Source organism: Coleofasciculaceae cyanobacterium, from assembly GCA_036703275.1.
Taxonomy (GTDB): domain Bacteria; phylum Cyanobacteriota; class Cyanobacteriia; order Cyanobacteriales; family Xenococcaceae; genus Waterburya.
The window spans coordinates 57672-115342 of sequence record DATNPK010000092.1 but is presented as its reverse complement, the minus strand read 5'-3'; the positions used below and the strand labels follow the sequence as shown (position 1 = coordinate 115342).

Here is a 57671-nt window from a genome sequence, read left to right as displayed (position 1 = left end):
CTCTACCAAGTCCATATGCCTTTTAGCTTTTTTATGGGTCAACAGACTTTAATGAAGGCTTTGGCATCAGAGGTTAAGCGAGGTCGTATCCTAAGCGTCGGAGTCAGTAACTATTCTGCAACCCAGATGCAGCAGGCACACGATTTATTAGCACAATATGATGTCCCTTTGGCTGTAAATCAGGTTCATTATTCTTTGCTAAGCAGAAAAATTGAGCAAAACGGTATTTTAGAGCTTGCTCGTGAATTGGGAATTACGATTTTGGCATATAGTCCTTTAGATCAAGGGCTATTGACAGGAAAATACACTCCAGAGAATACGGAAATAGTCAAAGGAGCAAGAAAGCTCAACCCCAAATTTTCGGCTTCTGGTTTGAGCAAGATTGAACCAATAATTAGCCAATTAAAACAGCTTGCTGAAAAATATCAAAAAACTCCCGTTCAGGTAGCTCTCAACTGGCTCATAGTTCAAGAAAACGTAATTCCAATTCCTGGGGCTAAAAACGCTCGACAGGCAGCGGAAAATGCAGGAGCAATGGGCTGGAAACTTAGTACAAAAGATGCTGAACAACTTAGTTTATTAAGCTTGAATTACTAAAGATGCAAAGGTAAAAAAAGCTATTTGCTATTTCTTATTTCTAAAAGCTAATAGCGCAGGGCGCTACAAACCAATTGACAAATAACACACAGCTTTAACTTGTCACCAATGGCTAATAACTAAAAACTAGTTAATCAACAGCGTAGTCTATCAAGCATGAAAACTGCTGTAAGCATAGACTTTTAGCGCGAATTCATTTCCTTCCTCCATGAGCTTTGGGAAAACTTTAACGTATTGCTATATATAATCAGAATTGTTCTTTTAAAGCTATTACGCTTTTGGCGTAGTTTCGAGATTTTCTATGACTGACATTCGGCAACTGATTACTCAAGAGTTTTCCTTGTCCCCAGGCAACGTCAACAATGCACTGGATCTGTGGCTAGAAGGTGGAACAGTTCCTTTTATTGCCCGCTATCGTAAGGAGCAAACAGGCTCATTGGATGAAGTACAGCTAAGAGATATTTTTGAACGCTACTCCTATTTGGATGAACTGGCAAAGCGCAAAGCCAAAATCGTCGAAGAAATTGATTCTCAAGGAAAATTAACTGCCGAACTTGAGGCGAAGATTACAGCCTGTTTCAATAAAACTGAACTAGAAGATTTATATTTACCTTACAAACCAAAGCGACGCACTAGGGCTACTATTGCTAGAGACAAAGGATTAACGCCGTTGGCAGAGTGGATTGAATCGAATAACAAACCACAAGTAGCTAATTTATCTTTGAACTCAGAAGCTAATAAATATATCAATGCAGCCAAAGGAGTTGATTCTTTAGAACAAGCGTTAATAGGTGCAGCAGATATCCTAGCAGAGCAAATAGCAGATAATGCTGAAATTAGGGCTTATTTACGGGAATACCTTTTTAAACAAGGAGTATTTGTCTCGCAAATCAAAAGCGAGCATCCTGAAGGCAGTACCAAGTATGAAATGTATCGTCAATATAGCTATGGGGTAAGTAAAATTCCACCACATAACGTTTTGGCTTTATATCGTGGTGAAGCCGAAGGGATATTGAGTGTAGAGATTGCTTATGAAGAGTCAGAAGTGATGACTTATCTAGAGAAGCGGAAAATTAGCACTAAATGTCCAAGCTTAAAGCTATTTTATCAAACAATGCTCCAAGATGCATTTAATCGTCTACTAAAGCCTTCTTTAATTCGGGAAGTGAGGAGCGATCGCCAAGAATATGCAGATATAGAGTCTATTCAAGCTTTTGAAGCTAACTTACGCAACCTTTTGCTGGCTTCTCCTGCGGGGAGAAAACCGACTCTGGCAATTGACCCTGGCTTTCGGACGGGATGTAAGACGGTGGTGCTTTCAGATACTGGTAAGTATTTAAAATATCAGGCAATCTTTCCTCATTCGGGGGAAAATAAAAGAAAGCAAGCAGCCCAAAGCGTCAAAGATCTCATTAGCAAATATCAAATTGAATTGATTGCTATTGGTAATGGTACAGCCTCTAGGGAAACGGATCGCTTTATTGGCGAAGTTTTAACCGAAATTAAGCAACAACCAATTAAGGTAATTGTTAACGAGTCGGGGGCATCGATCTATTCGGCAAGTGATGTAGCGCGAGAAGAATTTCCCGATCTAGATATTACTATACGTGGTGCAATTAGCATCGGGAGAAGATTACAAGATCCCTTAGCTGAGTTAGTCAAAATAGATCCGAAATCTATTGGGGTAGGGCAATATCAGCATGATGTAAATCAAAAGCTACTTAAACAAAAGCTTGAGGAAACTGTAGAAAGCTGCGTCAATTATGTAGGTGTAGATCTAAATACTGCTTCTAAAGAATTGTTAACCTTTGTATCAGGAATTTCTGGGTCAATTGCCAATAATATAGTGACTTATCGTAATGATCGCGGAGCATTTAATAATCGTCAAGAACTTTTAAAAGTGGCAAAATTAGGCAAGAAAACTTACGAACAAGCAGCGGGATTTCTGCGCATTCGCGATGGAGAAAATCCTTTAGATAATACGGCGGTGCATCCAGAAAGCTACGGGGTAATTAAACAAATTGTTAAAAGCTTGAATGTACCTCTAAATCAAATTACTCAAGTGAGCGATCGCCTTAAAAGTCTCGATCTACAACAGTTTGTTACTGAAGATATTGGTTTGCCAACTCTACAAGATGCGATCGCCGAATTAGAAAAACCAGGAAGAGATCCTAGAGAGCAATTTCAATATGCTACTTTTCAAGAAGGTGTTGCTGAGATCGGGGATTTGACTGAAGGGATGGTTTTGGAAGGAGTAGTAACTAACGTGGTTAACTTTGGTGCATTTGTTGATGTTGGCGTACATCAAGATGGCTTGGTGCATATTTCTCAGCTATGCGATCGCTTTATATCAGATCCTAATGAAATAGTAAAAGTCGGACAGATAGTTAAAGTTAGAGTATTGGAAGTAAATGAAAAACTTAAACGCGTTGGCTTATCAATTAAACAAGCTTAAAATCTTTGGACTTAAAAAATAAACAACTTTTAACAGATGCCAAATTATTAATAATAGTTAATCGGTATATTTACTGAAAACAGATTAAAATAACCAAAATGAATTATACAAATCAATTGCCAGCCCGATGGATAATCAATTACTATGGCATAACTTTTATCAAGAAGTTAATCAACCAGATAATCACATAGATTTAGCTAAAGCCTCTCTTTATTTTGCTCAAGCAGAATATCCCAATTTAAATGTTCAGAAATATTTAGATATTTTAACAGCGATCGCTTTGGAAATTGAATCTCAATTAACCGCCGAACGCTATCCTTTAAAAGTAATTAAATTAATTAACAATCATTTATTTGAGCGCTTGCAATTTCGCGGTAATCAACATAATTATTACGATCCTGACAATAGCTTTTTAAATCAAGTAATTGAAAGAAAGGTAGGAATTCCCATAACCCTGGCAGTAATTTATTTAGCGATCGCTCAACGTCTTAATTTTCCGATGGTAGGAATTGGCATGCCTGGACATTTCTTAATTCGCCCTGAATTTGAAGATTCGGAAATTTTTGTCGATGCTTTTAACCAAGGAGAAATCTTATTTGAACACGACTGTCAAATAAGACTAGATAAGATTTATCAACAACAGGTAAAGCTCGATCCTAGCTGGCTTGCGCCTGTAACCAATAAGCAAATATTAGTTAGAATGCTGAACAACCTTAAGTTTATCTATCTACACCGCCGAGAAATAGATAAAGCTTTATTAATTATGAGTGGCATCCTTAAGATATTTCCTCAAAACGTGGCAGAAATACGCGATCGCGGTTTACTCTATTACCAAGTAAATCGTTGGGAGGAGGCGATCGTCGATCTCCAATACTTTCTCAAAGTTGCGCCTGATAGCGATGATGCAGCCATGATCGAAATCTTATTAAAGAAAATGAATCGAGTATTTTAAGAAAGGGCAAGGCACTGTACTCAGAAGGTTAATAAGTTAATATTCGAGCAAAAGTTCGGATGTTATACTTGGTTTTTTTAAAACAAGAGCTTTTATAGATGTATATTAGTGTGGTAATTCCTACTTATAATCGCTTGCCGATACTTCAAAAATGTCTTGTTGCTTTAGAAAAACAGGAATTAATTAACGATCGAGTTAGCAATTATGAAATAGTAATAGTTGACGATGGATCGAGCGATCGAACATTAGCTTGGCTGAGAGAAAATCGAGCTAATTTACCTCATGTAAAAGTATTCGAGCAAGATCATCAAGGTGCTGCTGCTGCTAGAAATTTGGGCGTAAAAAATTCTACAGGCGACAGCATAATTTTCATTGATAGCGATTTAGTTGTTACCTCAAGTTTTTTACAATCTCACGCCGATGCTTTAATCAAAGGTGAGCAAGATCTAGGAAGCGATCGCCTGTTTACTTATGGTGCAGTAATTAATACTAATAACTTTGATAATCCCACTTCTGAACCTTACAAAATAATTGACTTTTCCGCTGCTTATTTTGCGACTGGCAATGTAGCAATCTCCCGTAAGTGGTTAGAAGAGGCGGGTTTATTTGACACGGGTTTTCAACTCTATGGCTGGGAAGATTTAGAATTAGGAGTACGCCTTAAAAAGCTAAATTTAAAACTCATAAAATGTCCTCAAGCTGTCGGTTATCATTGGCATCCTGCTTTTAATTTAGAGCAGATTCCTAAGATGATTGACCAAGAAATTGAACGAGGAAAAATGGGGGTGGTTTTTTATCAAAAACATCCTACCTTCGATGTCAAAATGATGATTCAAATGACAGCTTTACATCGTCTGCTTTGGGGCATATTATCATTAAGAGGAACATTAAACGAACGCACTCTTGAACCTGTTTTGCAGTGGTTAATCGAGCATCAAAAACCACAGCTAGCCGAACAGGTAGCACGTATCTTCCTTAACTGGTATAACGTTCAGGGAGTTTATGCTGCCTATAATGAACAAAATCAATAGCGTAATCAGTTAGCGATATACTTAGATTAAAGATATAAATAACACTACATTTAATGAATATTATTACTAATCTTTTTTTTCCCAAATCAAAACCAACTTCAAATTCCGACACATCCACATCTAATGAATTACCCGCACTAAATCGTAATCCGCGCGGTATCTTAATTAAGTCTGCGCCAGAAATTGAGAAAATGCGTCGTTCAGCGAAAATTGTAGCAACAGTGCTGAAAGAAATTCAAGAGATAGCTAAACCAGGAATGACAACCGCAGATTTAGATGAATATGCCGAACAGCGTATTCGTGAAATGGCTGCAACTCCTAGCTTTAAAGGTTATTATGGGTTTCCTGCCTCAATCTGCGCCAGCGTTAATAACGAGGTAGTACACGGCATTCCTAATGCCAAAAAAGTGCTTCATCGCGGAGATGTTTTAAAAGTAGATACGGGTGCTTATTGTGAGGGGTTTCATGGTGACTCCTGTATCACCATTGCCGTAGGTAACAAGGTAACTAAAGACGCTGCTAAATTAATTAAGGTTGCCGAAGAAGCTTTATACAAAGGCATAGAACAAGTAAAGGCGGGTAATCATCTATTAGATATTGCTGGGGCAGTAGAAGACCATGTAAAGGCAAATGGCTATAGCATAGTAGAACAATATACTGGACATGGTGTTGGTAAAAATCTGCACGAAGCACCATCAGTATTTAATCATCGTAATAAATGGATGCCTAACGTCAAATTGAAAGCAGGAATGACTTTGGCGATTGAACCGATACTTAATGCAGGTTCTAAGCATACTAGAGTATTGCGCGATCGCTGGACAGTAGTTACCGTAGATAATAATCTATCTGCCCAATTTGAGCATACCGTATTAGTCACCCAAGATGGCTATGAAATTTTGAGCGATCGCAATTTAGTTTAATTAATTTAATAAAAATTATTTGCCCAGCAAATAATTTTAAAATATAAATTTAGAATGGCTTCTAATAGCTAACTAACAATCTGTATGTCTGTCTCTCAAGCAGTTATCGATTGCGCGACACCTAAAATAGATTCCGTAATTGCCGAACATTTCTATCAACTTTGGTTGGACAACAATATTTCTTCAACTTTGATTCGTAATGATTGGTTGGATGTTACGCTCAAGTTTATTCAACAAGCCCGAGAGTTAAAATTTCAGACTTTTGTAGCTCAAGTAGAAGACAAAATAGTCGGATCGGTTAGCTGTCAGCTATTTGCAGGTTTATATCCTTCCTCTTTTAAAATAGAATATCGCAACTATGGCTATATCTGGAATGTATATGTTCTGCCAGATTATCGCCGTCAGGGTATTGCTAGCCAGTTAACTAAAACAGCTATTGATTATTTAAAAACTTTAAACTGCACCAAGGCTGTGCTTCATGCTTCACTTTCAGGAAAGCCTGTCTACGAAAATATTGGTTTTACTCCTAGTAATGAAATGATGTTGAATTTAATTTGAACAAATGACTTTTTGAGTTACTCAGTGTTTGACTGCTCACCGACTTAAAATATTGGTGATTCTAGGCTAATAGCTAAGAGCTAATAGCTAATAGGTATATCGCCATAAAGTGCGAAGCTTTAAACCCAAAATTATCGGTAATGATTGATGCTTTAGCTAAGAATAAAGTTTTTTTTTGTATTAATTACGGATGTTAATGTTTATAGGCGATCTCTATTTAGATTAGCTCGTACTATTTAACAACGGTAATAAACCATGAATTTTGCTATAAGTCCGATTTATCTGCACTAATAGGTCTTATTTTTCGTTACTCTTTTTAAGAGAGTAAAAAATTTTTATTTCTATATCCTTTAAACCATCATCCTTTCAAATTATGGCTTTTGCATCAGTAGTACGGACGATCGAGAAATCGCCTTTGACTAAAGAACTAATAACTAAACTAGACAAAGGACAATCTTTACTACTCAACGGTATACCCCGCTTACCCAAGGGTATTGTTAGTTCTAGTTTGGCAAAAGCCGAAGCAAAGAATTTATTAGTGATATGTCCTACCCTAGAAGAAGGCGGGCGTTGGGCTGCCCAATTAGAGGCGATGGGGTGGCAGACGGTAAATTTTTATCCTACCTCCGAAGCGAGTCCCTATGACCCTTTTGACCCCGAATCAGAGATTACTTGGGGACAGATGCAGGTACTATCAGTCATCAGTCAAGAGGGTAGGGAAAAGGGAAAAGTACATAATAATCAGCCTATAGCTATTGTAGCTACAGAGCGATCGCTCCAGCCTCATTTACCACCCCCAGAAGTATTTCAGTCTTATTGTCTGACGCTTTACCCTAAAATGGAATTGACCTCAAAACAGTTGGATGAATCTCTAGCTAGATTGGGTTATGAACGGGTATCTTTAGTAGAAACCGAAGGACAATGGAGTAGACGAGGGGATATTGTCGATATTTTCCCCGTTTCGGCTGAACTACCCGTCAGACTGGATTGGTTTGGGGATGAATTAGAACAAATAAAAGAGTTCGATCCTGCTAGTCAAAGATCTTTAGATAAGCTGCCGCGGTTATTATTAACGCCAACTTCTTTTAGTAACATTATTGCTAACAGTATTTTAGAAAGCGGTAAGAGTATTGAAAGCTATTTAGATGATGCAGAATTAGAAGCTTTACTAGAAGGTAATCCTCCTGAAGGAATGAAGCGGTTTTTAGGTATTGCTTTTCAACAAACTGCTTCACTTCTAGATTATTTACCTGATAATACTTTAATTGCCATTGATGAATTAGAACAGTGTCAGGCCCATAGCGATCGCTGGATCGAATTGGCTCAATTTCAATGGGAAAGTTTAGCATTAAGTCTGCCCAAAATACACGCTGAGTTTCAAACTTGTATAGCTAAAAGTAATAACTTTAACTGCATTTATTTATCAGAAATTGCGGAAGCAAAACCCCGTTTAGACATAGCTAATCCTGACGCGGTGTCGGTACACAATTTACAGGCACGTCCGATTCCTACCACGCCGCATCAATTTGCTAAACTAGCTGCAATTCTTAGAGGTAAGCGAGAAATATACAGCGGGATGACGCTAGAAAAGTATCAGGCATGGTTAGTTTCAGCCCAACCCAGTCGTTCTGCTTCGCTATTAGAAGAACATGATTGTCCAGTGCAGTTTGTACCAAATCCACAAGACTTTCGGGCAATTGAAAAAGCTCAAATTCAGAGTACCGCAGTAGCAGTAAAATATTCGGGTTTAGCGGAGTTAGAAGGGTTTATTTTACCTACCTATCGCATTGTAGTTGTTACTGATAAAGAATTTTTTGGACAACAAACTTTAGCTACTGCTGGTTACATTCGTAAACGCCGTCGCGCTACTTCTAAAAAAGTCGATCTTAATAAATTACGCCCAGGTGATTATGTAGTTCATAAACATCACGGCTTGGGTAAATTTATAGAGTTAGAAACATTAGTTCACCGCGAATATTTAGTAGTTCAATATGCCGACGGTACGTTAAGAGTTCCTGCCGATTCTTTAGATATGCTGTCTCGATTTCGGCAAACTGAAAAACGTCCGCCAGAATTAAATAAAATGGCAACTCAGTCTTGGTCAAAAACTAAGTCAAGAGTTAAAAAAAATATTAAAAAGTTAGCGGTAGATTTATTAAAACTCTATGCCAAACGCTCCAAACTAGAAGGTTATGCCTATCCTCCAGATAATCCCTGGCAACAAGAATTAGAAGATTCTTTTCCTTATCAACCTACCCCAGATCAACTCAAAGCTACCCAAGATATTAAAATAGATTTAGAAAGTGATCGCCCGATGGATCGATTAGTTTGTGGTGATGTTGGTTTTGGTAAAACGGAAGTAGCTATCAGGGCAATTTTTAAAGTAATTACCAGTGGTAATAAACAGGTAGCCGTACTTGCGCCAACAACTATTTTGACGCAACAGCATTATCACACTTTCAAAGAAAGATTTGCCCCCTATCCCATCAACGTCGGTTTATTAAATCGTTTCCGCACTCCCTCGGAGAAAAAAGAAATTTTACAGCGGCTAGCAACAGGGGAATTAGATGTGGTGGTGGGTACACAACAGCTATTAGGGAAGGATGTAAAGTTCAAAGATCTAGGTATGTTGGTAGTTGATGAAGAACAACGCTTCGGAGTAAACCAAAAAGAAAAAATCAAAGCCTTCAAAACACAGGTAGATGTCTTAACTCTCTCGGCTACTCCTATTCCCCGCACCCTATATATGTCTCTGTCGGGAATTCGGGAAATGAGTTTAATTACTACTCCTCCGCCGTCTCGTCGTCCGATTAAAACCCATCTTTCTCCTTATAATCCTGAAGTGATCCGCAATGCGATTCGTAATGAATTAGATCGGGGTGGACAGATATTTTATGTTGTTCCCAGAGTAGAAGGAATTGAAGAAGTTAGCGCGCAGCTACGGGAAATGATTCCGGGCATGAAAATTGCGATCGCTCACGGGCAAATGCCAGAGTCAGAATTAGAGTCAACCATGCTTACCTTTAGCAACGGCGAATCAGATTTGCTTGTCTGCACCACCATCATCGAGTCAGGTTTAGATATCCCCCGCGTCAATACCATTATCGTCGAAGATTCCCAGAAATTCGGCTTATCCCAACTGTATCAGTTAAGAGGCAGAGTTGGGCGCTCTGGGACTCAAGCACACGCCTGGTTACTATACCCCAGTAAACAGACTTTATCAGATCTTGCCCGTAAAAGACTCCGCGCTTTACAAGAATTTAGCCAACTCGGTTCGGGTTATCAACTAGCAACTAGGGATATGGAAATACGCGGGGTAGGTAGTCTTCTGGGTGCAGAACAGTCGGGACAAATGACGCAAATCGGCTTCGATCTCTATATGGAGATGCTGCAAGAGTCGATTCAAGAAATCCAAGGGCAAGAAATACCCAAGGTAGAAGATACCCAAATAGATTTAAAACTCACTGCTTTTATTCCTGCCAACTATATTGCCGATCCCGAACAAAAAATGGATGCTTACCGCGCTGTTGCTACCGCTACCTCGAAAAAAGAACTAGTCCAAATTGCAGCCGAATGGGAAGATCGCTATGGTGCAATTCCTTCAGCAACCCAGCAGCTAATCCAGGTAATGGAACTAAAACAGATTGCTAAGGCGATTGGCTTCTCTCGTATCAAACCCGAAGGACAAACCAACATTGTCTTAGAAACTCCGATGGCTGAACCTGCTTGGAATTTGATGGCGGAGAATTTACCTAAGCATTTGCGATCGCGTTTTGTTTATGCGCCGAAGAAGGTTATTGTGCGGGGTTTGGGTATTGTTAAGCCTCAAAAGCAGTTGAATGATTTAATTGAATGGTTGGGTACAATTCACAAGGCTTTACCCGAATTAGAATTAGTGTAGACTATGCCAGCAAAAGATATTTTTCACAACAATGTTAAAAATGCTCTAATTAAAGACGGGTAGAGCATTACCAACGATCCGCTGAAATTAACAATGGGGCAATAAAGATTTATATGTCGATCTTGGCGCAGAAAAATTAATTGCAGCACACAAAGGTAGTGAAAAAATAGCTGTAGAAATAAAAAGCTTTGTTGGTAACTCGCAAGTAGCCGATCTACAACAAGCGTTGGGTCAATATACTTTGTATTTGGATATCATAGGAGAAACAAAGCCAGAGCGTATATTATATCTAGCTATCAGAGAAACTACTCTTGAAGATATATTTATAGAACCTGTTGGTCAAATTCTTTTAAATAAAAAACTTTTAAATTAATTGTTTTCGATGCCGCTCGCGAGGAAATAATTTAATGGATACCATAGAAGAATATCGAGAAAAAATTAAAAATATCTTAACTGATTATGTATCTATTCCCTACTCGCGAGGAAATATAGAGTCAAAGTTAATTATTAGCAATGACCAAAATAATTACTTGGTTATGACTTCGGGATGGCAAAAAAAAAAGAGTACATGGCTGCGTTATTCACTTAGAAATTATTGATAACAAAATCTGGATTCATCGCGATGGTACAGAATATGGTATTGCAAATGAATTAGTAAACGCAGGAATTTCTAAAGATAAAATAGTGTTGGGTTTTCATCCTGCCGATATTAGACAATATACTGATTTTGCAGTCAGTTAAACTTTTATCTCGTTTTGTCTATGCACCAAAAAAAGTCATCGTGCGGGGTTTAGGTATAGTTAAGCCTCAAAAGCAATTATATAATTTGATTGAGTGGTTGGGTACAATTGACAAGGCTTTATCTGAGTTGGAGTTGGTTTAAGTTTCACCCACAGACACAAAGGATTATCTTGTCTGCCTCGAATTATTATCAGAAACAAAATACGATTTGTAACTTTTATTAATTTAAGCCTTTTACAAGGGAACTATTTAGATAGCTGCTTCAAAAGTAGTTTTGTTTTATTTCAATCTAGTTTAGTTATGGAAGTTATATTTGGGCTAATTGTGGGATTAATTCTCGGTGGAGGAAGTGTTTGGTTGATAACGCGATCGCAAATACAAACTATCAAATTTCAAAAACAGGCAAGTGACGAAAAAGCTAATCTTTTTAACTCACAGAGAGAAAAACTATTAGAAGAAAACGAGCAGAAACAAACTATAATTCAACAACTAGAAAAAACCATAAAAGAAAATGAACAGGAAATTCGCAACACAATCAAAAAATCTAGTGATGCAGATGCAAAGCTAGAGAAAACATCAAATTTGGAAGCAAGATTGTTAGTTGAAACTGAGAATAATCAACGCCTTAGAAATGAAAATACTGCTCATAAAGAAAATATATCTAGACTAGCAGCAGATTTAGAAAGTCAAAAACAACATCATAATCAAATAATTATTAAATTAGAAAACGATCTAAATCAGATAAATTTAGAAATCACGGATTATAAACGAGAAATTGAACAGGCTCATAAAATGAGTGCTGAAGCTAATGCTCAAAGAGAATACATAGAAGAACTGAAACAAGAAAATACTGATTTTAAACAACAAAACGAACAACTAAAGTTAGAAAAAGCTAGATTTAAAGAAGAATTATCTAGTTTAAAAACTAAGTTAGAAGAAGAACGAAAATCAACACAAGAAAAAATAGAGCTACTTCAAAATGCAGAACAAAAATTGACTAACGCTTTTGAATCTCTATCTTCGAGAGCTTTGCAAAATAATAATCAACAATTTTTACAAGCTGCCAAAGCTACGTTTGAAAATATATATCAAACATCTCAACATAAAATTGATGCCAAACATCAAGCAATTAGCGACTTAATTTCACCATTAAACAGATCTTTAGAAGCATTTGACAAAAAATTAAATAATACAGATAATGCTTGGTCAAGAGATAAAGGACAAATTTCAGAACAGCTTCAATCTCAAGCAGCACTCATGTACAGGCTTCAATCTGAAACTGCTAATTTAACTCAAGCATTACGACAGCCTATAGTTCGTGGGAGATGGGGAGAAGTCCAGCTAAGGCGCGTAGTAGAAATTTCAGGAATGCAAGAACATTGTGACTTTACCATACAAGAAACTGTAGTTACAGAAGAGGGTCGCAATCAAAGACCAGATTTAATTGTGACGCTTCCTAGCCAAAAAAAGGTAATTGTAGACTCTAAAGCTCCTTTAAAAGCATATTTAGAAGCATTAGAGATGGAAGAAGAATCGGAGAAAATTAACTGTTTAAAAAATCATGCCAAACATATTCGCAGTCATATCAATCAACTTAGTTCCAAAAACTATTGGATACAATTTGATAACACGCCTGAATTTGTAGTTATGTTTTTGCCAGGTGAAGTTTTCTTTAGTGCAGCCTTACAGCAAGATCCTAGTTTAATAGAATATGGAATAGAAAGAAAGGTAATTCTTGCTACTCCAACTACATTAATTACGTTACTAAGAACTATAGAATACGGGTGGAGACAAGAACAAATTGCTAGAAATACTCAAGAAATAGGTAATTTAGGTCGAGAACTATATGACAGGTTTACCGTATTTGCTAACCATTTGGATACTCTTCGCAAAAAACTCGACGAAACAGTTAAAACATACAACAAAGCAGTAGGTTCGTATAATTCTAGACTACTAGTAACTGCCAAAAAGTTTGAAGAGATAGGTGGCTATGGAAACGAGCAAATAGACTCTATAGATACTGTCGATCAATCTTTAAGAATTATCGCCCAAGATGATGATTGATTTTATCAACAAAAAATTAGAGCGATCGCATGTAGGTGGAAAAAAATAACACCAGCAAATTATCATTACAGAATAACTTTTGCCCACCAAATAAACTAATTATCAAGCTTTTGCCGATTTCAATCCAATCAAAGCGATCGAATTATTTGGCAATCAAGGCGATCTCTATTTAGAGTGTAAAACTTATTTAGCAAAAAACTTATTCAAAATAGCGTAAATATCTTTTTTAATCCTTGCTTTTCCCTTTTATCCTTAATCTTGCTTAACAATTCTATTGCTAGAGGAATAATTTCTAGATTGCGAAGCCTCAAAAGCAATTGGATAATTTGATTGACTGGTTAGGGACAATTCACAAGGCTTTACCTGAATTAGAATTGGTTTAAATACAAGAGAGATAAGCGATGAGTAATCAACTGGAACAGCTTTATCATCAAGATTTAAATCTTTGGCGACAAAAGATTATCAATGCGATTCAAAACAGAAAACTAGAAGACATGGATTAGGATAATCTAATTGAAGAAATTAACGATTTTAAACCTATCAATTACAACCTGACAGACTACAGCTAAACATTTCCGAAACGATAACCTTTGCCATAAACCGTATGAATTAAAGTGCTTTCTCCCTTAATTTCAATTTTACGTCGCAATAGGCGTACCAACGCAGCTAATACATTACTGCTAGGTTGTTCTTCCGCTTGCCACAGATAGCGATATATTTCTTCGTGGGTTAATAGTCTGTCTGGGTGGTGCATAAAGTAAGTTAATAGCTTGATTTCTTTTTCCGATAGGTCGATCGCCCTGTCGCTACGATATGCTATCTGATTTTCTAGATCTAGCTCTAAGTCTGCTACTTTTAAGCGCTCGCTATTGGGCATTTCTAAACTAGAGCGACGCAACAAAGCCCGCACTCTGGCTAATAATTCCCGCAGTTCAAACGGCTTGACTAAATAGTCATCTGCCCCTGCATCCAACCCATCGACGCGATCGTCTATTGTATCCTTAGCGGTTAAAAATAATACAGGGGTACTTAAAAATTGCGATCGCATGGACCGACAGATTTCTAATCCTGACTTATGAGGCAACATCCAATCCAAGATCAGTAAATCGTACTGATTTTGCAGGGCTAATTCCATTCCTGTTGCACCATCATCAGCTATATCTACCTGATAGCCTTCTTGCAACAAAATTCGACTCAAAGGATCGCTTAGTTCAGTTTCGTCATCTACCAATAAAATTTTCATCTAATTTCCCTGTTGCTCCTGCCCTGCTCAAATAATATCTAAAATGATATTGATAAGAGATAAAAATAAATATAAAAAATAGTAGTTTAATTATGCAATATCGCCGATTTGGTCGTACAGAGTTACAGATGCCCGTTTTTTCCTGTGGGGGGATGAGATATCAATATAAATGGCAAGATTTGCCCCAATCTAAAATACCCGAAGCCAATCAGCGTAATTTAGAAGCCACTATTTACCGTTCGTTTGAATTGGGGATTAATCATATCGAAACAGCTAGGGGTTACGGTAGCTCTGAGATGCAGCTAGGAAAAATTTTACCTAAACTACCGAGAGAAAAGCTAATCTTTCAAACTAAAGTCTCTCCTCAGCCCAAAGCTTTGGATTTTCGTCGTCAATTTATGCAGTCTCTCAACTTTTGTCAACTAGAATATGTCGACCTGCTGGGACTCCACGGCATTAATAACGAAGAGACTTTCCATCATAGTATACGCCCTGGAGGGTGTTTAGACGAAGCCAAGAAACTAAAGGCCGAAGGTAAAGTCAGACATATTGGCTTTTCTACCCACGGCTCAACGGAAATTATTACCAAAGCAATTGAAACAGGCGAGTTTGACTATGTAAATCTTCATTGGTATTACATCAATCAATGGAATTGGTCAGCCATAGAAGCAGCCCAACGACAGGATATGGGAGTATTTATCATTTCTCCTACTGATAAAGGCGGACATCTTTATAATCCACCAGCAAAGTTAAGAGAATTATGCCAGCCTCTAAGTCCAATGGTATTTAACGATCTGTTTTGTTTATCTCATCCTGAAGTGCATACCCTTAGTTTGGGTGCAGCGAAACCTTCAGATTTTAATGAACATTTAAAAGTTTTACCTTTATTAGATCGAGCAGACGAAATATTACCGCCAATCTTAGAACGTTTAGAACAAGAAGCGATCGCCGTATTAGGGAAAGATTGGCTCGATAATTGGCAAGTTGGCTTACCTAGCCACGACAATACTCCTGGTAACGTTAATATGCCCGTTATTCTGTGGCTGCGTAATTTAGCATTAGCATACGACATGATTGAATATGGACAAGCACGTTATAACCTTTTAACTAATGCTGGTCATTGGTTTCCTGGGGCGAAAGCAGATCGAGTCGAGCGATTAGATCTCGAATCTTGCTTAACAGCTAATCCCTATGCTCAGAAAATTCCTAGTTTACTAGCAGAAACCGACCGACTTTTAGGAGGTAAGCCCGTTAAACGTCTTTCTCAAAGCTAATCTATTTTGAAGTAACTTAGTTCTATGTGCTGATTGTTCCAAAGTTTTAACTTTTATTTCTTTACTCGGGAATAAAAAATAAACTTAAAATGCTTCAATAGCAAGAGCTATAGCTAGATAATTTAGGATAACTAGCGATCGCCTATCTCTGACTGCGAATGACAATACCGCAATTTAATAAAATTTTTAGTCAAATAAGCCAAAAAACAGGAACTTATCTCATCAAAATCAATTCCCAATAAATAGTAATCTTACTAATACTAGTTATTGTTATTAATGATGTTCAAAGTTAATTTAACTTTATTTAAATTAAATAAACTATATGTTCGGATCTTGAGTAGTAGTGCGTTGGCATTAATTAGCTTGATGGTCGGGTTAATTCCTGAAATATCAAGTTCGTCTGGTGCTAATAAAACTTTCTTACCAACAGTTTCTTTATCTAGTAATGCTTATGGACAACAATTTACCCCAGAAGAAACTGAAAATTATGCCAGAGCGGGTTATCAGGTAGAGCTACTGAGAAGGAAAGTCTATCAAGAAATTAAAAACCTGATTAATGAACCACCACCAAACATAGTTTGCGATCGACAAGAAACTCTAAATAACCTCAAGCCACAAGTTCGTGAAATTGCTAATCGCTATTGCAATCAATCTCAGCAAATTGTGCAACAAAACAACCTTACTATCAATCGTTTTAATGAATTAAAAGCTGATTACGATCGCCAGGCTAGTTTTTATCAGCAGGTACAAAATATTTTGCTCAAGTTACAAAACTAAAAAGCAGGCCTTGCTCAATTGAAACATAAAAGATAAAAAAATGACCTGAGCTTTTACGATCAAAATATCACAAGCTTAGGTCATTTGATTGAGGTCTAGAAATATATGACCATCTTAAATCGTTAAGGTACATCTAAGCATTACTTTTTATCATTTATTATCTTTAATGATCGTTAATCAACAGCAAGATAAAAGTAGCAGAAGACTAACAATTAATACTTTAGTGGAGCCGAGCAGAGTCGAACTGCTGTCCAGATCAGCTATTCACTTGCCCATTCGTTCACAGGTTTAGCTCCTCTAACCCTTGGAGCGGGGATCATCAATTATCCCTGATGGTAGGATTCTTTGATAAAGTCTTTTCCTAACTAGTCTACCAAAGAAAACCAGTAGGAGCATCCGTTGGGGTTTTGTCTCTAATTTTTAACGGAGTCCAGCTAGAGACGAGCAAATCTGAAAAGTGTTTTTTCTAGATTTAGGCAGCTACTGCCTGACGCTCAAATTTTACGATGTTGTTTGCATCTATATTTAGTTTGAGTCTGTATTTACGAGAGGATACTCACTCTCGACCTGAATCACGGATTAATTTTTACTAACCTGTCGAAACCTTTACGGCCCCATGATTTTTTTAGCTTCTTGGCGCATTCGGTCTTGGAAATCATTTGTACTGTACAAAAGACCTTGTGACTAATGGCTAAAGCTTCATTTGTATTATAGCTAACTTTTTAGGCGATGGAGCGCAAAATAATCTTCTCAACGTTACAAAACATTGATTTGTACAGTAGCTAATACTTTGAGGGCAATATTCGTCTTACACTAGATATTTGAACTAACTATTAGTACTAGTACGGAATAAATCGTGACCGATAAAACTATAAGTTAGTACTTCTGTGTTTTAGATCGTCAATTTAGTATAAAAAATCTTATGTTTCCCATCAATCGTCCTCGTCGGCTGCGCCAACATCCCCAATTACGCCGTATGGTGCAAGAAACAGTAGTTACTGCTAGTGACTTAATTTACCCTTTATTTGCTGTACCAGGAACATCTGTTGCCACCGAAGTTAGATCGATGCCTGGTGTCTATCAACTTTCGGTAGATAAGATTGTTGAGGAAGCTAAGCAAGTATATGACTTGGGCATTCCTGCGGTAATCTTATTTGGTATTCCTGAAGATAAAGACGTTGATGCTACTGGTGCCTGGCACGATTGCGGTATTGTCCAAAAAGCCGCCACGGCAATTAAGGAATCTGTTCCTGAACTATTAGTAATTGCCGATACTTGTCTATGTGAATATACCAGTCATGGACACTGTGGATATTTAGAAACAGGAGATTTGTCTGGCAGAGTACTCAACGATCCTACTTTAGAACTACTCAAAAAAACGGCGGTTTCTCAGGCAAATGCAGGTGCAGATATTATTGCGCCTTCAGGGATGATGGATGGCTTTGTCAGAGCTATTAGAGAAGGCTTAGATGATGCTGGCTTCCAAGATACGCCCATACTTTCCTATGCTGCCAAGTATGCTTCTGCCTATTATGGGCCATTTAGAGATGCAGCCGAATCTGCTCCCAGCTTTGGCGATCGCCGTACCTATCAAATGGATCCTGCCAACGGTACAGAAGCCCTTAAAGAAATTGAATTAGACATCGCTGAAGGTGCAGATATGTTGATGGTTAAACCTGCACTGTCCTATATGGATATTATCTGGCGAGTCAAGCAAGCAACCAACCTTCCTGTAGCTGCCTATAATGTCTCTGGAGAATATTCAATGGTTAAAGCTGCTGCCCTCAACGGCTGGATCGATGAGAAGAAGGTGACTTTAGAAACCTTAACTAGCTTTAAACGTGCTGGTGCAGATTTGATTCTGACTTATCATGCTAAAGACGCGGTACGTTGGTTAAGTGAATAAATCTGGAAACTTAAATTAATTCAATTCCCCTAATCTATTGGTAGTGTTGGCGAAAGTTTTGGCAACACTACCGTTGCTACTTAAACCTCTAATTTAAGAATTTAAGATCTATTATGATATTTTAATTAAATGAACGCGCAAAACTACCAGAAAACTTTCTAAAGTATTGATTTTATCTTATCTTCCCATCGTTTCTAACTCATCACAAATTGCGAGCGCTGCTTGAATATCTCCTTGATATAGCTTTTCTTTTAGTTCTAAAATCTCTTCCATGACCCTTGGTAATCAAAGTCCAACCTACATGTAATTATACTTTTACTAACAAAAATCCCGTTTAGTAATTAATACCAAACGGGACTTAAATTATGATTGTCGCTTAATCTAAGTATGAACAGCAGATTAAAAGTTTAGAGCATAAAGCTAAAACATTACTGCTACCAACTCCCAACTCCCAAACGGCGACTACTTATGACTTAGCTTCTTGACGCGCTTTTGCTTCAGCAATCACTTCTTCGGCAACATTCTTAGGACAAGGCGAGTAGTGATTAAACTCCATTGAGAACTGACCACGACCAGAAGTCATAGTACGTAAGTCACCAATATAACCAAACATTTCACTCAAAGGTACATCAGCTTTGATGCGAACACCCATTGGAGTAGAGTTTTGAGATTTGATCATGCCACGACGACGGTTGAGGTCGCCAATAACATCTCCCATATGATCGTCAGGAGTAAATACGTCTACGTTCATAATCGGCTCAAGTATTTGAGGCCCAGCTTTGGGTAAAGTTTGGCGATAACCAGACTTAGCTGCAATTTCAAATGCGATCGCACTAGAGTCTACAGGGTGGAAAGAACCATCAGTTAAAGTAACCTTCAAATCCACACAGGGGAAACCTGCTAAGACACCTTTTTCAATGCTATTGGCAAAACCTTTTTCAACTGCGGGCCAGAATTCTCTAGGGACGTTACCACCAGTAACTTTAGACTCAAACTCAAAGCCAGAGCCAGCTTCACCAGGCTCGATAGTATAGTCAATTTTACCAAACTGACCTGAACCACCAGACTGTTTTTTGTGAGTGTAGCTATCTTGAATAACTTTAGTAATAGACTCGCGATAGGCTACTTGAGGCTTACCAACTTCTACTTCTACGCCGTGAGTACGTTTAAGAATGTCTACCTTGATGTCTAAGTGAAGTTCACCCATTCCTTTGATAATCACCTCACCGCTTTCCTGGTCAGTTTCGACATAAAAAGACGGATCTTCTTGAACCATTTTACCCAATGCCATTCCCAACTTTTCAGAAGCACCCTTATTTTTGGGAGTTACGGAGATCGAAATTACGGGGTCAGGGAAAACCATCGGCTCTAAAGTTGCAGGATCTTTAGGGTCGCAAAGAGTATGTCCAGTCTGGATGCTTTTCAAACCAACAATTGCAATAATATCCCCTGCTTGAGCAGAATCAATTTCTTCACGGGAGTTGGCGTGCATTTCTACCATCCGACCAACGCGCTCAGTTTTGCCTGTAGCGGTATTTAAGACAGATTCACCTTTATTTAGAGTACCAGAATAAATTCGCGTAAAGGTCAATGCACCATAGCGATCGTCCATGATTTTGAATGCTAAAGCACGCAAAGGTCTTTCGGCATCAACAATGGCATATTTGCCTGTTTCGGTGCCCTCTAGGTCGATCTCTGGCTGAGGCTTAACTTCGGTGGGGTTAGGTAGATAGTCAACTACGGCATCTAGCACTAACTGTACCCCTTTGTTTTTAAAGGAAGAACCGCAGTAAGTAGGGAAGAAAGCTAAATCGCGAGTTCCTTTACGGATACAGGCTTTGATTTCGTCGACGGAAAGCTCTTCACCTTCTAGATATTTTTCCATCAATTCGTCGTCTTGCTCGATCGCAGTTTCAATTAGCTGTTCGCGGTAAGTTTCTACATCATCTACCATATCCGCGGGAACATCTTTAATTTCGTAGTTCTCTGGCTTGCCAGAATTATCCCATACCCAAGCTTTACGAGTTAAGAGGTCAACTACCCCAATAAAATCATTTTCAACTCCAATGGGCAATACCATTACCAAAGGAGTAGCAACCAGGATTTCATCTATTTGCTTAACTACGCTAAAGTAATCAGCACCAGTTCGGTCTAACTTGTTAATGTATATAACTCGAGCTACCTTGGAATCATTAGCATAACGCCAGTTAGTCTCAGACTGAGGCTCTACCCCACCAGAACCGCAGAACACACCAATACCGCCATCAAGAACTTTGAGAGAACGGTAAACCTCGATCGTAAAATCAACGTGACCAGGTGTATCAATAATATTTAGCTGATGTTCTTTCCAGAAGCAGCTTGTCGCAGCAGACTGAATTGTAATACCACGTTCTTTTTCCTGTTCCATGAAGTCGGTTGTTGCTTCTCCTTCATGTACCTCACCGATTTTATGGGTTTTACCAGTTAGGTTCAGGATTCTTTCAGTGGTGGTGGTTTTACCCGCATCTACGTGCGCGAAGATGCCAATATTTCGATATCGAGTAAGGTCTTTCATATTTGTCTATTTACTTAATTTTGACGTATTAATACTGCTTTTTGCTGCTGATGAGGTGTTAGGGATCGCTTCTGTAACTCTCTTTGGTCTTGATTTTAACCATCTCGAACATCAAGAAGCTATATTTTAGATAAATGGCAACAGTGCCAATTATAATGCTAATTGTTAATTAATGATAAGAGATATTGATGTCGCGGTACAGTCAGAAATCACCCTAATAAATTGATGATTGCCGAACCTTTTGATAAAGCTTTTAGCTCTTAGCTTTTTTAATTTGATGCGCCCAAATGCTTGGAAAACGCGAGCTTATTCCATGCGCATGTTAATTAAGGCAGGAAAAGATTAAAAATTATATCTTGATTCATCAACTCCTAAACAAGAGACAGAATTACCAGTTTTTGCTAAGTCTCAGTTTTCACTAATTAAGTCTTGACTAATACTGCGATCCAGCCTTGCGTTATTTCACCGCGCTGTAGTGCTTTTCTCTAGCTCATGTCATACGCTGTAACCTTCAAATTATCATCGCTGCGTATCGATCGAGTGCTATGTCTAGATATTCATCGTTTTTTACTTCTGTGAAGAGAGGCGGTCGTATAATTACTCAAATTATTATAGCGATAAATTAAGTCAATTCAACTGAGCGATCGGGGTATTTTTAACCTTTTGTGAGTGAGAATTCTCCTTCAAAACGACGACAGGAGTTCAGTGGGAGATGATAACGCGACGCGAAGCTAGTCCTTTAGGGAACTTTACATTTTAGATACAAAAAGTTTATGAAACCTTTGTCAAATAAGCAGTTTAGCTGTTGTCTATCACGGATACACTTCGCTATACAATACTTTTGGTACGTGAAATCTAGCTTTTATTGCTCTCCAGTTCGTACAAATTAGCACCTTGACAATTCAAGATAAGAAGTTCTACAGAAGAGTTCTGTAGGTAAAATCTTGAGCGTAATTAGATGTAAATCGTAAATTCATTTTTGCGTTAGTCCTAAAGGATACCGCTTCGCATATACCGTGGGACTCACGGGGAACAAATTGACTGTCAAGTCGGGCTGTCGGGGTTTGTTGAGCTAATCAACAAACTAGACAAGTGGCGTTGGGCAGTAAAGCCTAATCGTGAGGTTAGGAAGCTCGTATCTTTATCTTTGATTTAGGATGAGAGGATGTCACCCAGACCAAGCGAGCGATCGCATTTACAGCAAATGAAAGCCCACGCGCTTCAGCCGTGGGATGAAAAACCCGAAGTTTAACTATACTATATTATGCTTTCGTGCTAGCGTAATAATATGTTAGTTTTAGAAGCCAAGATATACGCAAAACAAGTTCAATATCAAGCGATGGATGAAGCCATTTTAACGGCTCAATTCATACGCAACAAAGCACTCCGCTATTGGATGGATAACAAAGGAGTAGGAAAATACGATTTAAGCGCATACTGCAAAGTATTAGCTGCGGAGTTTCCTTTTGCTCACAAGTTAAATTCAATGGCAAGACAATCAAGTGCAGATCGAGCTTGGGCAGCGATATCTCGTTTCTACGCTAACTGTAAAAACAAAGTAACTAAAAAGAAAGGTTTTCCTAAGTTTAAAAAACACTCTCGTTCCGTTGAATATAAAACAAGCGGATGGAAGTTTTCTGAAGACAGAAAGAAAATAACCTTTACGGATAAAAATAACATCGGACAAGTTAAATTAAAAGGTACTCGCGATTTGAATTGTTACGATATCAAGCAAATCAAAAGAGTACGTATAGTTAGACGTGCAGATGGTCATTATTGTCAGTTTTTAGTTGATGTAGATAACAGAGAAAAAGTTGAACTTTCCTATTCAGAAATAGGTTTAGACGTTGGTTTGAATTACTTTTATACTGACGACAAAGGGAATCAAATAGAGAATCCTCGCTTCTATAGAAAAGGAGAAAAACCTCTCAATCGATTGAATAAAAGTAAGTCTAAAAAGTATATTAAAGGAGCAAAGCCTCAATCTAAAAACTATCACCAAGCTAGAAAAAGATATGCCTTGAAGCATCTTAAAACAAGTAGGCAGCGTAAAGATCATGCCGTAAAGCTGGCACGATGCGTAGTCACGTCTAACGATGTAGTCGCCTACGAAGATTTAAGAATTGCCAATATGGTAAAAAATCACAATCTAGCTAAATCAATAACTGATGCTGGTTGGTATCAATTTAGAGTCTGGTTAGAGTATTTTGGGTACAAATTTGGCAAGATAACAATTGCCGTACCGCCCCAATATACTTCTGTTATTTGTTCTAGCTGTGGAGCAAAGGTTAAAAAAGCTCTTAGTACCCGAACTCATAAGTGTAAGTGTGGCTGTGTCTTAGACCGCGATCAAAACGCAGCCAAAAACGTTCTTTCAATTGGACTAAGTACCGTAGGACATACGGGATCTAAAGCTTGGGGAGAAGAAACCGCTATTTTAACTGGTGAGAACCTGTTGGAGTAAGTTTTTTCCGTGAACCAAGAATCCCACGGTTTCTAACCATGTGGAGTGTCAATCTGCCAATATCTTCCAATAAAAATATAACGCTTTATGACTTGCAGATAACTTGGGGTGGGATATTGTGAGATTTTAAAAACAAGTATAAATACTAGAATAGATTACTAAAATAGAAATTTTTAAAATGGCACAACAATCAACCGTTATAGTTACAGGAGCATCTTCTGGTGTCGGTTTATATGCTGCTAAAGCCTTGGCTGAGCGAGGATGGCACGTAGTCATGGCTTGTCGTAATTTGCCCAAAACGGAGCAAGTGGCGCAGCAAGTCGGTATACCTGAAGATCGATACAGTATTATTCACTTGGATTTAGCTTCTTTAGAAAGCGTGCATCAGTTTGTTCAAGATTTTCGCGCTACTGGCAAGTCTCTAGCAGCCTTGGTATGTAACGCTGCGGTTTATTTACCCTTAGAAAAAGAGCCACAGCGCAGCCAAGAAGGTTATGAGTTAAGCGTTGCGACTAATCATCTAGGTCATTTTCTTTTGTGTAACCTAATGCTGGAAGATCTCAAAAATTCTCCCGCACCAGAAAAGAAATTGGTAATTCTTGGCACTGTTACGGCTAACCCCAAAGAAATAGGCGGAAAAATTCCCATTCCCGCACCTCCAGATCTGGGAGATTTAAAAGGTATGGAATCTGGTTTTAAAGCTCCTATAGCCATGATTGACGGCAAGAAGTTTAAGCCTGGAAAAGCATACAAAGATAGCAAGTTATGTAATATGCTAACCATGAGAGAACTACACGATCGCTATCATGAATCTACGGGGATTATTTTTAACGCTCTCTATCCTGGCTGTGTAGCAGAAACAGGATTATTCCGCAATCATTATTCTTTATTTCGGACGATCTTTCCTTGGTTTCAAAAAAACGTTACAGGAGGGTATGTAACTGAAGAGTTAGCAGGAGAAAGGGTAGCAAAAGTTGTTGCCGATCCCAAATTTAACGAGTCTGGGGTTTATTATAGTTGGGGCAATCGCCAACAGGAAGATCGCACCGCCTTTAAACAAGAAATTTCTAATGAAGCGATGGATGCTAATAAAGGTAAACGCCTTTGGGAATTAAGCGAAAAGTTAGTCGCAATTGCCAATTGAAGAGTTAAATGCGATCGCGCTTCAGCAATGCCTCCTAAATCCTCTAATCTTGGGGGACTTTAAGTTATCTTATCTTTCTCCCCCAAATTTGGGGGTAGGAGGGCGGAATCAATCAATAGAAGCTAATAGCTAATAGCTAAAAACTAATCCATTACCTTACCGCTTGTTCTTGAGTAACACCAAGAACTTCGCAATACTGATTAGCAATAATTTGTGGTGTAAAATGTTCTTTCATATAGTTACGTCCTGCTTTACCCATTTTGATAGCCAGATCGGGATCGGCAGCCAAAAATAAAATAAACTCCGCCAAATCTTCACTGTGATTATTTTTAAAAGACGCGCCACACTTGGCATCAGCAATCAACTGACGCAGATATGAATAGGGTTCACAAATAGCGGCGATCGCTTTTCCCGCAGCCATAATGCCATATACTTTGCTAGGGGCAACCACTCCTTCTAAACCAGGTGCGATCGTTACCAAGGCTAAATCACAAGCTGTTAGAGAATAAGGCAAATGGGCTTTATCTTGATATGGCAAGAAAATACAGTTGTTTAAGTTCAAATCGGCAATGGTTTGGCGACATATTTCATGATTAGCCCCTGCACCAATAAAGACAAACTGTACGGGTTTATCTTTGAGTAATTTAATCGCGCCCACAATAGTATCTACATCATGACAGCGACCTAAATTACCAGAATATAAAACGGTAAACTTACGGTCTATTCCATGTTGGCAAGCAAACCAATTTTCCTGCTTAGTTATTGGTTTAATTAGGTCAGCGTCTGCCCAATTATGAATGATCGAAATTTTGTCAGAAATTTCAGGATTCTTAGCAATAATTCTGTCTTTCATAGTATTGCTTAAGACCACTAGCTGTTTGCTGTTGCGCCAAACAATCGTATTTACCTTATGCCAAAACTTAGTGATTAAACTCTTCTCGGAAACTATATTTAATTCGACAGCAACATCGGGATATAAATCATAAATCAAACAAATATATTCTAAACCAAAGAACAACTTAGCGAAATAACCGATGATTGAAAGAAAAGGTGGCGCAGTGGTTAATAAAACACAATCATTTCGGCGAGCATTTCTAAAGATATGCCAAGCTGATCTTAGAGTGAAAACCATCCCATTAAACGTTTTACCACGAATTCTAGTCGAACATAATTGTACTGTTTTGGAGCGTTGTATATTGACATCTTCTTTTCTCTCTTTGCTCGGAGCTTGCATTTGTTCAAAAGCATATCCAGGCTGCCCTGTAAAAACATTTACCTGAACATTACTTTTGCCTAGATTGCGGGCTAACTCCTGAATTAATTGACCCGTAGCTGCATAATCGGGAGGGAAAAACTGCGTAATTATTAATAGATTAAACTTTGCGGACACTTCATCTGACTTAGGCATTTGATTCTGTAGAGATTGCGAAAAAGCCTGCTTACTTTTTCTTGACCATAGACTTGATATGTTAGTCATATTTACTTAATACTCAGTACCAAAAACACAGTGAGAAAATACTGTTTTCAGTATTCCCAAAATGGCTTAATAAAGTTTAGGTAAAATTGCGTAAATTAGAGCAGTTTGTAATTGAATTGGCTATATATATGATTAAATAGCTATTAGCTTTTAGCTTTTTTAGTGTTCTGCCCACTGAAAAGTTAAGCTGTAGGCTTAATTTGAAATTTATAAAAAGGTGATAAATCTAATTTACTTATTAAATTCTGTTCTCAGCAGTGAAGTGACACATGACACAGATGTTTTTTTATCTATTAACTATTTTTGGGCTTTTGATATGTATAGATAGGGATAGGCTTTCATGGTAGTTTATTGCACTATCCCGCCCCCTAAATCCTCACCTCCCTTAATCCCTCCTTTTACGAGGGAAACAATTGTATCTTTCCTGTAGGGGAGATAAAGAAGGGTTGGGGACTTTGAGTTATTTTCTTTATCCAGAGTTGGAGGTAGAGGGGACGAAATCAGACCTCGATTCAGCAATGCTAAAAATAATTGTAAGAGTTGTAATTTAACAACTTTTAAGCCTTTTCTTTAGTCGATGGACACCGAACAAACCACCAAAGAAAACCAGCCCCATACTAGGACTAAATTCAAAAGGAACTGCTGAGGTTTCAATAAAATCAAATCTCATATCTAAATTCTCTGGAGCATTTGTAGAACGAAAAGTTATCGACTCAGCTGTTGTCAAATTAGCACTGCCCGTGGCTTGATCGAAACGAAAAAAAGTATTTCCTGTTGCTCCCGCAGCAACTGATTGAGTTATGGTAGATGTATTATTATCAATATCAGTTACGTCAAAAGCCAAACTTGCACCTAGATCGTTTTCGAGAATATTTACAAGAAAAGATTTCTGAGTATTTTCATTAGTTAAATCTGTACCGCCTGCGCTGAAGTCGCCATCATAAAGGATGGAAAAACGCGGCTGAACTCCTGAATCTGAAGATAAAATAGCATCCTGGGTAGTTTGTCTTATAGAAAACTTAGTGGCATCTTCTCCTACTCCAGTTAATTTTTCTACACTAATAGTTCTCTGTCCACCGATAACTCCTGTTAGAGAGGTGTTTGTGTCGGTTACTGGCGTACTGTCATCAGTAGTATCTATAACGGCTTGATCGCCATCAACCTGATCATTAACGTCACTAAAAAGATCTATTGTAACAGCCATTGCAGGGGTTGAAATCAACCCGAGAAGCAATGCGCCTATTCCCACACCATATATTATATTTAACAGTTTCATTTTGCTGATTTCTAGATAACAAATAAATTAGAATAATTCGCTGGCAATAAACTCGATCAAGAGATTTAATTAATCGCTTAATTAGGTTTTATTCTTGCCAAACCATTTAAATTAAATTATAAATACGCGAATATGTACAGCTTTACAGTATCTTGATAATCAGTTAATCGCCAACTGTATTTATACGTGTTTTGTTGCGATGAATATAGAAATTATGTAAGTACAAAATAGCGTTGCGAAAATTATTTAATAATCACAATTAGTCAATGATTTACGAGTCAATAATACTTCTCGTTAAGTGTTTTTATTGATTGGTTTTTAGCTATTGATTACAAGTTAAGAAAAAGTAGTCTTAGTCAACACGCTTATGTGGATTGAAGGAAGTTTATACGGTGACGGGATAGTTAAAGTTCAGGAAAAATATCTCAAAAGCTATGGGTGGCATTGCAAATAAAAACCAAATGATTATGTAAGGGCAAATGGTCATTATGTAAGGACGAATTGCCATTCGCCCCTACGAGTAATTTGGTTGGTATAAGAGTCGCAAATCAAAAAATTTCAGTCAAATCTAAAGTAAATTCAGGTAAGACATCTTCTCCTGATCAAGTTGAAGGATTATTGATTATCTCTACTTGCTGCCCAAGTCGATATATTTCAACTGTTTTTGCTGACGGCTCAATTAACCAACCAAGCTTGACGCTATTATCTAAATACTCCTGCATCTTTGCCTGTAAGTCTTGATATCTTTGGTTTTTAAGATCGCTTGGACTAACGAGTTCAATTACAAAATCTGGAGTGATGGGAGGAAAACCTTGTTTTTCTGCAAGGGTTAAAGTATTCCAGCGTTCTAATTGAATCCAGCTAACATCTGAACTTCTTCTGGCATCATTAGGCAATACAAATACGGTAGAAGAATCAAAAGCTTCTCCAAGTTTTGTTTGACGATTCCAATTTCCCAAATCCAAGTATAAGTTGAAATTTTTTCTGCCTGCTTCACCTCCAGTCGGACTTATTATAATTAATTCTCTATCTTGAGTTAACTCTAATCTGGCAATTTGTTCGGCATCAGCTAGCTGCTCAAACTGTTCGAGAGTAACTTTAAATCCTTTGGGAATAGCGATCGCTTCCATTTTTCTTGTTTAACTTTTTTTTAATTACTGTCTATGATGATTATTTTTTCTATTTTATATAAGACGCTAAAAGCTGTCCTAAAGGATTCCCGTGCATGGTATATGCGTAGCGGTATGCTAAAGCCCTAAAGGATTAGCTTCGCGTCACACTAACTACGTGTCGTCCGTTCAGGGACACCTTCGGACGATGCCCGTGCATGACTAGCTTCGAGACCGAAGGGAATCCTTTAGGGCAAATGTGACCGAAGGGCGGAGTGCGGTTTATCCGTGAATCATGCACGGGCTTTAGTATAAGCTTCGCGTCATCGCTAAAAGCTTTGTGAAAAGACTTCCTTTATCTGCCATTTAAACTAGACCCTGTATGATTAGTTAGTAACCAAACAAAAGATCGCCCCAGATCGCGGATAATTTTGAGTTTAGTTTCAGCAGCTTGATTAGTATCCATAGCCACAGGAGTACAAAAAATTCCTTGACTACCCAAAACCACAAAAGCGATCGCTTTGGCTCTAGGCATATGAAAGTCAGAGGTGATTAAATAAATATGTTGAAAGTGCCTTTTTTTAAAGCTTGCAACCAAGGTAGTGAAGTTAGTCACCGTATCTGTCGCCTGACGATCTAGGTAAACTTGTCTTCCAGCAATACCGATTTGTTGAAATATTTGACGGGCTATTTCAGGATCGCTACCAGTAGAAACCCAGATAGGTAAGGTAGGATAAGACTGAGCAAAGTTGGCAGTAAATACTTCTCGATTTAAACCGCCGCCTAAAGTTAAAATTGCTTGAGGATCGGGCTGTTGATATCGTGCGATCGCGAGTTTGAAGGGTATGCTAAAAATTAGCAGCAAAACTACGGTTAGACTGGCTAGGGCAAGATAAAACCGCATCTTACCTTTGTATTTCAATTGCATCTATAGATATTAGTAATAGGCATCGACCATCATTTTGACGACATCGGGCATTTTATATTTGGCTGACCAACCAAGTTTTTCTTTGGCTTTTGCAGGATTACTTTTACTGATCGCTAAATCAGTAGGTCTTAATAGACTAGCATCGGTAGTGACGCGGTCTTTCCAATCTAAACCGACATATTTAAAAGCTTCAGCCACAAATTCTTCTAGAGAATAACTTTGTCCCGTAGCTACCACGTAATCATCGGGTTGTTCGTGCTGCATCATCAGATACATTGCTTCGACATACTCTGGCGCCCAGCCCCAATCTCGTTTGACTGAAATGTTGCCTAGATGTAGTTGTTCTAGGCTACCTTTGGCTATTCGACAAACAGCATCAATAATTTTTTGAGTCACAAATCTTTGCGGTCTTAAAGGAGATTCATGGTTAAATAAAATACCAGAACAAGCAAATAGACTGTAGGCTTCACGATAATTTGCCACCTGCCAGAAGGCAGTAGATTTTGCCACCGCATAAGGACTTCTGGGGCGAAAAGGAGTATTTTCATCCGCAGGGCAATCTCCAATATCACCAAAAGATTCGCTCGAACCTGCATTGTAAAATTTAATTGGCGCACCAATAAAGCGGATTGCTTCTAAGAAATTTAAATTTCCTGTAGCAATGCTTTCTAGGGTTTCTACTGGTTGATCGAATGATAGACCAACTGAGGTTTGTCCAGCCAGATTATAGATTTCGTCAGGCTGAATTTTACTAATTACCTGTAAAACGCTGCGAAAGTCTGTCGGCACTAAAGACTCATATTTAATCTGTTCGCGAATTCCCAAACGGAGTAAATTACGAAAGGAAGATATTTGAGCATCTCTGGAAGTACCACAAACTAGATAACCCTTTTCCAGCAGCAACTTAGCTAAATAAGCCCCATCTTGACCCGATACACCGCAAATAAGCGCTACTTTCATAATTACAATTAAGATAATTTTGTTGCTTTGAAAAACTACTAATATACAATTCCCATAAAGTGAATATTTCTAATAACTTTCATAGCAAAACTTATATTTATCAATCTGTCAAAAGTTTTGCTGCTAAATTTACATCTTGGTTGAGAGACTTGCGTTGAATAATAGCGAAATAATACTGAATTAGTTGAGTTGCGATCGCTGACCAAGAATACCTTTTACTGGCTAACTTTTGAGCATTTTTGCCCATTTGCGAGCGCAATTCGGGTGAATTTATTAATCGATCTAGTGCTTGCATCAACTCTTCTTTTCCTTCGACTACTAATCCAGCATTGGCAGCGGCTATGTCGGCAGCGATTTGCACTCCTGGAGTAATGATAATTGGCAAAGAAGCGATCGCAGCTTCAGCAACTACAATGCCAAAGTTTTCCGAAAAAGATGGCAAGGCAAAAATGTCTGCGCCCTGTAGAAGCAAATCTTTATCTCTGCCTGATACAAAACCCAGCCAAGAAGTACATTCAGTCAAACCACGATTTTTAACTAAGTTGTGAAGCTGGTTGACATAATCATCTTCCCCAGATCCAGCCATAATTAAATGAAATTCTTGCCCCAGTTTGTTTAATTCTGCTAAAGATTCGATTAATAAATCGGGACGTTTTTTATAGTGCAGACGGGATAAAAATAAAATGATTGGTTGGTTAGCAGGGATATTGTATTGACTACGAATTTCTGTTTTAGCTGCTGGCAATATTGCTGGTTGTTCTACGCCCAAAGGAAGAGTAATAGTCGGAGTTTTGATGCCAAAATTACGCACATCTTCAGCTTCACCCAATGCTGTAGAGTGTATTGCTGCTGCACTATTTAAATTATGCCGTTCAATTAATGAGGTGTAGATTTGTTTTTTGAGGCGACTTTGAGCTAATGCCCAAGGTGTAAGTTGACCAATAGTTCTAACTACATAGGGGATTTTATTGAGTCTGGCAAATATTCCCGCACAGGTAGAAGCATAGGAAAAAAGATAGTGAATGTGTACTAAATCGTAATTGCTAATATTTCGCCACAACCACTTAGTTAATCCAGCCGAAAAAATGAACTCTTTCAGCGGTAAAGCAAAACGCGGCAAAAACCAGATCGGAACATCCTGATAAATAATGCGATCGCCCAAAGGTACGTCTAAAAGTTCATTACCGTTGTCATTTGTAGTCACTATTTCGGCATCAATTCCCTGCATTCTTAGTGCCTTAACCATGCCCAACACTGCTTGACTAGGACCTCCTCTAGAAGGTGCAATAGAAGGTATAACGTGCAGTACTTTCATTAATTTAGTTAACCTCGTTGAGATAATCTTTCATCAGTTTCTTCAGTGTTTTTTGGAATTGGGCGAATCCAAAAGTATCAATAACTTTTTGTCTTAAAACCTCTGGCTGATAAATTAAAGGATGAGGATGAGTACCTTGCAGCATTTGCATTAAGTTTTGCGCGATTGCACCTAGATCATCTGGATTGACTAAAACCCCTAATTCACCCTGACATAAAGCATCAATTGCCCCATCGCGATCGCCTCCTAGGGTTGGTTTACCGCAAGCTAAAGCTTCTAAATAGACGATGCCAAAACCTTCGCCTTTACTCGGCATCGCAAATACATCACAGAGGTTATAGTGGTCGTTTAATTCTGTATCAGGAATAAAGCCAGTCAAAGTAACCCAGTCTTGTAAATCCAACTCGGCAATTAGCTTTTCAATGCGAGGGCGATCGCTTCCTTTCCCTACGATAATGTAATGAACATTAGGGATAGTCTGACGAATACTTGGTAACGCTTTGAGTATTTGGTCGTAGCCTTTGTAGCGTTCGGTACTGTCTAACCTTGCTACAGTTAAAATGACAGGCTGTTCTGGAGTTAATTGATAACGCTCTAATAGGTGCTGGGGTTTTGCAGCAATTTTAAAGCGACTAGCATCAAAAGTATTGGGAAGTAAAGAGATGCGACTAGGATCGAGATTTTGTTCTCGGATTAAGCGATCTCTTGTATAGTTACTGACTGCTAAAATGCGATCGGCAAATTTCAAGGCAGTTTGCAAAGTCGGATTATCAATTTTCCAAGCATCAACACCATGAGCCACAGCCCAGTAAGGTATGCCAGTTAAGCGTTTTAGCCAATAGGCAGCAACAGTAAAATTAAGATGGGTGCAAATAATAACATTAGGACGTTGCCAAAGACCATATCCGAAAATCTGACTAGCAAACATGGAAGTGCGTAAACGAGAAGACCACTTACCGCTGAAATGAAATCGAGTTTTTGGGAGAAAAGCAACATCTGCTACAGTATGGCGATCGTGTTTGAGAAAGACATCATAGTCTAATCTGGGATATATCTTTTGTAATGCTTCTAGGAAGAAAGCCGAGTAGACTTGAATGCCACCTTTAAACTCGAAAATATTGGGTAACCATAAATGTATACTATTTTGATTAATTTTCATTAGTGTTTCTAGCTAACTCCATATATTTATTCTTGGTATTATATATTTGCTATCTAATATAGGTTTTGGTAGCTAATGTGAATTTAGCAATAAAGTATAGTCCAATCCCTAAGATAAATACACGACCAATCATCAAAGAGAAATTAGATTCTTGATAGACTAAATTCAAAATTACGGTAATTCCCAGAACACATTCAATTAAGTTCATTTTGTTGCTGTTGAATAGTTGCTCGATTAAAGCTAGCAATACGCCAAAAAATGACATTCCAATTAATACACCTACAGCTCCAAAGTTGGCATATAATTCAACCAGCCAAGGCAAATTGACCGAAGTTTGAGTATTCAAATGCGCAATTAAATGATAGCGTTGCCCAAATTGATTACCGATAGTTTCTTTTGGTTTATTTGCCCAAATAACTCGGGGAATAAATTTAGTTAATAAAGATAAATAACTTCCTCCATTCCAGTAAGGAACATTTTTCGGTGTATCTTCAATTACTTTAGAAAACAAAGCAATATGAGCTATTCTACCGATGTTTTGCTGTTCTGTATCTTCGGTGGCAAATGATGCCGATTTGTTTGATTGATGATTAATTGCTAATTCGATGAATAATTGGGTTTTGGTCAGTAAACTTTCTTGACTATAAATTCCATCCCAGACTAAAGCACGATATTGCGCTTTGATCGGATTTAAAAAAATATAAATAGCTATTATAAAAGCGACTAATATTATCGATATTCGCTGATGTTTATACCATAAAATACAACAGACAAATAGTATTAAATGAATAATTTGAGCCAATGCTCCGCTGGTAAGTGCAGCAAGTATCTCAAGAGGCAGAAATATGCCGACGATCGATAAAGCTTGAATCTGAGGTAATTTCTTTTCCGCCCAAACCAGATAAAATATGCCAAAGCATAATATTCCTAAAGGTCTCAAAATATTACCGATAGAAGGAATAAAGTGCAATAAAGGAACATATTCATAGGCAATATGAGCGGTAAGTGCCAACCAAGTTAAGAACAATAATCGATTAATTGAATAAGAGTTTGATATTTTAACTGGATTTACATTTTTCCAGAGTGAAGATTTTGATTGATAAAAAAAGAAGATGAAGCTGGATATTCCAACCAAGGTTAAAAATAGTGAAAAATTACTTACTTCTCCTAAACTAGCTACACCAAAAACATAGATATCATCACTAGAAAACATTGGTAGACTAAAAGTAATAGCATAGAACAAGCCGATTAATGGTAGAAAAGGAATTGGAGGTCTTTGAGGATTTTTTAAGTAAGATAGGCTAGGAAATAGGCATACCCATAAAATTAATAAAGCCAAACTAAGTTTGCTGGTGGGAAGATTTACTGGTGCGTTAAATATTAAATAGATGCTGGAAAAAGCTAATCCAGCTAGAACACAATAATATATTTTGTTGATATAAAGATTAGTCTTTAACTGTTGTTGATGTTTTTTGATTACTAGACTGGTAAATGCTCGCTCTGTCCGATTGGATTTGGCTGAATTTTGATCATACATAGCTAGAAAATAATCTATACAGGCGATAATTTAATTGATAAAAGCTGATTATTGTAATGAGGATATTTGAGCGTACGCTTGGATAATTTCCTCGCCATATTGATCCCAAGAATAAGATGTTTTTACTTGCTCTAAAGCATTATTTCCCATCTCATTTCGTCTGTCGGGATGTTCGTAGAAGAACATGATTTTTTCTTTGAGTGCTTCTACATTTCTAATGGGGATACAAAAACCATCAATTCCATCCCTAACAATATCTTCTCCGCCAGTATTGGTAGTATGAATTATAGGTAGACCACAAGCCATTGCTTGAGACTGAACCATTGCCAGTCCTTCTTCAATTGAAGCCAAACAAAATACAGAACATTGAGCATAAAACCAGCGCAGTTGATTCTGGGGATGTGTGCCTTTAAAGATAATACGATCGCTTTGATATTTAGCTAAAAAAGGTTCAATTTCAGGAGCAACTGAACCGACTAACCATAACTCGGCATCGGGTAAATTCAATTCATGAAAAGCTTGAATTAAATACAGCACGCCTTTGCGGAGATTAATACTGCCACAGTGCATAACTCGAAAAATATTATCTTCTTTGGGTACAGGATAAAACTCGGTCAAGGATGTACCATAAGGAACATGAATTAGTTTATTTTCAGGAATACCTTGGGCGATAAAAGTGCGTTTGGCAAATAGGCTGGGAATGGCAATGCGATCTGCTTCTTGATACTCTTGTAATTCGCGATCGCAAATTCCTGGGTGAGTCGCATTAAATTTAAGTCCCCAGCGATCGTATTCTTCTTGCAGGATTTGGGTTTGATATTCTATATGGCTACTACCCCGCTCAACTACCGTCATTGCCCCCATTTCCTTGGCTTGGCGCAAAGAGCATAAGCTAGATCCAGACCAACCTACAAATACATCCAAGTCGCACAGTAGTTTTTTGGTCACACAGCGATCAAAAGTTTCGGCAAACCATAGTTGCAGATTGTGTTGCTGTTTAAAACAATTAGGTAATTTTCGCCAAGCACGAGCCAATATTTCTAGGTGTAATATTGAATTAATCGAACTCTCAGCAATACCATATTTAGTAATTTCCCAGGTTGGGTAACTAGAAATTAATTGATGCAAACAGTTTCTTTTTTGTACCTGCTGTGCCAAATTAAAAGCATGGAAACGACCTAAAACTGATATGGCGACTTTCATCTTATTGGTTAATAAACAATTGAAAAAGCTGATTAGATTGCAATGTTAAATTGGCTTTCTGGCTAAAACAACTAAACTATGGGCAAACTTTTGTTTGATTGTTGAAGATATTGGAAAATAAGGAATCAATACATTACTAGCTAAATGAATAGTTTTAGCAATCATTTTTGCCAACTTTCCTTGAGTCATTCCTTTAGCAAAACCAAAATAATTCCAAGGAATACCAATGACATCCTCCAGACCAACATCTAAAAGTTCTTGCTTGTGAAGGTTAAGGTCGTAATCAATTTCTGGAATATTGTAACCACAAAGATTATATTTGCGAATGCGATCTCGCCAAAAATGAGAACCATTAGGCACAACTGAGACAACATATCCTCCTGGTTTAGTTAAGTCATACATTTTATCCCAAATTTGCTGGCGATCCGATTTTTCTAAGAAATGTTCTACTACGCCAAAATGGTAGGTTAAATCGTATTTGTCTGCTGATTGGTAATCAAAAATGTCAGCTTCTTCTACCATTGCAGGTAATGATAAACAAGCTGTTTTTTCAATTTCTTGAAGATAATTTTGACATCTAACAACAACTTCTGGTGAGACATCAATTCCTTGGACTTTAAAACCTTGAAGACTTAATAATGCCAAATGTTTACCACCGCCACATCCTAATTCAAATAGAGTATCGGATGGCTTGATTTTAGTTGTTTTGATAATTTTGCGCCAAACACGATTTATTTTTTTGATTTTTTTTAGTTCTTGAATAGAATTACAGTGATGATCGTAACCACCATTTCGTAGTCCTTCAATCCACTTTTGAGAGATATTATTATGTGTTAAGTTAGCCATAGTTGGTAATAATAAATAATTGTTTTTTGCGAGCTAATAATTTTTGATCGCAAATTTTGCATTTAATAATTGAGTGAAATGTAAAAACTAAATTACTGTCCGATTAATATTTGAGAATTATCGAGCGTTTCATAGACATTTTTAAGCTCTTGAATTCTGCGAGCGCTTGTGTGCTGCAATGCTTTTTGATAGCCAGCTTCTGCTATAGATTCAATTAACCGATCGTTGTTTAACAGATAAGTTACTTTTCGGTTTAATTCTTCTGGACTAGAAAAATAAACTGCTTCTTGATCTTCTTCAAATAGATCTAATAACTCTTGATTGCGCTCGCTTAACATCAAAGTTTTGGCTGCGGGAATCTCAAAAGTTCTAATATTGTGACCCATTTCATTTTGAGGACGAAGAATATTTAGTCCTATTTTTGCCGAGCCTAATACTTGGGGTATTTCAGTATAGGAACACATTCCCTGATGAGATTTTTTAATTAAAGTTTCTTGACAGCGAGTTTGCCAGTAGTCAGATCCCCAGATTCCCAAACGACAGTCAGAAATAGCTTTAAGATAGCGTTCGCGTTTGCAGCTATCGTCCCAGTTACCAATAAAAGCGACATCGTAATCTGGATTGCTTTGTTTTTGAGGATAGTGGTGTTTAGTATCGCTGCAAAAAGGATGATAATAGACGTTTTTAATACCGCGATCGCTAATTTGCGTGACAAGCTCTTGACTCCAAATAAACACCGCATCCCATAGCTCTAATCCTTGCTGTATCCAAGCATTGGTATGGGTGTGATGGTTGTCTAAGGGATTATCGGTAAAGAAGACAAAAGCCTTACCATGTTGCTTCAAAGCTTTGATGGTATTAGGCTGCATTAACAAAGGAGAGACAACAAAAGTTAGATCTGGTTGAAATTGTAATGCCGTTTCAACTAATTTTTGATTGGCTGTTTTAGCTCGTAATTGCCATGCTAATCGCCAAGAGGCTCTTTGTAATAAAGAACGGGATAATAGACTTGGTTCGGCTACATTCCAACTAAAGTGTTTAACTTCACATTCCTTCGCTGCAAATCCTCGTCCATAGACTTCTTCGGTTCGACCAAGTTCTACCGTTTTGCCGACAATCAGAATTTTCTGCATCTAAGCCACCCCTGTTTTTAATCGTTCTAAAGCCTGTTTGACTCCCTGAATGTCTTGTTTAAAACTCCAGTTTTGAATGCGCTTTAAAGCTATTTCTCCCGCTGAATCACGATTAGCGATCGCCCATTGCATAGCTTCAGCTAAAGCCGTAATATCTCCTGTGGGAAAAATTCGACCGTTACCGCCATCTTTAATCAAGTCTGGAGCGCAGCCAACGCGATCGCTAACTACTACTGCTTTACCCGCATTCATGACCTCGTTAATTGCTAATCCCCAAGGTTCAAAATCAGAAGGTAAGACAAAAACATCGCAAAGATTGTAAAATTTGGGCATCTCCGATTGATTACGGAAGCCTAAAAAGCGAATTGATTCCCAGCCTGTGGTTTTCACCTCCGCTTCTAAATGCGATCGCAAGTTACCATCTCCTACAAATAGCAAGTATGGCTCAGGTTCTCTATTTCCGTCCACTGATAATAAACGATAAGCTGCAAGTAAATCTTGAGGGCGTTTTTTCTCAATTAGCTTGGCTGCAAACAAGATAATTGGTCTATTAGGCTGTAGATTTAAAGATTGGCGTAATTCTTTCTGGCTGTAGCTAGCTAATTGGGCTTGTTCTTGGAAGAAGCTATTATCTACAGCATAGGGAACAGAAAACAAACGAGACTCATTAATGCCATGATCTTGATAAAATTGGCGATTAAAGCTACCAACACAAAGAAAGCCGGATATTTTGGCAAATAACCACTCAAGAAACCGATTTTTTGCCCAATCTTTTAAAGAATGTTTTAAAGATTGGCTTGGTTTTCTCAAACCATTTGATTCACCCCGCAGTAAAATCGGGATATTTAAATGTTCGGCTGCCAATAATGCTTGCAGGCTACACAGCCAATGCCAGCCATGTATCCAAACGGCATCAAACTGTCCTTGTTTTAGTTCTTGACAAATATTGCGAGCAATAGGTTGCCGTATCAGGTTTTGTCGTTGCTTGCTACCCCAGCATTCTAAAAATTGATGGTCATAGCCTGCTAAAAGTGGTACATCCCATTTAATTGCTTGACCAAATTGAGGATCGTAATAGGCTTGCACCGAAAAATCGCTATAGAAAAAGACTTTAAGCTCGATATCTGGCTCTGCGGCCAAAAGACGCAATAGGGGAGCTTGATACTGAATCGGATGAGAAACAAAATAAGCTAAACGTGGCATGAGAGAAAGAATAAAAGATAAAAAATAATCAATCGTTAATCAGTAGCTACTCATTAGCTCTAATACTGGTTCAAATTGCTTTTCGTAGTTCCATTCTTGAGCAATTCGTTGTCTGCCCAACTCGCCCATCTCCCGCATCTGAGTCGGATGTTCAAGATACCAACTTAAAGCAGCAGCAATACTATCTACATCATCGGGATCGCAAGCCAAACCATAACCAGGATTGACATATGCACTATGCCAGTCTGCTAAATCCGATACTAGCAAAGCCAAACCACAGCTAAGATAGTCAAAAACTTTATTGGAAGCACCAATCATGTGCTGCAAGTTAACATCATCGCTATTGTTAGGCATAAATGCTAAACCCAGATCGTATTGTTGCGATCGCTTTAATACTTCTTGACGAGGCATCGCCCCTAGAAATTCTACTCGTTCGATAATTCCTAATTGTTGGGCTTTAGCTCGTAACTGCTGAATATAACTATCGTTACCAATAGTTTCATAACCAATAATTCCTAACTCAACCCGATCGCCTAAACTTGCCATAGCCTCTAAAATACTTAGAGGTAAGCGAGAAGAGTTGATCGAGCCATGATACAGCAATTTAAGCTTGCCATCGGGAGATAAGGCCGAACTCCGCGGTGGGGTAACTTCTTCTTGAGTCGGACAATTCCAAACACAAAAGGTTGGGGATTTAACGGCTGTTTCGCGGATAAAATACTCTAATCTTTGCCTATTAGGTAAAATAGAAGCTTTAGCCTGGTTAGTCAGCCATTTACGAGCTTTGAAACATAAATCCATAAATAGACTATCTTCTTGTCCTGCATTGGTATCGTGTTCGTGATAAATTACTTCGATACCAGGGATGAAAGTGGCAGTTAAAGCGATTGGACAAGAAAATAAGTCAGAAGCGTAAATTACTTTTGGTCGCCAATAAATACACCAAGCCAATACCCAAAGACAAAATTGGATATAGTGTAATTTTTGTTGCCAGCCTGGGGGACAAGAAGATATTAGTCTTAGCTTAATGTTGGGATGAGTCGCAAAAAGCAGATTATTTGCTTCTCCTTGTGCGCCAATACCTAAAAATAATACCTGCCAATCATGACGCGCCAAAATATGAGAACTATGCTCTAAAGGAGGATAAGCAGTAGGATTGGTATATTGCAGATAAAGTATTTTGCGATCGCTTTTCATGATTATTTTCGTTTCTAGATCGCACTTATGAATTAAAAGTAGCAACGGTCTTAACTTTGCGTTTCCAGCTAGCCAGATAATCTGCTAGGGTAAAACCCAAAAATTTAGCATACAGGTTATATAAACCGCTTTCACTGGGTCGAAAATCTGGGTTTAGCTCTTTAGCTAAATTCAAGTGATATTGATACAAGTTGCGATCGCGATCGAAGTAGTTTCTAGCTAAAGCAAAATGTGATTTTGCCAAAGCTTTTTTATATTTATTTTGTAAATTATTTTTAGCTTTTAAACTAGCTCTAGCGTTTTCTAAAATCTGAGCGTGACTATCACACCATTGCTGACAATTTTTAGTAGAAACTGTCACGTTTCCATAACGGCGATATATTGAATAGCAGCCAGGTTGATAAACAAATTTAGCAAGAGCGATCGCGACTCTAATCCAAAAATCTCGATCTTGTCCTGCTTTTAAAGTCTCATCCCATCCATTAATTTCTATTACTATTTTTCGCTTAATTAAATATGCTGCTGGAGATGCCCACCAGCCCGACAAAAGAGCTTCTAAAGTATCCAAATGTTGGCCACTTAGTTTAATATTACCCAAAGAATTACTACCATCTTCTTGATGGTATTGATGTTGCCAATCTCCATAAACCACATCACAATTATTTGTTGCTAAAAATTCGATTTGATGAGCAATTTTTTCTGGTAATAAATAATCGTCGGCATCTAACCACTGAATATATTTGCCTTTGCTTAATTGAAAACCACGATTGCGAGCGACATTACCACCCTGGTTTGTTCCCGTTACCCATTTAAGGCGATCGCCATAACTTTTGATAATTTCTAAACTAGAATCTGTCGAACCATCATCGACAACAATTATTTCAATATTTGGATAAGTTTGAGCTAAAATACTGTCGATCGCTTCGCTAATCCAGCGTTCAGAATTATAACAAGGAATTATAACAGAAACTAAAGAATTCATAATTACCTAAATTTTATTGTTTAAGAAATACCTTAGTTTGTTACTACCGAATATTCATTTGTATATTCGGTAGTATTAGATAAATAAGATTTGAAAAAATTAGCCTCATGTGCTTCAGGTACAAAAATATACTCGCAAATAGAAAGATCGGAATGCACGCCAATTGTATTTATAGCCATAAGTTTGCCGTCATGCATAATTCTGTAGATTTTATAGCCACTTTCTTTGATGAGATTTTCTAATAAATCTTGTTTTCTTTTTCTTGAGTTTACTTGAGTAGTATTTGAATTGTAAACGGGAAGAACTTCGCACAAAATGTACGGATTATACTTGGCTATTGAGTTTTGAAGACCTTGAATTACTTCAAGTTCTGCTCCTTCTACATCAATTTTAATAACTGAAATTGAATTAACCCCAAGTTGACTTAATAAATAATCTCCTTGAAATACGGGAACATAGGTATGAGAAGAATAGAAAGTTTCATCTCTAAAATCTTGAGCAATACTTGCTGAGGGGTCTATATCATTGTTCATGAATAAACTTAATACAGAAGATTCATTTGCCAAACCAACAGGAATAATGTGACAATTATGCCAATTATTAACACTAATTAGTTTTTTAACATAGGTAGAGCAAATTGAATTTGGCTCAAAACCAATATAGTTATTATTTAACTGAGTAGACTTTACTTTTAAAAGAGTCTGACCTAGGTTTACTCCAACATCAATAAATATTCCTTTCTTAGTTTTCAAAGCACTTTGAATAATATTGTCTAGCCAACATTCGCGACGTGCTGCATTCAACAAATCATAACCTAAACCATTAATTAGTGGGATTTTTATTTGAGTATTATTAATTTTAATATTTTTCAATAAACTAAAGCAATCGAGTAAGTTTAGTTTGCGTAATATTTTAATAAGCTTAATCATTCTTTTTTACATCTGAATATTGAATTTTGATCGCCATAAGTTTTGATAATTTATAAACTAGAATCTGTCGAATCATCATCGACAACAATTATTTCAATATTTGGATAAGTTTGAGCTAAAATACTGTCGATCGCTTCGGTAATCCAGCGTTCGGAATTATAACAAGGAATGATAACAGAAACTAAAGAATTCATGACCGCACAAATTTTATTACTTAAGAAATATTGTTACTTCATTGCTGATTTGACAAATAATCTAGTTAGATTTTTGGCAAAGTTAAAAACTATATTTTTTGTCACGAAATTTTCTAATACATACTTTTTACCTTCGTTACCCATTTTATTAATTAAATGAGGATTATCGATTAAGTTTTTAAGTATATTACTTACTTCTCGTTCCGCTTTTTCTTGTTCTGTATCTACTAAAAACCCAGTAATTTTATCTTTTACTGCTTCTACTGCACCGCCATTTCTGCCTCCAATAATTACATTTTTAAAATAAGATGCTTCAATAAAACTAATACCAAAGCCTTCAAAGTCAGTATTATTCAATCCGCGATTAGGCATAAGAAATATTGAACTTAAATTTAACAAACTAAACTTTTCTGATTCAGTAATTTTTTCTATTAAAAAGACTTTGTTTTGGAGATTATGAGCTGTAATCAAAGCTTTATAATTACTAAATTCCGCTCCATCTCCAGCAATAAGATAAATAAAATTATCATATTCTTTGTATAATAAAGCAGCAGCTTTAATTCCAATATCTAAACCTTTTCTTTTAATATGTCTGGCAACAGATAAGATAATAGTCTTATTTTTTAAATTAATCTTAAATCTTTCTTCAAGCTGCTCTATAGAAAAAAAAGCTAGTCTTTCGCAATCGTTAGTATTTATACCTGGATATAATAAATAAGAATTACTATTAATATCAGAGAATAAAGATTTAAATAAATTTTGAGTTGCTAAAGAGTTAAAAATTATTGGTTTAGCATTTTGTCCAATCTCTTGCAAATAAAATTTATCTTCTGTAGATAATTTAATTACATCCAATCCATGTATACAAACACCATATTCTATGGTAAGTAAATTGCATAACCTAATAATTATTTTGGAATAAAGATTTTCTGTATACGTTATTAGCAAAGATGTAGATTTACGAGCTATTAAAATTTTGATAAAGCTTGCTAAAGTAAATAAATATAATTTACCAAAATAAATTAAAGAATTTATTTTACGCCCCAAAGCAATATTGTCTCCTGGTCTTTTTCCTAAATGACGATCGTGTTTTTGCTTGTTTAAACCTTCAACAGTAAATTCATATTGTTGTTCTTGATGGATTGTAGTAATGACACGATCAAGCTTATTTAACTCATTTAATTCTTTTGCAAGATGGTATGTATATTCCGCTACGCCACCAGTTAAAGGCTTGAAATCAGGTGCAAAAAGGATAACTTTTTTATCAAACATTTCGGTCGATTCTATTAAAGATTTTACAAGAATATTTTTTAATTAAATCACCAAAAAATTGATTAACATATCTGACTATTCGATAAATTGGTCCAATAATTTTATAAACTGGACTAAATGTAATCGATTGAATTTTTTGATTAGCATCGACTAAAGCATCAGCTAGCCCCATCAAATCTTGATAAGCAATATCTCTTGCGCCATAATCCATAATTAAAAGCGCATTCTCTACAATAGTTTGCTCTTTTTGAGCCGTAGTCTTTGCCTCTTGATGAACGGTGGCATGAGATAATACTGTATCTAGTTTTTTAAAAAAGAATTTTTGAGATATTTTGAGCCATAAATCTACATCCATACAGTAATTAAGGCTCTCATCTAAAAGTCCGCAGAGTTCCCATGCTTCCCTAGTGAAAAAACAGGATGGCTGCATAAAATGAGATTTATGCCAGTTAAGAAAAGACTGAAAGTTTAATTCAGGTCCTCGCGGCGGAGTATAAACTATTTTTCCTGTTTCATCTACTTTATGACCGATTCCAACTAATGCGCCAGTATGATTATCTTCTTGGTTAAACCTTTCTGCAACTAAAGATAAAGCTTCGGGAAGATAAATATCATCGCTATTTAACCATGCAAAAATTTTACCTGTAGCTCGATCAAACCCTTTGTTAATAGCGTGAGCTTGTCCTTTATCTTTCTCGCTAACCCAATATGTTAAGTAAGACTCGTACTTTTTAATAATATCTACACTGCGATCGCTACTTCCACCATCAATCACGATATACTCCAAATTAGGATAACTTTGCAGTAATACCGAGCGAATAGTTTTCTCTAAAAAACGGCTTTGGTTATAGCTAGGTGTAATAATGCTAATTAAAGGCCAAGGTTGACCATCTGGCATATTTGGAGGCAAAAGTTGACTGGCTTCTGTCCAGGGCCATCCTATCTTATCTGGTGGTGGTGCGGGTAAATCTTCTAAAGTAATCTGTGTGCTTAAAACTGACATTTTAGGTATGGAATAAATAAGCTAAGTTTTGGATAATCTTATTAAGAAGCAATTCAGCGTCTCTATTTTTAATTCTGCAAAGCATTTTGATACAGTTCGATGTATCTCTGTCCTTGAAGTTCAAGAGAATATTCATCTAGTGCGATCGCTCTACAGTTTTGTTTCATTTCTGCTCTTAATCGATCGTCTTCTAAAAGCTGAATAATTCCCTGACAAAAATCATTAGAATCTTCGGGAGTAGCTAAATAACCTGTAATATTGTGACGAACTAAATCAGGAACACCGCCAATCTTGAAAGATACCATTGGTGTTCCACAAGCCATGCTTTCTTGTAAGACTAGAGGTAAGTTATCTGCACGGGTGGGAAAAATGAATAAATCGGCAGCAGAATAGGCAATAGATTTTAAGCGATCGCTGCTAACATAGCCAAGATTTACAGTCTCAATTCCGACAGCATTACTAATAATTTCTCCACCGTAACCAAAAGTTAGCAATACGGTTTCTGCTTTTAGGGATTCTGGTAATTTTGTTAAAGCTTCTGTTAATAAATCGCCACCTTTACGAGAATCGCTAATGTTTTCAGCACCAAACATTAAAACTTTTTTATTGTTTGGAATATTAAGTATATATCGGCATTTTTCTGAGTCGATTGGCTGATAGGCTTCTGTATCAATTCCATAAGGAACATGATGAATAGGAAAACGATTCAGCATACTTTGCTTCACCTGTTCAGTTAACCATTTGCTGGGTGTCACTACTGATAGATTAGAGCGACTATAAACCCAATCTTTTAACTTCCACTCCCAAGATGTACTATCTCTACGAACAGCAGGATAAGTATTGAGATCGGGACATTGACCACAGCCTTGTTTCCAGCGATCGCAATCGTAACTATAAGCACAGTGACCAGTAAAGCTCCACATATCATGAAGAGTAAATACAGCAGGTTTGTTTTTAGTAAGTTTAGGTATTGTCAGATAGTTAAAATAACCAGTGTGAAGATTATGAAAGTTTAAAACGTCGGCTTCTTGGAAAAACTTATGTTTAGGTATGTCAAAACTACTAATAAGATTGAGGTAATTAAGTCCTAAACGGCTGGACAAGCGACAAATTTGATTTTCTAGACGCTGTTTGCGTTTAACTGTAGCAATGCGATCGCTTTTTGTTTTAGCTACGCCCACCAGCAACCGAGAATCAATACCCAGATCTAATAAATCTTGATGCAGTCTGTACCCTGCGATCGCCGCACCGCCAGCAGTATCAGATTGATTGATGTGTAAAATTTTCATAAATTGAATAAGCTTAAAAATTATAAAGACTTGGTGGTTTTTTTCTCAGATTATTTGTCCGATCTTAGTTTTAAGTAAATAATGATTATTGTTTGTCTGCGATTCCGCCTCTCATTAGCGATTGCTTTAGAAAGTTAGTTTTTGACTAAAAAGCTATTCTTGGAAATATGTAATTTAAAGTTATTCACTCTCGCTTTTCCAACTGCCCAAAGCCGACGACCTATGTTTGGAACATAGGGCGTAACTAAAGCTTTAACTGTAGTGTGCCATCGAACGGATAATTGTAATTTACTTTTTAAAATCCACAGTAATTTGAGTCCGATTAAAGTTTGTTTGGTACGCAATAAATGATTGCTCAAATGATAGAAACGTTTTCCCCAAATCTCGGCTCTAGTAGGATTGCTGGCGAGTAAATTCCAAAACGACTCTAGTAAATTTAGATCTTGCTGCTGAAGTAAGCCACTTTCGCCTAGCTCTTCATACCACCATTTTTGATAGGAGCGTTTATCTATAAGCTCTAAATATGACCACCAGAGACGTTCGTAAGCTTTAGCATCTAAAGCTAAGCTTTTGTCCTGTAGGCTTTCTTGTATGGCTTTATAGGAAATTTGCTGCGAACATTGAAGTTGTTTTTTTCGTTTGAGCTTAGTAATAGCAGCAGGATTATCGCGGCGGTATTGTAAGAGAATATCTGAAAGCGTTGCTAAATAAGAATTACAACTTATCCGCCACCAAAGATCGTAATCTTCTGCATGAAGCATTTGCTCATTGTATCCTCCTAGTTTTTGTAACAAACTTCGTCTAATTGTCATTGATGAATGCCATAGATAATTGTTAATTAAAAGCAGTGCCTGTAAGCTATGATGGTCTTCAGGTATGTCTTGTTTGCCTAAAACTGTGCCTTGGCGATCGATAAATTCTACAGAAGAACCTACTGCACCTACTTCTGGATGAGTATCTAAAAAATCTACTTGCAGTTGTAAGCGATTGGGTAATGAGATATCATCTGCATCTTGCCGAACCAGGTATTTTCCTTTAGTTGCTGCTAATCCTTTATTTAATGATTTTTCTAGACCCAAGTTATGCTGATTGTAGATAAGAACAATCCTCTCATCTTTGGCTGCATAATCGCTCAGAATCCGCCGCGTGCTATCTGTAGAGCCATCATCTACAATTACAAATTCAAAGTCTGTATAACTTTGTTTTAAGATACTTGCTATTGCTTCTGATAGATAAGTTTCTCCATTGTAGACACACATCAAAATGCTAACCTTGGGAATTGATTTATTCATAACCTAATGAGGCGATAGTAGCAGCATGTAATTTCTGGAGTAGCTTAAAAGATTCTGAACGATTGTAGCAATCTATAGACTCGGTGTCTCCGGAACGATAATAACTAGAATCTCGTTGTTTTAATTCGCTAAACGAAGTTAATGTTTGAGTAGAATCGTAATCCAACCCAATTAGTTCTTTAATTTGCTGGCAAGCTATTAATGTATCTAAAAGAATATCTTCAAAGCGCAATCTTAAAAATTTGCCATTAACAACAGACATCGCCCGTTCCCATTGCTGATGCCAATCGCTCCAAGAACCATAAGGAACTTGGCCCATAATAACTTCATCCAAAGTTTTATGGCGATTAATATACTTACTTAAAAAATGAAAGTAAGATTCAAACACTAAACTAGGATGACGCACGATTTGAAGAACATATTCATTGTCAAAATATTCTAAAAAAGGAGGATTATGGGTTTTGATAAAAAAGTAATTACAATCGTTGGCTAATTTTTGACGGTTTCGATCTGTCAATATATTTTGACATCCAGGTAGTAAACAGCGACAGTTTTTACTGTAAGGCGATAGGTCTAGAGCGTATTCTACAACCCACTTATTAATATCGTAGGTTTTAAAAATATATCGGTTCCATCTCGATAAAATTTGTCGATTTAACTTCAAAGATATAGACTGTAGTTCTTCTTGGCTATTCGGTAAAGTTTGACCGTTATAACGCCAATTTTTAGCAAATTTAGTTCTAATTAATTTGCTATTTGATTCGACTCCAGAAATCGGTCTGGCAAAAAAGTTTCTAATCAAATTTTGCATTAATGAGTTACCCGACCTTAAATATGATGAAATATAGACGAGCATGGGAAATCTCCTTAATAGTTTTAAAAAGATAATACTTTTTTCATAAAATTAAATTTACGCAACGCTTTTAATTTTCTTAGCCACAAGTGAGCAGTAATTCGGATGAATTTTTTCCAAGAAATTAATTGATGTACTAATCCATTGAAAACTATTTTTTGACAATATAATTTTCTAGTCCCATCTTGAATTAAAGATGGAATTACTTTATCTAGTAAAAAAGCTGTAGCAGCCTTAGATGAAACATAATTTCGACATTCGCGAATAAAAGTTTCTGAAAGTCGATAGTCAGGTGTTCTCCCAACATGATCTAATTTAGAATCGCCATTCCAAATAGTCAGAGGTTGCTCTATAAAAGAAAAAATTGCTCCGGCAGCTTCTAATCGGAGACAAAAATCCCAATCTTGATGTTTTCTCAAACTATCTCGAAAACGAGTATTAAAAGCTAGAGAATTATGAAGCATCAGGGTGCTAGTTAACGCTTTCCCTTGATTACAAAATAGATAGTCTCCCAAAGATTCTGCTGATTCCTTGGCTTTTTTGGGTACAAAAAAGCGATCATCAAAAGCCGTGTAAGTAGACTCCGAAATTCCAGAAACACTGTAAAAAGCTTGAGTATAACTAACTATTCGTTCAGGAGCGGCAGATTGTAGAATCGAAGCAAGTTGCAATTCTAGCTTATCAGCAACCCAAACATCATCAGAATCTAAAAAGGCAATGTATTCACCTTTTGCTGCTTCAATACCCGTATTCCGTGTAGCACCACCTCCTTTATTAGTTGAGTGGCGAAAATAGCGAATTCTAGGATCGTTAATACTATTAATAACTGCTTCGGTATTATCTGTAGAGTGATCGTCAACAACAATAATCTCTATATTTTGATACGATTGATTGAATACGCTCTTTAAAGAAATGTCAATAATTTTTGCACGGTCATAAGTAGGAATGATAACGCTAACAAGAGGCTGTTCTGATAATACGTTGATTTTCTGGGGTTGCATAAATCTTAATTTTTCGTACAGCTTCCGATTGTAGTTAATGACGTTTTTTGCAATTCTTTTCCATTTAAAGCATCAAATAAATAAGTCTTAGATATTAATATTTCATTATTTAATTTTTGGTCGACAAGATTGTAATCAATTTCGATCAATTGTTTCTCAAAAGAGTTTGATTGAATATTACTTACAAATCTATTCTTTAATCCTAAATTATCAACTAAGTCTCCTGTTTTATTGAGTTTACTTTCACTAGCAAAAGTTGTAAATTGCTTTTTAAATTTTATAGAAAAAATAGTTCCATGATAAAAGTTGGTAACTATATAAGAGGCATGATTAAAATATTTCAACCACTCGATCGGGCTTATGTTAATTAAAATTTTATCGGCTTTATAACAAGGTTCTCCAATAGAAATAATAGTTAGTTTTTTTTGTTTGGCAACAAAATCAATAAAATCAATTTCTTGAGGCTTTAGATGTTTTTCTAGATACAATAAAAGATATTGTTTGTTACTTGGATTATTGCTTAAATTAAAAACTTTTTTATAGTCAACTATAAATGTTGGGTCGAGAACCTTAATCCCTGAAATATTACAATTTTGCTGAATTAAATTCAAACTATTGGAATCGCGTAACGAAATATTATCTAGATTCCTAATTAACTTACTAATCGATTTACAATTCTCTCCCAAATTAGCTGTTGGACCAAAGCTAGCCGCATAACTTAACTTGCGACATTTATCGTTAACAAAATCTAAAAAATAAGATGTATCGAATCCTCTAATTGAATTAACACACCAAATCTGATCGCTACCACAAACTACAGCATCATAGTCGGCTTTTGACTCTAAAAAGAATTTTAATTGTTCTCGATCAACAAACTTTTTCTTACTTAAAGTTAATTCAGAAACTAAGAAATCTCTCATTTTAATATATTTTGCCAAACTAGAATAAAAATATTTTATTAGAATTTTTAACCAGACAATTTTAGAAAAATTACCATAAATAGGATTAATAATTTTATGACGATAATATTGAGTAGCGGCAGGTGGCCGATAATCAATGATTTCTACCTCATGTCCTTGACTTATAATGGCTTTCCACAATCCATAAGTCTGTAATGTTGCACCAAAATTTGTAGTGTGATGAAAAGTTATAATTCCTACTTTCATTGTTTTCCTTTAGAAGTAACATTATTTTTTGAATTTAGAAAATAAAGCTAGTCTACAAATATAATTTCGACTTTAGCTATTTTTCTTTTAAAAAAATGAATTATTTTTACTAGTATAATTAGCATTAAAATTGAAATACAACTATCAGATTTATTAACGATCCAATTGCTGGTTTTAGAAGAAAAACTTGTTTGATTAATATGAAATCCTTTCAGGTTTTTTAAAATACTAGAGTCAGATTCTTTAAATACAGAACCACAATTAGGTGCACAATGATCTTGATTTTCTTTTGACCATATACATCTTTCTGCTATGGGATTACCCTCTAGTTTAATTTCTCGGAAATTAAATACAGCACTCAAAATAAGTTTAGATTGAATACCAGTAAATATTGTCTCCCTATAGCCTCTAATAATTTCTTCTTTGGTTAGGGTCTTTACATAGTTATTTTCAAAATCAAAAAAATCAACAGTCTCAACAAAATCGTAAATAGTGCGCTGAAACTTTTTGCCTCTTCCAGCATTCATAGCTAACGCTCCACCAATTGTAGCTGGGACTGATGCTAGATAATAAAAAGAATCGAGAGAATTATCAAAACAGTGTTTTAAAATATCTCTGATTTGAGTTGATGAAGATACTCTAATTTTATTTTTTGACAGCATATCTATTTTCTTGTGTAGCTTGTTTTTAAGAATTAGCGATTTAATATTTTTTCTAGTGAATAAAGTATTAGAACCATTACCTAAAATATAGATTTTACAATTATTAGCTTTAGCCCAAAGACAATATTCTTTAAACTGCTCTATAGTTTCAAACTCAGCATAGTTTTTAAAATTATGAGTAGTCCGATAAAAGGATAATTTATTATTTGTAACTGATTTAATTTGAGTTAACATATCGACCTTCTTGATTACTTTCTAGGTATTCTAATTGTTCTGGAACCAAAATTTGACCGCGAACGCCACCGTAACATTTTTTCGACTCTAAATTTTGATAATGTTTGGCATCTCGATATTTCAATACACGACTTGGCTGATTACCAACTATTGCTAATGACGGTATATCTTGAGTTACTACTGCACCCAAACCAATAATTGCACCATCACCAATACGAACACCAGGAACAATACAAACATTCATACCTATCCAAACATTTTTGCCAATTACAACAGGCTTACCAATTTCTGTATTATCGTAAGGTAAAGCTTCTCCATGATAATTATGATTGACTGTATATATAGTTACATTACGACTAATATGAGCATTGTCTCCAATTGTTAATCCTCCTGCGGAAGAAAAGTAAGCGTTTTCATTAATATGAACATTGTGTCCAATAATCATGTTCTGGGGATGGGAAATAAACATTTTGCCATTTAACCTTACTCCATGACCACATAATTTAAGCTGCTGTAAAATAGTTTTATTTCTTAATAACTCTTTCTGTTTTTCTGCTTGTTTCAATTCTTGAATAAAAAAATCATTATTAGCTAAATACCGAATTGCCTTTAATAAATATGTTTGTAACTGATATTTAATATTTTTTTTCATTTTTTAATATGATATTGCTTAATAATTGCTACGGGTTATTGCTCTACTTAGTATTTAAATAATTCCATTTTCTAGGATGATAAAATAAATTTCTACCATTCAAGTAAGTAATGTTATAAGAGTCTTTAATTTCAAACCTTAGAGAAGAAACAATATCAAAAGCATAACTATTTTGCTTTTGCAAATATATCGTCATTTCATAAGCACCTGGTCTGAGATAACAACAGGGTAGCTGTAACTGTATTTCCAATTTTCCTGGTTTAGCTTCAATATATTTTTTATCAAACTGACTAGATATGACTAATATACTTTCATTATCTTTAGTTAAATCATTAATAGCAAAATAAACAAAAATTTCATTGACGTTTTGATGTATTTGACACCCTACACAAAAACTGACATATTCTCCAACTTCTGGAGAATTAATAATATTGCAGTCTCGATCTTTGAAACAAAAATATCTAATATCTGCACCAGAACTTTCTTCTGCTGCCTTTTCCTCAAAGTTAACTTTTCCGTAACTTATTTCGTTACCCGTTACAAATAAATCTGCTTCATATTTTCGGACTACTGAATCTGTTAACCCATCTGCAATGACTTTTCCTTTTGATAGATATACAGAACGATCACATATACCTAAAATTGCTGCTACATTATGAGAGACTAGAACAAAAGATGAACCTTTACTCCGAATTTCATTAAGCTTTCGGTTACATTTCGCTCTAAATTTTGCGTCGCCTACAGCTAACACCTCATCAATTAGCAAAATATCTGGTTCGGTATGTATAGCACTAGCAAAACCCAAACGTGCAGCCATTCCAGAACTATATGTTTGCACTGGTGAATCGATCGCCTCACCGATCTCGGCAAACTCGACGACATCATCAAATCTTTCGCCAATCTCTTTGGTAGATAAACCCAAGATCGACATATTGGCATAGATGTTCTCTCTTCCCGTCAAGATGGGATTGAAACCCGCACCCAAAGCAATTAGAGGTGCAACTCTACCCGTGACTTTCACCGTACCGCGATCGGGTTTAATTAGTCCTGCAATGATGCGAAGTAAGGTGGATTTACCGCTACCATTTTTGCCAACTAAGCCCAATGCTTCGCCTTTTCTAAGTTCAAAACTAACGTTATCTAATGCCCAAAATTCTTTATTTCTCAGGCGATCGCTTTTTTGTCTGACTCCAGTTAATTCGCCTGCAATATCCTGTACTCCGTAAAATAAAGAACGTTTTAAATCGCGACAAAACTTTTTCGATACTCCTTCGACTGAGAGAACTACTTCGTCGTTATTAAAAGAGGGTTCGATAACTTTGGCTGGGGTAGTATTAATCATTTTCTAAGAACTAATTCTCTCTACTATGTAAGGCATTGAGACACGATAAATAATCCAACCCACTAATAAGCCAACCAAGCCAATGCTACTGGCAAGCCAAAAACCGATTGGATCGGATACTGTTCCCGTAGTGGCTAATTCTCGCGTGGTGACTAACAAAGGTGTTACGGGGTTAAATTTGACAATCGTGCCAAATACGCCCCCATTGGGTACGGGATAAACGACAGGAGTAAGAAACAACCATAAACCAGTCAATAAGGTAATAGCTCGGGAAATATCCTGATACAAAGCTCCCATAGGTGCAAGGATCAAACCGATAAAAGTTCCCAATGCTACCAAATGAATTAAAGCCACTGGTGCTAAAATTACGCTGCCACTGACGGGCATCTTGAACCAGAGGAATAAGATAACAATCAAAATTAGCTTAACGCCAAAATTGAAGAATACTTCGCCTAGCTTGCTTAAAACCAATGCTTCGCGAGGGAAGTTAATTCGAGCTAACATCGCTTTGCCCGCAGTTACTCCTTGAATAGGTGCATTGAGAGCCTCCACAAAAGTTTGCCACAGAGTCATACTAAACATGACATAAGCGGGATAAGGTAAATCTGTCGCCCCAATGTTCACAATTCCGTTGTCTTTTGCTAAGGTAAACCCTGCTGCCGTAATTACCGCAGGAATAACCGCCCAGAAAATACCCAAAAATGACTGACGGTATTGAGCGCTGATGTCTCTGACTAACAATCGCCACGCTAACTCTCTAGAAGCTAACAAGTCTCGCCACATTTCCCGAAGCATTATTGGGGGATGTCGCAGCCGACTTTCTGGACTGTAAATAACTTGGCGCGGATGTTGAGATTTAAATTTGGTCAATCTACCCATAGCTCGGCTGTTTTTAGTTCCAACTTGAAAAAACTTGGTGTAATTAGGTACGATTAACGACGGCGGAATTGTTGCAGTAAATTACCAATTGCCCCTTCAGATTTCGCTTCATTGTCACTATTATTGCCATTACTATTTGGAGTCGAGTGGTTATAGTAAGAGTCGTAATAAGAATAAGCGTAATAATCAAATTCTGGATCGACCATGTTAGCAGCTACACCTGCAACATGACACTGACCATGACGTAAAACGTCTAAAGCATTATCCATTCCCCTGCGAGTAGCTTTTTGGATACCAGAGACGAATAAGAAAGAATCAACTTCTTGAGCTAAACATTTAGCATCAGCAATTACGCCAATTGGAGGGGTATCGATGATTACATAGTCATAGACTGCTGACCATTCTTGAATCAGCTGCTTCATCTTATTAGAATTTAATAAAGCAATCGGATTAGGAGAAGTTGCTCCTGCGGTAATTACATCTAAATTTTTCACTGAGCTAGGCTGAATGTAATCAGTCCAAGGTTGCTCTTGGGTAATTGCTTCGCTCAACCCAGCCTCATTGGGAAGATGAGCTAATTTATGCAATTTAGGTTTACGCAAATCAGCATCGACAACCAATACTCGCAGCTCAAATTCTGCCAAGACAATAGCAAGATTATGGGAAATAGTAGATTTGCCTTCGGCAGAAGTAGTAGAAGTGACGGCTATAGTTTTGATTTGACCATCATCTGCTACTAAGTAGCGCAAATTCATCGCCAGAGAACGTAAACCTTCGGTGAAAGATGAATAGTAAGAATAAGACTTTTTGGTAGTATAAATATTAGCATCAATCCTTGGCTCGGCAACTTTAGGAATGACACCTAGTATAGGTAATTTAGTAATCTGCTTGATTTCTTCTACCCGTTTAATACTTTGATCCAGACGTTGCAGCATAAATGCTGTAGCAACTCCGAGAAATCCACCAGCGATTAATGCTTGTAATAATCCCTGGGTAATATTGGGCGAAACTGGTTTGCTGGGTAAAAAGGGTTCATTAAGTATGCGCCAGGGTGCAATTTCCTCGGCTTCAGAAATTGCTAGTTCTTGTCGTCTTTGAAGAAGATAATTATAAGCTTCAGATTTAAGCTCTACTTGACGTGTTAGTTCAGTAAATGTTTGTTGTAACCCAGGAATATTGAGAAATTGATTATCGGCTTTTGCTTTTGCCTGACGTAGACTTGCCAATTTTGCTTGCAGGCTTGCGGTTTCCTCTTGTAACTCTAATCTTTTTGTAGTAAAAAATCCTAAAGTAGAACCTTCAGCAGATACTTTAGTTCCTGATTCTGTGTTTGAATTATTACTATTTTGACCGATTAAGAAGGGACTTTCGCCATTGCTAGTATTAGTATTACTGCTACTACTATCGCTATTGCCAGCATTGTTAGCTGTTGATGGTTGCGTTGAATCTGTATAACTAGGAGCTAATACTATACGCTCAAGTATTTTAGGAGAAATTGACTTACCTAAAACTTGCTCTGCTCTCTCTTGAAGAAGCTTTTTCAATTCTTGCCGCTTCTTTTGAAGATTTTCCATCACATAGTAGTTGTCACGGAAATCAACTGTACCCAAATTATATTGAGTTTCTATTTCTTTTAGTCGAGCAGATAAATTCTGATAAACGCCATCTTGACCCAAAACCGCAGATGCAACCATGGTGTCCGAATCTTGACCCAATTCACCCAATTGACGTTCCAATTCTTGACTTTGTTGTTGATTGAGAGCGATCGCAATTTTCGTATCTTCAATCTGTTTGGTAATATCTAGTTTAATTTCTTCTACTTCAATTGCTGATGCTTCTGGATTGACTAGCTGGTGAACCTGTCTAAAGTCACGAACCTTTTGGGCAGCTTCGTCTAATTCTTGTTGAGCATCAGGCAATTGAAGATTGATAAATTCAATCGCGGTTGCCGCTTTTAATTGCTGCTTTTCTAAACTATATTTAACGTAAGTAGAACTTAATGCTTCTAAAACGATTTTCGCTTTCTCTGGATTGGTATCAGTATAAGAAACCACTAACACGTCTGTCGGTATTTTGTCAAGTCCTGCTTGATAGATTGACAAATTTTGTACTACTTCAGGTACTGAAATATTTGGATAGCGGTCTTTTAGTTTTGCTACAGCTTTTTCCACCATAGAGTTACTACGCAATACAAAAATCTCGGTAGAAAAATCCTTGATCGAGCTTAATTGGTTAGTCGCAACTGTTGGAGCAACGGATGTCGATTCTATGTTTTTCGGTGTTTCTAACAGAATTAAAGTTTCAGAACTGTATTTAGGAGTTTTTAAAGCAATCAACAAAAAGATTCCCGTAAAAGCGGTTATGCCCACGGCTAATGCAGGCTTCCATCGACGGTAAACAATTTGCTTCAAATCTGATAGTGAAAAACCAGATTCTTGAGTGTTGAATACACTTAAGTCAATTGCCTCAGATTTAACTATTTCGTTACTCATATTTGGGTTTGACCTGTAAATCTCACAAAATACGTGAACTTTTTCAGAGCCTTCTTTAAAATTAAACGTAAAAAATACCGAGCTGAAAATTCTAGCTACCTTGAGTATTTATATTATTTTTTTTTTCGATTATAAGCTTCAGTAGTTTTACTAATTTATCTCGCTGTAATTTAGATTTTATCGATCGAGCTTCAGTATTTCAATTTTCATTCAAATTGACATTAAGCCTTGTCCATGCAGTATTTTTCCAAATTAAAAAGAACAAAATAGAGGCGATTAATGCACCGAGATTCCACTTAAAACAATTTTTTAATAGCCAGGAACGCTTTTGGACTCTGAATGACTGTGCTTGGCTGTTAATATTGTCTTGATTATTTTTTAAATCGGCTAGAAGATCTGTTTTTAACTTCTGAGTATTTACTGAGTCGGGAATACTAACTTCTTGTTTGGCTTGCTGTTGAAGTATTTTTCCGATTTCATCTTTAGAATTAGCCGCTTCTAGCCGATCTTGGAATTGCTGAATTGCCTCTTTTTGACCAACATATTGAGCATTAACTGTAGCATTTTGTTGATTATAAATCCGAAAACTATTATTGATATTCAAAGGAATCATTAATACTAAAAGTATGGCTGCTAGCAAAGATAGCCAAGATAAAACCCTGAGAACTATAGTTTCAATCGGGGCGCGATCGCTTTTTTCGCCGTAATAAATTAGAACTATACCCAGCAAAGTGACGGGAATCCTTTCTACAATTGCACCCATAGTTTGAAATTCCCAGAGTGGATCCATCAATTGCAGCGGAATTAAGAGAAATATCAGATCTACTATTGCCATGACTAATAAGCCATAGCCAACTAAGCGCAAAATCCCAGAAGAAAATACTCTCTCTCGATCTTGTGAGATAGTCATCGATTTGCTTGAAGTTCTTGATTAAATTTAAACTCGTCCAGTATAGTCTTGGAGAACAAATATTAGGAATTATCCGATCGCGTTATCCATTTTCAGCGGTTAAAGGCGGAAAATTAGGCAGCCACCACTGATATAAATCGACCCAGACGGCTTCTAATGCTTCATAAGCAGCTTGAGTGTCGGATTGGGTAATTGCTGTAGATAAATGTACCCATAGACAACGGCGATCGCGAATACTTTCTTTGCCTTTCAACCAGTCTAATCCTACCTGGAACTGGAAATCATTTTGATAACGATGTTGAGAAAACTGTCTTTGGGTCACACTGCTTGGACTACGTGGACTGATACAGCTACTTAAGTAAACGCGATCTCGATCGCTAAATACGGTATAAAAACCTGTTTCTTTTTTGTGTTTCACTGTTTTGGCTCGAATGATTGATGCAGGCAGAGAAGTGTAACTTTGCAGGTATGTCTCCACATCTCCTCTTGTACCAACCAAGTAATTTAGGTCTAAGTCTATTTCTTGCTTGTCTAGAACATATTTATATTTTTTACGGGACTTGATTATTTCTGTTGATAAAGTCTTAGCTTTTGG

The 57671-nt window shown here is 36.9% G+C and carries 49 protein-coding genes and 1 other RNA gene (2 of these 50 cut by a window edge); 17 read left to right on the top strand and 33 right to left on the bottom strand.

All coding sequences use genetic code 11. From position 1 onward, the window contains the following. The 12 genes from V6C71_18490 to rmuC form a co-directional block, all read left to right on the top strand. Nucleotides 1-597: the 3' portion of an aldo/keto reductase gene (locus tag V6C71_18490; GenBank protein HEY9770450.1), read on the top strand. The gene continues 348 nt to the left of window position 1, outside the view; only the last 597 of its 945 coding nucleotides appear in the window; its start codon lies beyond the left edge, outside the window; it ends in the stop codon at nt 595-597. A 301-nt stretch (nt 598-898) separates the two neighbouring features. After that, nucleotides 899-3052: a Tex family protein gene (locus tag V6C71_18485; GenBank protein HEY9770449.1), complete on the top strand. Its 2154-nt coding sequence runs from the start codon at nt 899-901 to the stop codon at nt 3050-3052. A 127-nt stretch (nt 3053-3179) separates the two neighbouring features. Beyond that, complete coding sequence (locus V6C71_18480; GenBank protein ID HEY9770448.1) at nt 3180-4004, top strand: transglutaminase-like domain-containing protein; 825 nt, start codon at nt 3180-3182, stop codon at nt 4002-4004. A gap of 98 nt (nt 4005-4102) precedes the next feature. Continuing rightward, nucleotides 4103-5035, top strand: coding sequence for a glycosyltransferase family 2 protein (locus V6C71_18475; protein HEY9770447.1), 933 nt, complete (start codon nt 4103-4105; stop codon nt 5033-5035). 53 nt (nt 5036-5088) lie between these two features. After that, nucleotides 5089-5955, top strand: a complete 867-nt coding sequence (gene map / locus V6C71_18470; GenBank protein ID HEY9770446.1) for a type I methionyl aminopeptidase — start codon at nt 5089-5091, stop codon at nt 5953-5955. An 84-nt stretch (nt 5956-6039) separates the two neighbouring features. Beyond that, nucleotides 6040-6513 carry a GNAT family N-acetyltransferase gene (locus V6C71_18465; GenBank protein HEY9770445.1) on the top strand — a complete coding sequence of 158 codons (474 nt, stop codon included), beginning with the start codon at nt 6040-6042 and terminating at the stop codon, nt 6511-6513. A gap of 373 nt (nt 6514-6886) precedes the next feature. Continuing rightward, nucleotides 6887-10414, top strand: coding sequence for a transcription-repair coupling factor (gene mfd, locus V6C71_18460; GenBank protein HEY9770444.1), 3528 nt, complete (start codon nt 6887-6889; stop codon nt 10412-10414). A gap of 139 nt (nt 10415-10553) precedes the next feature. Continuing rightward, nucleotides 10554-10787 carry an element excision factor XisH family protein gene (locus V6C71_18455; protein ID HEY9770443.1) on the top strand — a complete coding sequence of 78 codons (234 nt, stop codon included), beginning with the start codon at nt 10554-10556 and terminating at the stop codon, nt 10785-10787. A 34-nt stretch (nt 10788-10821) separates the two neighbouring features. Beyond that, complete coding sequence (locus V6C71_18450; protein ID HEY9770442.1) at nt 10822-11013, top strand: element excision factor XisI family protein; 192 nt, start codon at nt 10822-10824, stop codon at nt 11011-11013. After that, entirely contained in the window at nt 10994-11155 is a 162-nt protein-coding gene (locus V6C71_18445) for an element excision factor XisI family protein (protein HEY9770441.1), read from the top strand. The genes V6C71_18450 and V6C71_18445 overlap by 20 nt, the downstream gene beginning before the upstream one ends. After that, on the top strand, nt 11142-11297 hold the full coding sequence (locus V6C71_18440; protein ID HEY9770440.1) for a hypothetical protein: 156 nt from the start codon (nt 11142-11144) through the stop codon (nt 11295-11297). Before V6C71_18445 ends, V6C71_18440 begins: the two co-directional genes overlap by 14 nt. Before the next feature lie 158 nt (nt 11298-11455). Then, on the top strand, nt 11456-13219 hold the full coding sequence (rmuC, locus tag V6C71_18435) for a DNA recombination protein RmuC (GenBank protein ID HEY9770439.1): 1764 nt from the start codon (nt 11456-11458) through the stop codon (nt 13217-13219). Nucleotides 13220-13784: 565 nt separating this feature from the next. On the opposite strand, the gene rppA is transcribed toward rmuC, so the two are convergent. Further along, nucleotides 13785-14462, bottom strand: a complete 678-nt coding sequence (rppA, locus tag V6C71_18430) for a two-component system response regulator RppA (GenBank protein ID HEY9770438.1) — start codon at nt 14460-14462, stop codon at nt 13785-13787. Between the two features lie 92 nt (nt 14463-14554). Between rppA and V6C71_18425 the strand changes: the two genes are divergently transcribed. Both V6C71_18425 and V6C71_18420 read left to right on the top strand, forming a co-directional pair. Continuing rightward, on the top strand, nt 14555-15736 hold the full coding sequence (locus V6C71_18425) for an aldo/keto reductase (GenBank protein ID HEY9770437.1): 1182 nt from the start codon (nt 14555-14557) through the stop codon (nt 15734-15736). 276 nt (nt 15737-16012) lie between these two features. Beyond that, entirely contained in the window at nt 16013-16513 is a 501-nt protein-coding gene (locus tag V6C71_18420) for a DUF4168 domain-containing protein (GenBank protein HEY9770436.1), read from the top strand. A gap of 221 nt (nt 16514-16734) precedes the next feature. Here V6C71_18420 and ssrA read toward each other — a convergent pair. Further along, nucleotides 16735-17129, bottom strand: a transfer-messenger RNA (tmRNA) gene (ssrA, locus tag V6C71_18415). Nucleotides 17130-17435: 306 nt separating this feature from the next. Between ssrA and hemB the strand changes: the two genes are divergently transcribed. Further along, nucleotides 17436-18419 carry a porphobilinogen synthase gene (gene hemB, locus V6C71_18410; protein ID HEY9770435.1) on the top strand — a complete coding sequence of 328 codons (984 nt, stop codon included), beginning with the start codon at nt 17436-17438 and terminating at the stop codon, nt 18417-18419. 466 nt (nt 18420-18885) lie between these two features. On the opposite strand, the gene fusA is transcribed toward hemB, so the two are convergent. Continuing rightward, a complete protein-coding gene (gene fusA / locus V6C71_18405; GenBank protein ID HEY9770434.1) occupies nt 18886-20973 on the bottom strand; it encodes an elongation factor G in 2088 nt (695 codons plus the stop codon). Between the two features lie 1288 nt (nt 20974-22261). Between fusA and V6C71_18400 the strand changes: the two genes are divergently transcribed. Together V6C71_18400 and V6C71_18395 are read left to right on the top strand one after the other, a co-directional pair. Further along, nucleotides 22262-23437, top strand: coding sequence for a transposase (locus tag V6C71_18400; GenBank protein ID HEY9770433.1), 1176 nt, complete (start codon nt 22262-22264; stop codon nt 23435-23437). Between the two features lie 178 nt (nt 23438-23615). Next, nucleotides 23616-24581, top strand: coding sequence for a protochlorophyllide reductase (locus V6C71_18395; GenBank protein ID HEY9770432.1), 966 nt, complete (start codon nt 23616-23618; stop codon nt 24579-24581). Nucleotides 24582-24732: 151 nt separating this feature from the next. Here V6C71_18395 and V6C71_18390 read toward each other — a convergent pair whose 3' ends face one another. From V6C71_18390 to V6C71_18245, 30 genes are all read right to left on the bottom strand, one after another. Then, a complete protein-coding gene (locus V6C71_18390; GenBank protein HEY9770431.1) occupies nt 24733-26058 on the bottom strand; it encodes a glycosyltransferase family 4 protein in 1326 nt (441 codons plus the stop codon). 547 nt (nt 26059-26605) lie between these two features. Next, nucleotides 26606-27262 carry a hypothetical protein gene (locus tag V6C71_18385; GenBank protein HEY9770430.1) on the bottom strand — a complete coding sequence of 219 codons (657 nt, stop codon included), beginning with the start codon at nt 27260-27262 and terminating at the stop codon, nt 26606-26608. A 674-nt stretch (nt 27263-27936) separates the two neighbouring features. Beyond that, nucleotides 27937-28464, bottom strand: a complete 528-nt coding sequence (locus tag V6C71_18380; protein HEY9770429.1) for a Uma2 family endonuclease — start codon at nt 28462-28464, stop codon at nt 27937-27939. A gap of 334 nt (nt 28465-28798) precedes the next feature. Further along, nucleotides 28799-29371 (bottom strand): YdcF family protein, encoded by a 573-nt coding sequence (locus tag V6C71_18375; GenBank protein ID HEY9770428.1) that lies wholly within the window; start codon nt 29369-29371, stop codon nt 28799-28801. Between the two features lie 9 nt (nt 29372-29380). After that, nucleotides 29381-30331 carry a GDP-mannose 4,6-dehydratase gene (locus V6C71_18370; protein HEY9770427.1) on the bottom strand — a complete coding sequence of 317 codons (951 nt, stop codon included), beginning with the start codon at nt 30329-30331 and terminating at the stop codon, nt 29381-29383. 100 nt (nt 30332-30431) lie between these two features. Continuing rightward, a complete protein-coding gene (locus V6C71_18365) occupies nt 30432-31646 on the bottom strand; it encodes a glycosyltransferase (GenBank protein ID HEY9770426.1) in 1215 nt (404 codons plus the stop codon). A gap of 4 nt (nt 31647-31650) precedes the next feature. Beyond that, the gene (locus V6C71_18360) at nt 31651-32805 is read right to left on the bottom strand and encodes a glycosyltransferase (GenBank protein ID HEY9770425.1); all 1155 of its coding nucleotides are present in this window, start codon (nt 32803-32805) and stop codon (nt 31651-31653) included. A gap of 49 nt (nt 32806-32854) precedes the next feature. Then, complete coding sequence (locus tag V6C71_18355; protein HEY9770424.1) at nt 32855-34342, bottom strand: hypothetical protein; 1488 nt, start codon at nt 34340-34342, stop codon at nt 32855-32857. Nucleotides 34343-34390: 48 nt separating this feature from the next. Beyond that, on the bottom strand, nt 34391-35545 hold the full coding sequence (locus V6C71_18350) for a glycosyltransferase family 4 protein (GenBank protein ID HEY9770423.1): 1155 nt from the start codon (nt 35543-35545) through the stop codon (nt 34391-34393). Nucleotides 35546-35590: 45 nt separating this feature from the next. After that, the gene (locus V6C71_18345; GenBank protein ID HEY9770422.1) at nt 35591-36391 is read right to left on the bottom strand and encodes a class I SAM-dependent methyltransferase; all 801 of its coding nucleotides are present in this window, start codon (nt 36389-36391) and stop codon (nt 35591-35593) included. A 92-nt stretch (nt 36392-36483) separates the two neighbouring features. After that, on the bottom strand, nt 36484-37524 hold the full coding sequence (locus V6C71_18340; protein HEY9770421.1) for a glycosyltransferase: 1041 nt from the start codon (nt 37522-37524) through the stop codon (nt 36484-36486). Beyond that, on the bottom strand, nt 37525-38727 hold the full coding sequence (locus V6C71_18335; protein HEY9770420.1) for a glycosyltransferase family 4 protein: 1203 nt from the start codon (nt 38725-38727) through the stop codon (nt 37525-37527). Between the two features lie 39 nt (nt 38728-38766). Then, complete coding sequence (locus V6C71_18330; protein ID HEY9770419.1) at nt 38767-39969, bottom strand: glycosyltransferase; 1203 nt, start codon at nt 39967-39969, stop codon at nt 38767-38769. Next, nucleotides 39950-40906, bottom strand: a complete 957-nt coding sequence (locus V6C71_18325) for a glycosyltransferase (GenBank protein HEY9770418.1) — start codon at nt 40904-40906, stop codon at nt 39950-39952. The genes V6C71_18330 and V6C71_18325 overlap by 20 nt, the downstream gene beginning before the upstream one ends. 32 nt (nt 40907-40938) lie before the next feature. Then, on the bottom strand, nt 40939-41835 hold the full coding sequence (locus V6C71_18320) for an FkbM family methyltransferase (GenBank protein HEY9770417.1): 897 nt from the start codon (nt 41833-41835) through the stop codon (nt 40939-40941). A 50-nt stretch (nt 41836-41885) separates the two neighbouring features. Continuing rightward, nucleotides 41886-42029, bottom strand: coding sequence for a glycosyltransferase family A protein (locus V6C71_18315; protein HEY9770416.1), 144 nt, complete (start codon nt 42027-42029; stop codon nt 41886-41888). A gap of 33 nt (nt 42030-42062) precedes the next feature. Next, nucleotides 42063-43301 carry a glycosyltransferase family 4 protein gene (locus tag V6C71_18310; protein HEY9770415.1) on the bottom strand — a complete coding sequence of 413 codons (1239 nt, stop codon included), beginning with the start codon at nt 43299-43301 and terminating at the stop codon, nt 42063-42065. Then, entirely contained in the window at nt 43294-44304 is a 1011-nt protein-coding gene (locus tag V6C71_18305) for a glycosyltransferase family 2 protein (protein HEY9770414.1), read from the bottom strand. The genes V6C71_18310 and V6C71_18305 overlap by 8 nt, the downstream gene beginning before the upstream one ends. A 68-nt stretch (nt 44305-44372) precedes the next feature. Beyond that, on the bottom strand, nt 44373-45593 hold the full coding sequence (locus V6C71_18300; GenBank protein HEY9770413.1) for a glycosyltransferase family 4 protein: 1221 nt from the start codon (nt 45591-45593) through the stop codon (nt 44373-44375). A gap of 134 nt (nt 45594-45727) precedes the next feature. After that, nucleotides 45728-46885: a glycosyltransferase gene (locus tag V6C71_18295; GenBank protein HEY9770412.1), complete on the bottom strand. Its 1158-nt coding sequence runs from the start codon at nt 46883-46885 to the stop codon at nt 45728-45730. Beyond that, a complete protein-coding gene (locus V6C71_18290; protein ID HEY9770411.1) occupies nt 46878-47741 on the bottom strand; it encodes a sulfotransferase domain-containing protein in 864 nt (287 codons plus the stop codon). Before V6C71_18290 ends, V6C71_18295 begins: the two co-directional genes overlap by 8 nt. A 20-nt stretch (nt 47742-47761) precedes the next feature. Continuing rightward, nucleotides 47762-48739, bottom strand: a complete 978-nt coding sequence (locus V6C71_18285; GenBank protein HEY9770410.1) for a glycosyltransferase family 2 protein — start codon at nt 48737-48739, stop codon at nt 47762-47764. 5 nt (nt 48740-48744) lie between these two features. Next, the gene (locus V6C71_18280; protein HEY9770409.1) at nt 48745-49905 is read right to left on the bottom strand and encodes a polysaccharide pyruvyl transferase family protein; all 1161 of its coding nucleotides are present in this window, start codon (nt 49903-49905) and stop codon (nt 48745-48747) included. A gap of 47 nt (nt 49906-49952) precedes the next feature. After that, nucleotides 49953-50801: an FAD-binding protein gene (locus tag V6C71_18275; protein ID HEY9770408.1), complete on the bottom strand. Its 849-nt coding sequence runs from the start codon at nt 50799-50801 to the stop codon at nt 49953-49955. Further along, a complete protein-coding gene (locus tag V6C71_18270) occupies nt 50785-51366 on the bottom strand; it encodes an acyltransferase (GenBank protein ID HEY9770407.1) in 582 nt (193 codons plus the stop codon). Before V6C71_18270 ends, V6C71_18275 begins: the two co-directional genes overlap by 17 nt. Before the next feature lie 130 nt (nt 51367-51496). Then, nucleotides 51497-52795, bottom strand: coding sequence for an ABC transporter ATP-binding protein (locus tag V6C71_18265; protein HEY9770406.1), 1299 nt, complete (start codon nt 52793-52795; stop codon nt 51497-51499). A 3-nt stretch (nt 52796-52798) separates the two neighbouring features. Beyond that, entirely contained in the window at nt 52799-53665 is an 867-nt protein-coding gene (locus V6C71_18260) for an ABC transporter permease (GenBank protein ID HEY9770405.1), read from the bottom strand. A 62-nt stretch (nt 53666-53727) separates the two neighbouring features. Further along, nucleotides 53728-56166 (bottom strand): polysaccharide biosynthesis tyrosine autokinase, encoded by a 2439-nt coding sequence (locus tag V6C71_18255; protein ID HEY9770404.1) that lies wholly within the window; start codon nt 56164-56166, stop codon nt 53728-53730. A gap of 199 nt (nt 56167-56365) precedes the next feature. Then, nucleotides 56366-57076, bottom strand: coding sequence for an HpsJ family protein (locus tag V6C71_18250; GenBank protein ID HEY9770403.1), 711 nt, complete (start codon nt 57074-57076; stop codon nt 56366-56368). Between the two features lie 82 nt (nt 57077-57158). Beyond that, nucleotides 57159-57671, bottom strand: partial view of a cyanoexosortase A system-associated protein gene (locus tag V6C71_18245; protein HEY9770402.1) — the 3' portion only. 198 nt of this gene lie beyond the right edge of the window; 513 of the gene's 711 nt are visible here — the last part of the coding sequence; its start codon lies beyond the right edge, outside the window; its stop codon occupies nt 57159-57161.

Excerpts from the sequence above, each read along its gene's own strand:
- V6C71_18485 (HEY9770449.1), top strand. The coding sequence starts at position 899 with ATGACTGACATTCGGCAACTGATTACTCAAGAGTTTTCCTTGTCCCCA.
- V6C71_18480 (HEY9770448.1), top strand. The coding sequence starts at position 3,180 with ATGGATAATCAATTACTATGGCATAACTTTTATCAAGAAGTTAATCAA.
- V6C71_18475 (HEY9770447.1), top strand. The coding sequence starts at position 4,103 with ATGTATATTAGTGTGGTAATTCCTACTTATAATCGCTTGCCGATACTT.
- map (HEY9770446.1), top strand. The coding sequence starts at position 5,089 with ATGAATATTATTACTAATCTTTTTTTTCCCAAATCAAAACCAACTTCA.
- V6C71_18465 (HEY9770445.1), top strand. The coding sequence starts at position 6,040 with ATGTCTGTCTCTCAAGCAGTTATCGATTGCGCGACACCTAAAATAGAT.
- mfd (HEY9770444.1), top strand. The coding sequence starts at position 6,887 with ATGGCTTTTGCATCAGTAGTACGGACGATCGAGAAATCGCCTTTGACT.
- V6C71_18450 (HEY9770442.1), top strand. The coding sequence starts at position 10,822 with ATGGATACCATAGAAGAATATCGAGAAAAAATTAAAAATATCTTAACT.
- rmuC (HEY9770439.1), top strand. The coding sequence starts at position 11,456 with ATGGAAGTTATATTTGGGCTAATTGTGGGATTAATTCTCGGTGGAGGA.
- rppA (HEY9770438.1), bottom strand. The coding sequence starts at position 14,462 with ATGAAAATTTTATTGGTAGATGACGAAACTGAACTAAGCGATCCTTTG.
- V6C71_18425 (HEY9770437.1), top strand. The coding sequence starts at position 14,555 with ATGCAATATCGCCGATTTGGTCGTACAGAGTTACAGATGCCCGTTTTT.
- V6C71_18420 (HEY9770436.1), top strand. The coding sequence starts at position 16,013 with ATGATGTTCAAAGTTAATTTAACTTTATTTAAATTAAATAAACTATAT.
- hemB (HEY9770435.1), top strand. The coding sequence starts at position 17,436 with ATGTTTCCCATCAATCGTCCTCGTCGGCTGCGCCAACATCCCCAATTA.
- fusA (HEY9770434.1), bottom strand. The coding sequence starts at position 20,973 with ATGAAAGACCTTACTCGATATCGAAATATTGGCATCTTCGCGCACGTA.
- V6C71_18400 (HEY9770433.1), top strand. The coding sequence starts at position 22,262 with ATGTTAGTTTTAGAAGCCAAGATATACGCAAAACAAGTTCAATATCAA.
- V6C71_18395 (HEY9770432.1), top strand. The coding sequence starts at position 23,616 with ATGGCACAACAATCAACCGTTATAGTTACAGGAGCATCTTCTGGTGTC.
- V6C71_18390 (HEY9770431.1), bottom strand. The coding sequence starts at position 26,058 with ATGACTAACATATCAAGTCTATGGTCAAGAAAAAGTAAGCAGGCTTTT.
- V6C71_18385 (HEY9770430.1), bottom strand. The coding sequence starts at position 27,262 with ATGGCTGTTACAATAGATCTTTTTAGTGACGTTAATGATCAGGTTGAT.
- V6C71_18380 (HEY9770429.1), bottom strand. The coding sequence starts at position 28,464 with ATGGAAGCGATCGCTATTCCCAAAGGATTTAAAGTTACTCTCGAACAG.
- V6C71_18375 (HEY9770428.1), bottom strand. The coding sequence starts at position 29,371 with ATGCAATTGAAATACAAAGGTAAGATGCGGTTTTATCTTGCCCTAGCC.
- V6C71_18370 (HEY9770427.1), bottom strand. The coding sequence starts at position 30,331 with ATGAAAGTAGCGCTTATTTGCGGTGTATCGGGTCAAGATGGGGCTTAT.
- V6C71_18365 (HEY9770426.1), bottom strand. The coding sequence starts at position 31,646 with ATGAAAGTACTGCACGTTATACCTTCTATTGCACCTTCTAGAGGAGGT.
- V6C71_18360 (HEY9770425.1), bottom strand. The coding sequence starts at position 32,805 with ATGAAAATTAATCAAAATAGTATACATTTATGGTTACCCAATATTTTC.
- V6C71_18355 (HEY9770424.1), bottom strand. The coding sequence starts at position 34,342 with ATGTATGATCAAAATTCAGCCAAATCCAATCGGACAGAGCGAGCATTT.
- V6C71_18350 (HEY9770423.1), bottom strand. The coding sequence starts at position 35,545 with ATGAAAGTCGCCATATCAGTTTTAGGTCGTTTCCATGCTTTTAATTTG.
- V6C71_18345 (HEY9770422.1), bottom strand. The coding sequence starts at position 36,391 with ATGGCTAACTTAACACATAATAATATCTCTCAAAAGTGGATTGAAGGA.
- V6C71_18340 (HEY9770421.1), bottom strand. The coding sequence starts at position 37,524 with ATGCAGAAAATTCTGATTGTCGGCAAAACGGTAGAACTTGGTCGAACC.
- V6C71_18335 (HEY9770420.1), bottom strand. The coding sequence starts at position 38,727 with ATGCCACGTTTAGCTTATTTTGTTTCTCATCCGATTCAGTATCAAGCT.
- V6C71_18325 (HEY9770418.1), bottom strand. The coding sequence starts at position 40,906 with ATGAATTCTTTAGTTTCTGTTATAATTCCTTGTTATAATTCTGAACGC.
- V6C71_18320 (HEY9770417.1), bottom strand. The coding sequence starts at position 41,835 with ATGATTAAGCTTATTAAAATATTACGCAAACTAAACTTACTCGATTGC.
- V6C71_18315 (HEY9770416.1), bottom strand. The coding sequence starts at position 42,029 with ATGAATTCTTTAGTTTCTGTTATCATTCCTTGTTATAATTCCGAACGC.
- V6C71_18310 (HEY9770415.1), bottom strand. The coding sequence starts at position 43,301 with ATGTTTGATAAAAAAGTTATCCTTTTTGCACCTGATTTCAAGCCTTTA.
- V6C71_18305 (HEY9770414.1), bottom strand. The coding sequence starts at position 44,304 with ATGTCAGTTTTAAGCACACAGATTACTTTAGAAGATTTACCCGCACCA.
- V6C71_18300 (HEY9770413.1), bottom strand. The coding sequence starts at position 45,593 with ATGAAAATTTTACACATCAATCAATCTGATACTGCTGGCGGTGCGGCG.
- V6C71_18295 (HEY9770412.1), bottom strand. The coding sequence starts at position 46,885 with ATGAATAAATCAATTCCCAAGGTTAGCATTTTGATGTGTGTCTACAAT.
- V6C71_18290 (HEY9770411.1), bottom strand. The coding sequence starts at position 47,741 with ATGCTCGTCTATATTTCATCATATTTAAGGTCGGGTAACTCATTAATG.
- V6C71_18285 (HEY9770410.1), bottom strand. The coding sequence starts at position 48,739 with ATGCAACCCCAGAAAATCAACGTATTATCAGAACAGCCTCTTGTTAGC.
- V6C71_18280 (HEY9770409.1), bottom strand. The coding sequence starts at position 49,905 with ATGAAAGTAGGAATTATAACTTTTCATCACACTACAAATTTTGGTGCA.
- V6C71_18275 (HEY9770408.1), bottom strand. The coding sequence starts at position 50,801 with ATGTTAACTCAAATTAAATCAGTTACAAATAATAAATTATCCTTTTAT.
- V6C71_18265 (HEY9770406.1), bottom strand. The coding sequence starts at position 52,795 with ATGATTAATACTACCCCAGCCAAAGTTATCGAACCCTCTTTTAATAAC.
- V6C71_18255 (HEY9770404.1), bottom strand. The coding sequence starts at position 56,166 with ATGAGTAACGAAATAGTTAAATCTGAGGCAATTGACTTAAGTGTATTC.
- V6C71_18250 (HEY9770403.1), bottom strand. The coding sequence starts at position 57,076 with ATGACTATCTCACAAGATCGAGAGAGAGTATTTTCTTCTGGGATTTTG.